Source organism: Cryobacterium ruanii (assembly GCF_004404055.1).
In the GTDB taxonomy this organism is placed as follows: Bacteria; Actinomycetota; Actinomycetes; order Actinomycetales; family Microbacteriaceae; genus Cryobacterium; species Cryobacterium ruanii.
Window position 1 is genome coordinate 1 of the sequence record NZ_SOHK01000006.1, and the last position, 42,965, is coordinate 42,965.

Annotated in this window: 34 protein-coding genes and 1 pseudogene; 25 read left to right on the forward strand and 10 right to left on the reverse strand. The window is 59.8% G+C overall.

Translation table 11 applies throughout. The annotated features are described in order from the left end of the window. The 4 genes and pseudogenes from E3T47_RS16230 to E3T47_RS03305 form a co-directional block, all read left to right on the forward strand. Window positions 1-147, forward strand: a pseudogene (locus tag E3T47_RS16230) (IS30 family transposase); the annotation flags it as partial. Window positions 148-452: 305 nt separating this feature from the next. Further along, window positions 453-1,583 (forward strand): IS110 family RNA-guided transposase, encoded by a 1,131-nt coding sequence (locus E3T47_RS03295; protein WP_198416571.1) that lies wholly within the window; start codon window positions 453-455, stop codon window positions 1,581-1,583. Window positions 1,584-1,596: 13 nt separating this feature from the next. Next, the gene (locus E3T47_RS03300) at window positions 1,597-1,806 is read left to right on the forward strand and encodes an integrase core domain-containing protein (protein WP_134554292.1); all 210 of its coding nucleotides are present in this window, start codon (window positions 1,597-1,599) and stop codon (window positions 1,804-1,806) included. A gap of 84 nt (window positions 1,807-1,890) precedes the next feature. Beyond that, on the forward strand, window positions 1,891-2,448 hold the full coding sequence (locus tag E3T47_RS03305; RefSeq protein WP_134554293.1) for a hypothetical protein: 558 nt from the start codon (window positions 1,891-1,893) through the stop codon (window positions 2,446-2,448). Window positions 2,449-2,770: 322 nt separating this feature from the next. Here the strand turns inward: E3T47_RS03305 and E3T47_RS03310 are convergent, their stop codons facing one another. The 7 genes from E3T47_RS03310 to E3T47_RS03345 all read right to left on the reverse strand — a co-directional run bounded on the left by E3T47_RS03310 (window position 2,771) and on the right by E3T47_RS03345 (window position 14,012). Further along, entirely contained in the window at window positions 2,771-2,899 is a 129-nt protein-coding gene (locus E3T47_RS03310) for an SHOCT domain-containing protein (RefSeq protein WP_198416572.1), read from the reverse strand. Window positions 2,900-2,938: 39 nt separating this feature from the next. Continuing rightward, window positions 2,939-3,322, reverse strand: a complete 384-nt coding sequence (locus E3T47_RS03315; protein WP_134554297.1) for a PH domain-containing protein — start codon at window positions 3,320-3,322, stop codon at window positions 2,939-2,941. 1,256 nt (window positions 3,323-4,578) lie between these two features. Then, window positions 4,579-6,597 carry an AAA family ATPase gene (locus E3T47_RS03320; RefSeq protein WP_134554298.1) on the reverse strand — a complete coding sequence of 673 codons (2,019 nt, stop codon included), beginning with the start codon at window positions 6,595-6,597 and terminating at the stop codon, window positions 4,579-4,581. A gap of 325 nt (window positions 6,598-6,922) precedes the next feature. Next, entirely contained in the window at window positions 6,923-8,710 is a 1,788-nt protein-coding gene (locus E3T47_RS03325) for a DUF262 domain-containing protein (protein ID WP_134554300.1), read from the reverse strand. A gap of 430 nt (window positions 8,711-9,140) precedes the next feature. Continuing rightward, window positions 9,141-9,971, reverse strand: a complete 831-nt coding sequence (locus E3T47_RS03330; RefSeq protein WP_134554302.1) for a DUF4238 domain-containing protein — start codon at window positions 9,969-9,971, stop codon at window positions 9,141-9,143. A gap of 1,104 nt (window positions 9,972-11,075) precedes the next feature. After that, on the reverse strand, window positions 11,076-11,729 hold the full coding sequence (locus tag E3T47_RS16665; RefSeq protein ID WP_134554304.1) for a DUF2249 domain-containing protein: 654 nt from the start codon (window positions 11,727-11,729) through the stop codon (window positions 11,076-11,078). 294 nt (window positions 11,730-12,023) lie between these two features. Then, a complete protein-coding gene (locus E3T47_RS03345) occupies window positions 12,024-14,012 on the reverse strand; it encodes an aconitate hydratase (protein WP_134554306.1) in 1,989 nt (662 codons plus the stop codon). Window positions 14,013-14,926: 914 nt separating this feature from the next. Between E3T47_RS03345 and E3T47_RS03350 the strand changes: the two genes are divergently transcribed. The 13 genes from E3T47_RS03350 (at window position 14,927) to E3T47_RS03410 (ending at window position 29,665) form a co-directional block, all read left to right on the forward strand. Beyond that, window positions 14,927-15,823 carry a substrate-binding domain-containing protein gene (locus tag E3T47_RS03350; protein WP_166805593.1) on the forward strand — a complete coding sequence of 299 codons (897 nt, stop codon included), beginning with the start codon at window positions 14,927-14,929 and terminating at the stop codon, window positions 15,821-15,823. Next, window positions 15,768-17,513: a sugar ABC transporter ATP-binding protein gene (locus E3T47_RS03355; protein WP_241981897.1), complete on the forward strand. Its 1,746-nt coding sequence runs from the start codon at window positions 15,768-15,770 to the stop codon at window positions 17,511-17,513. Before E3T47_RS03350 ends, E3T47_RS03355 begins: the two co-directional genes overlap by 56 nt. Window positions 17,514-17,516: 3 nt before the next feature. Beyond that, on the forward strand, window positions 17,517-18,554 hold the full coding sequence (locus E3T47_RS03360) for an ABC transporter permease (RefSeq protein ID WP_134554309.1): 1,038 nt from the start codon (window positions 17,517-17,519) through the stop codon (window positions 18,552-18,554). Continuing rightward, complete coding sequence (locus E3T47_RS03365; protein ID WP_134554311.1) at window positions 18,551-19,990, forward strand: iron-containing alcohol dehydrogenase; 1,440 nt, start codon at window positions 18,551-18,553, stop codon at window positions 19,988-19,990. The genes E3T47_RS03360 and E3T47_RS03365 overlap by 4 nt, the downstream gene beginning before the upstream one ends. Further along, window positions 19,987-21,492: a xylulokinase gene (locus E3T47_RS03370; protein ID WP_134554313.1), complete on the forward strand. Its 1,506-nt coding sequence runs from the start codon at window positions 19,987-19,989 to the stop codon at window positions 21,490-21,492. The genes E3T47_RS03365 and E3T47_RS03370 overlap by 4 nt, the downstream gene beginning before the upstream one ends. Next, window positions 21,489-22,421 (forward strand): HAD-IIA family hydrolase, encoded by a 933-nt coding sequence (locus E3T47_RS03375; protein WP_198416573.1) that lies wholly within the window; start codon window positions 21,489-21,491, stop codon window positions 22,419-22,421. Before E3T47_RS03370 ends, E3T47_RS03375 begins: the two co-directional genes overlap by 4 nt. Before the next feature lie 74 nt (window positions 22,422-22,495). Next, on the forward strand, window positions 22,496-23,479 hold the full coding sequence (locus E3T47_RS03380) for a thiamine pyrophosphate-dependent dehydrogenase E1 component subunit alpha (RefSeq protein ID WP_198416574.1): 984 nt from the start codon (window positions 22,496-22,498) through the stop codon (window positions 23,477-23,479). Continuing rightward, window positions 23,476-24,504 carry an alpha-ketoacid dehydrogenase subunit beta gene (locus tag E3T47_RS03385; RefSeq protein ID WP_134554315.1) on the forward strand — a complete coding sequence of 343 codons (1,029 nt, stop codon included), beginning with the start codon at window positions 23,476-23,478 and terminating at the stop codon, window positions 24,502-24,504. Before E3T47_RS03380 ends, E3T47_RS03385 begins: the two co-directional genes overlap by 4 nt. A gap of 18 nt (window positions 24,505-24,522) precedes the next feature. After that, window positions 24,523-24,765, forward strand: a complete 243-nt coding sequence (locus E3T47_RS03390) for a biotin/lipoyl-containing protein (RefSeq protein ID WP_134554317.1) — start codon at window positions 24,523-24,525, stop codon at window positions 24,763-24,765. A 36-nt stretch (window positions 24,766-24,801) separates the two neighbouring features. Beyond that, window positions 24,802-26,529, forward strand: a complete 1,728-nt coding sequence (locus E3T47_RS03395; RefSeq protein WP_198416575.1) for a glycerol-3-phosphate dehydrogenase/oxidase — start codon at window positions 24,802-24,804, stop codon at window positions 26,527-26,529. Beyond that, on the forward strand, window positions 26,526-28,085 hold the full coding sequence (locus E3T47_RS03400) for an FGGY family carbohydrate kinase (RefSeq protein ID WP_166805594.1): 1,560 nt from the start codon (window positions 26,526-26,528) through the stop codon (window positions 28,083-28,085). Before E3T47_RS03395 ends, E3T47_RS03400 begins: the two co-directional genes overlap by 4 nt. A 39-nt stretch (window positions 28,086-28,124) precedes the next feature. Then, window positions 28,125-28,994, forward strand: coding sequence for a class II fructose-bisphosphate aldolase (locus tag E3T47_RS03405; RefSeq protein WP_134554321.1), 870 nt, complete (start codon window positions 28,125-28,127; stop codon window positions 28,992-28,994). Next, the gene (locus E3T47_RS03410) at window positions 28,994-29,665 is read left to right on the forward strand and encodes a 2-oxo acid dehydrogenase subunit E2 (protein WP_134554350.1); all 672 of its coding nucleotides are present in this window, start codon (window positions 28,994-28,996) and stop codon (window positions 29,663-29,665) included. Before E3T47_RS03405 ends, E3T47_RS03410 begins: the two co-directional genes overlap by 1 nt. A 53-nt stretch (window positions 29,666-29,718) precedes the next feature. On the opposite strand, the gene E3T47_RS03415 is transcribed toward E3T47_RS03410, so the two are convergent. After that, window positions 29,719-30,681, reverse strand: a complete 963-nt coding sequence (locus tag E3T47_RS03415) for a sugar-binding transcriptional regulator (protein WP_134554323.1) — start codon at window positions 30,679-30,681, stop codon at window positions 29,719-29,721. 538 nt (window positions 30,682-31,219) lie between these two features. On the opposite strand from E3T47_RS03415, the gene E3T47_RS03420 reads away from it, so the two are divergent. Next, window positions 31,220-31,969 (forward strand): lipoyl protein ligase domain-containing protein, encoded by a 750-nt coding sequence (locus E3T47_RS03420; protein WP_422386466.1) that lies wholly within the window; start codon window positions 31,220-31,222, stop codon window positions 31,967-31,969. Window positions 31,970-32,031: 62 nt separating this feature from the next. On the opposite strand, the gene E3T47_RS03425 is transcribed toward E3T47_RS03420, so the two are convergent. Continuing rightward, on the reverse strand, window positions 32,032-32,979 hold the full coding sequence (locus E3T47_RS03425; RefSeq protein ID WP_134554327.1) for a beta-keto acid cleavage family enzyme: 948 nt from the start codon (window positions 32,977-32,979) through the stop codon (window positions 32,032-32,034). A 299-nt stretch (window positions 32,980-33,278) separates the two neighbouring features. On the opposite strand from E3T47_RS03425, the gene E3T47_RS03430 reads away from it, so the two are divergent. From E3T47_RS03430 to E3T47_RS16730, 7 genes are all read left to right on the forward strand, one after another. Continuing rightward, window positions 33,279-34,583 (forward strand): epoxide hydrolase family protein, encoded by a 1,305-nt coding sequence (locus E3T47_RS03430; RefSeq protein WP_166805595.1) that lies wholly within the window; start codon window positions 33,279-33,281, stop codon window positions 34,581-34,583. Window positions 34,584-34,759: 176 nt separating this feature from the next. After that, window positions 34,760-35,914, forward strand: coding sequence for a sugar ABC transporter substrate-binding protein (locus E3T47_RS03435; RefSeq protein ID WP_134554331.1), 1,155 nt, complete (start codon window positions 34,760-34,762; stop codon window positions 35,912-35,914). A gap of 97 nt (window positions 35,915-36,011) precedes the next feature. Further along, the gene (locus tag E3T47_RS03440) at window positions 36,012-37,061 is read left to right on the forward strand and encodes an ABC transporter permease (protein ID WP_166805596.1); all 1,050 of its coding nucleotides are present in this window, start codon (window positions 36,012-36,014) and stop codon (window positions 37,059-37,061) included. Next, window positions 37,058-38,593 (forward strand): sugar ABC transporter ATP-binding protein, encoded by a 1,536-nt coding sequence (locus E3T47_RS03445; RefSeq protein ID WP_166805597.1) that lies wholly within the window; start codon window positions 37,058-37,060, stop codon window positions 38,591-38,593. Before E3T47_RS03440 ends, E3T47_RS03445 begins: the two co-directional genes overlap by 4 nt. Then, entirely contained in the window at window positions 38,593-39,600 is a 1,008-nt protein-coding gene (locus E3T47_RS03450; RefSeq protein WP_134554337.1) for an ABC transporter permease, read from the forward strand. Before E3T47_RS03445 ends, E3T47_RS03450 begins: the two co-directional genes overlap by 1 nt. Window positions 39,601-39,619: 19 nt before the next feature. After that, entirely contained in the window at window positions 39,620-41,116 is a 1,497-nt protein-coding gene (gene pepD, locus E3T47_RS03455; protein ID WP_134554339.1) for a beta-Ala-His dipeptidase, read from the forward strand. A 329-nt stretch (window positions 41,117-41,445) separates the two neighbouring features. Next, window positions 41,446-41,694, forward strand: coding sequence for a three-helix bundle dimerization domain-containing protein (locus E3T47_RS16730; RefSeq protein ID WP_422386465.1), 249 nt, complete (start codon window positions 41,446-41,448; stop codon window positions 41,692-41,694). A 39-nt stretch (window positions 41,695-41,733) separates the two neighbouring features. On the opposite strand, the gene E3T47_RS15765 is transcribed toward E3T47_RS16730, so the two are convergent. Further along, entirely contained in the window at window positions 41,734-42,303 is a 570-nt protein-coding gene (locus E3T47_RS15765; protein ID WP_166805598.1) for an MmyB family transcriptional regulator, read from the reverse strand. Window positions 42,304-42,965 lie beyond the last annotated feature (662 nt).

The window sequence follows — 42,965 nt, forward strand, 5'->3', positions numbered from 1 at the left end:
TTCACCCGCTACGCGCTCGTCGATCTCGAAGGAGTGGCCAAAACCCTGAACGAACGCCCTCGCAAAACACTCGGATTCAAGACACCAGCTGAAGCGATGAACGAGCTATTATTGAGCGTCATCACCGGTGTTGCGACGACCGGTTGAATCTGCCCAATATGCGTCGGCCCAGATCACCGCGTTCGCGATCAAGAATGGCTTCACCCGGTCGATGGGCTACACCGGGGTCTGCTGGGACTGTGAGACGATCAACCCATCAGGCCAGGTCGCGGCTTGACCCGTGTTGGGATTGACAGCCGGCCTCATCGCCGGCGTGTCCTTGCGTTGATCTGTCGGCCGCGACCGGGTCTGGTGCCTGAAGTTTCACCTGGCCAAGCCATGTCCCAATAGGGGCCTTTCCGTGGGCGTTCGCTGCCTGCGTGGATCGTCACAGTCCTGACTGACTTCCTCTCGTGGAATTGCTCGTCAACACCCCACGAAAGGCAGCCATGAGCTCATCTGTTCTGAAGCACCCGCGAAAGTCGCGACCAGCGCTCCACGGCGAAGGGGTGATCCTTGGCGTAGACACACACAAGGATGTCCACGTCGCGGCGATCCTGACGATCACGGGAGTTCTTCTAGCGACTCACAGCTTCCCGACGACACGCGATGGCTATGCAGCGACTTTGGAGTGGGTCCACCGGTTCGGGGACGTGAACGCGGCCGGTATCGAATGCACCGGGTCGTACGGTTCCGCGCTGATGAAGTACCTCCAAACCCAGAACGTTAAAGTGTTCGAGGTGAATCAGCCAGACCGAGCCCTGCGGCGCAAAGCCGGGAAAACAGATGCCGTTGACGCTGAAGCCGCGGCTCGGGCAGTCATCGCCGGTCGGTCCTTGGCGACGCCGAAAACAGGTATCGGTGCCGCCGAAGACCTACGCCAAATGCGGTTGGTGAAATCGTCAGCAGTGAAGGCACGAACGACCGCGATCAACCAGCTCAAAGGCCTCGTAGTCGGCGCAGAGCCAGCACTGCGCGATCAGCTCCGTGGACTCAGCACCAAAGCCCTCAGCCGAGCCTGCGCACTGCTGCTGCCCAGCACCGTCGAACGCATGCTGATGAGTGAACTCGCCACCCGCATCTACCACCTCACCGAGCAACTACGCCGCCTGGAAACGGCCATGACACGCACGGTGACGGCCTGCGCGCCCGAGCTCCTGGACCGCCCCGGCGTCGGCTACGACAGCGCCGCGGCGCTACTCATCGCCGTCGGCGACAATCCCGAAAGAATGAAGAACGAAGCCGCCTTCGCAGCGCTCTGCGGCGTCAGCCCGGTCGAGTTCTCGTCAGGAAAAACGACGAAGCGGCGCCTCAATCGCGGTGGGAACCGCCAAGCCAACGCAGCCTTATATCGAATCGTGCTGACGCGACTTCGGTGGGATGAAACCACCCAAAACTACCTACAGAACCGCACCGCGCAAGGGAAAAGCAAGCGAGACGTCATCCGCTGCCTCAAACGATACCTCGCACGCGAAATCTTCACCATCCTCAAAACCATCCCCGACCAGCACAAAAACCCCGCGCAGCACGAATTGACAACATAGGGGCATCAACGCGATGGCCGAAAGCTTCTTCGCGACGCTGAAAACAGAGTTCTACTACCGCCGAGTGTGGCCCACCCGCGACCGCGCCACCCGCGAAGTCGGCGCCTGGATCGAGGACCGCTACAACCGCCGCCGCCGGCACTCCGCGATCGGGCAGATCAGCCCAGTCGACTTCGAACTGCAATACTCGTCAGACACCGCGGAAGTTCAACTCGCCGCTTAACCCGTGTCCACTAACCGGGGGCAAGGCCACTACTGTGTGGTCTGCGGGCCGATTGCCGTCCTGCGAGGTTGAGACGGAGCGACGATGGGACTGTTCGACGGCAGCGGCAAGGTTATCTCGGCGTTCGAGCAATGGCGGGCTCGAGGTGGCGTAGAAATCCAGTGGACGAAGACGCGGGTGGATGGCACCACCACACTGGCATTGATGGCGCCGCAGCCATTTTTCTTCTATATCCGCCCGAAAGACGGGATCGTCGACCTAGTCCTGGGAACGGAATCCGGCCCGTACGCCGGAATGAAAGTATCCTTCGAAGTCGGCGACAACTCCACATCACCCGCCCAGATAATCGGGAACATCCTAGTAAAAATGGGGGAGCTTACTGGCGACATTCGCGACGATGAGGACGACGATGAAAGCCTCGATCTCGGGTGGGTGATGGTGGGTTTTTCGTTGCTGCTGGCGCGTGGTGCCCGTGCATGGAGCGAACACTACCGTTTCGTCGAGCAGTACATGGTCCCGATCTCGTTGAGGATGCGCGGCAAGGCTCCCACCGTTTCATTGCTTGGCGACCTCCTCAAGGAGCCATTGCCGGCTTCGGAACGCAATAGGCTATTGAGCCTGCAGGCGCAGGTCGCGGCGTAGTGCGGTTCGAAGAGAACCACATTGCGGGCGAGGCCGCCTGTCGGGTCTGGGGATTAAACCCAATAGCGGGCGTAAATCGCTATTATCCTCACGTTTCGAAGACGTTTGTCCTTCTGGGGTTAATGGCTAATCGTGGGTATCAGCACGCCGATGACTACGGGTTCAGGGGCAGCAGCCAAAAGTAAAATGCTCTGGCAGGAGGGACGACCACGCGACAGAACTGGGTCGAGCCAATTAGCGGCCGAGAGCGCGTCCTCTGTGGCACCTAGGATCCCCATCCGTACCGTGCGCGCCGTCACCCCGTGTACCACTGAGTGGTTCACTAAAGCCGCGCAAGCAACTCCACCTTCTTCTGCGCGAACTCTGCTTCCGTCAACACACCGGCCGCTTGCAGTTCCGACAACTTCTGAATTTGAGCCAGCACGTCTGTCTGGGCGGGCTCGGCGGTCACCGGCGGGGTTTTCGCGGCAGCGATGGTCGTCTCGAATACCTACTGAATCGCCGCGATGGTCTCCTTCTTGTACTTGACCAAGAACTCGATGGTGTTGACCATCGTCAGCACCTCAACATGACCACCCGTCATGGCATTGCCTCGGCTGTTCACGCTCTGAACCTGGGCGAGGTCTACGGAGATCGTCTTGTGGTCCAGCAGCACCTTATACGTGAAGATAATCCGCCTGGACGTCAAGGCAATTGCACCCGGGAGCTTCTCGGTCTTTCGGGTAGCTGTCGTCGTGACCGTCACGTTCGTCGGTGCGATGTAGATCACTGTCTCGTCGGGGGTTAGCCTCTCTTCAAGCGTATTGATGATGCCGCCCCTCCCGAAGGTGCTGACGTCGAACTGCTTCAGCGCTGCATCGGTGTCTTGCCGCATCTTGTCTCCCGTCGTGATTCTGATCCAAAACTAGGGTACTGGTGACGGTCGGTCCACTCGACGCGGCTCGCCCCGACATTCGCGGGCGCGTGCTCGCCGGAGTTGCAAGTATCCGCGGCCTGGATCCGTCAAGCCACGCGACCGACTCAGTCTTATGAGCTCTTCGGAGTTAGGTGTCTTGTTGGGTTTAGCGCGACGTTGGCCGAATGAGGGACAGGTTCTTCCAAGAATGGGAGTTCTCACACTTTCCAGCCGAAAAACTTACACATGCACCGCGCTACCTTCGCGAACCCCGATCGGCCACGTTTTGCCGCCTCGATACACGCCCATCGATATCTGCTGAGGTTCGCCTTGCGTCTCCAGGAGGGTCGCCGCAAGACAGTCGAAGTCACGGAAAAGGCTGTTGTCTCTCACCGCTCCAGAATTCAGGCCCGTAGGCGGGTCCTCCAGCGCGACAGATCTAGGGCTGGTCCACGCAACTGCCCAACACGCTGAGGCCGTGCCAGAGGGGAACCTTCCGTGACACAAAGACGGGCGCTTCTCCATCTCGCACGACGACCCCGTCCTCGTCGAACTGCAAGACTCAACGCATGATCAAACTTGGGTGGGTGCCAGCGGAAACGACCTTCGTCAACGGACGATGGCAGCCCAACTACGGGGGCGGCCCCGGCTTCACTTCGACAATGTGGTTGGAGCACTCGCGGGGACATACCGATCACCAGTGGCGGTCGTACTCGTTCGACGGAGACGAGGAGGTGGCACGCTTGCTGTTCACCCCAACGTACTCAAGTCACAGTGATCGACGGGCGCCCCAAGCCCTCTTGCTCGACACGATCGAGGTCCGCACGGACCTGCAGCGCAGCGGAGCTCACATCGGCCAAATTGTTGTTGAAGGCCTCGTGGACGACTACCCCAATTGGGAGATCTATGCCGGTCCTACTGCGTCTTCGGCGCGGTTCTGGGACGAAAAGTTGCGCTGGCCCAGATGCGAATGCAATAACTGCGATGGCCGCGACTTCGTTGTCTGGCGACCTTAGCGGTTGTGCGCGCGAGTGGTGGCTATGCTGCCCTTGGACATCACAGCGTCAGACGCGCGGGCTCTCTACAAGCCGCGACGGCCGATCGTACCGATCCACAGCAGATGGCACTTTCTCGCCGCGACTTGCTTCGGTCCAGCCAGCGGTTTTGGCGTTAGCGGCAGAGACCAGAGACCAGAGACCAGAGACCAGAGACCAGAGACCAGTAGAGACTAGAGACTAGAGCGCCTTATTGACCGCGGAAGTTAGTTTGGACCAGGCATTTCGTTCGTCGGTAGTCAAGGCGCTGTAACCGTTCGTACCGATCCAGGTCATGAAGGCCTTCGCGAGTTTCCACTTCGAGACCGGCTTGCCATGCTCGGCACTCAGGATTTGCATGATTGGCCGCGATGGTTGCGCCGAGATGGTCGCGGAGCTGTCCCAGCCCAGGCTCTTGGCGATTGTCGCGAGCGTGGTCCGGAACATATCCTCGATCTCAGCCCCGCTGACGGGAGTGGCAAGGAAATCAGCCACTCGCAGGACCGCTTTTTTCGGCAACAGGGCGACAAGAGCGTCTTGCTGTGCAGCAAGATCTCCGGCGCCATCCGAGTCGAGGAGGGCGGCCACTTCGAGGCTTTGACCCGCATAGATCGTGCAGAAGTACGCGACTTTGCTTGCGGTTCCAGCCGGAATAATGGCTGGGGAATTCTTGAGCGTCGCGGCACCCTCCGCGGTAGACGCCTCGTTCACCGAGTTCAGATAAAACATATCGGTGACGCCTTCGCAGACGAGATTCTTCTTCTGGGAAAACATGCTTTGCGCGAGTTCGTACCCTAGAGCCGCTTGGAGCGGGAACACGGAACGCGGATCGTCAACCTGGAGCCGCGAATGGATCTTTGTTCCGGCGGCCCGGTCTTTCATCTCTGCGATACGAACTAGGTCAAGCTCGTCCGAGCCGACCATGAACGGGGAGTGAGTGGAATAGATGATCTGGTTGTCTTCTCCCAGCAGTGAGATGGTCTTGCGAAACTCCTGTTGTTTCAATGCGTGCAAGCTCAGGCCAGGCTCATCGAGCAAGAGGATTGCCCCCTCAAGGTCGTCTTGTGCCTGGGAACGGAATACAACGAAGAAGGAAACGAGCCAGCGAAATCCTTCGCTTCGCTGGTCAAGCTCCACTTCAACGCCGAGATCATCGACAACCATGACCTTGAGGTATTGACCGTCTGCGACGATCCGCAGTTGCAGCGTCTCGTCGCCCCACACACGTCTGAGATCTTTAGTTAGCGTCACGCTCGCAGCGTTCAGCTGATATTGACGGCTGTCGAGCTTTCGCTGATATGCGACGACCGCGATATCGTGCTCTTTGCGCACGTCGCCATCGGTCTCGTAGTAGTTGGGCTTGGTCGGCGGCCCGCTCGCCATGCTAGAGAGCTCCCGAGCAGTGAACCCCAATAATTTGAGGAGGCAAAGATTCCCGAAATCGTACTCATTGTCGACATCGCCGCGTTCTTGACGTGCGGCGAGAGACTCTAGGTCGATCCGGGGACGAACTGTGAAATAGGTCGAATAATAAACGAGCAACGGGATGCGAGTCCGCAAGATCGCCACGGCCTCCGAAACTGCACTGCCCTTACTTGCCAGCTCCTCGATCTTCGCCCAACGGGTTGTCTCTTTGCCGTCTTCCTCGTCAATCAGCGGCAGTGCTGTGGTGAGAGCCGACTTGATCGTCGCTGCAACATCACCAGCAAGCGGTTCGCTTCCGTTGTTGGTTCCGATCTCATCGAGCAAAGTCAGCAGAGATGCCGGCGAGTCGTGTGCAGCCAGGTAGCTCCGGAGTCTGATGAGATCTTGTGTAACGTCTCCGAAAGTTGGCGAACTCGGGAACCCGTAAACGCTATACCGAAGATCGTTGTCCAGGTACTTATGCCAAGTGATGGTGGCCGTCTCATCCAGCTGCACCTTGGATGCAACAGCCGCTCGGTCTGCGTCACTCAGGGCGAACGTGGCCTCAGCAACCTTGATCTCGGACGGGGTCTTAGTGCCCCGCTGGATCTCGTTCAGGCGTGAACGCGGGTAATCGAAAAGGAAGTCCAAGGGAGGAGTGTCGGCTGTTGCGTTGATGGACTGTAGTGCTTTCAACACCGCGGTCTTACCCGCTTCGTTTACGCCCACAAGGATCGTCTTTCGCGGCTCAACTTCGAAGTATTCCGAGTCGATGACGGACCGGTAGTTCGTGACTCGTGCGCGCGTGATCAGCATTAATCTCCCTCATTGACTCCGCCGAGGCTACCTTAGGTTCGCTCCGCTGCAGTGGATTGGATTTCAGCGCGCGTAACGATCCAATAGTGGCATCACTAACGAAGTCCTGCCATTCCGGTAGCACTTCCGTCGATGTGCAGCGGAAGAAGGGTGCCCGTTAGCGGGACGCTGAGCGGGCACGTCCGCACGAATACTGGGATCTACGGGTCACGAGCCCGAGAGCGTCGCGTTTACCCTGCCCTTTGATCAGTCGCGCTCAGGTTCGTCAACTGCGACAGCGACGCAGGGCCTTTGCGCCCTTCGCAAGAGCCAAGGCTTGGCGATATCAACTAGATTCAGCGCGAGAGTAGAACGATGCCTCGGCATCACGGCGACGAGTGACGTCGTCGACGAGTTTTTTTCGGATTCGTCTTCTGCGTCCGTCAACGAATGCGAGAAAATCCGAGAGCTGCAGCGAAAGCTCGTCGAGGTCGTTCTCCTCTAGGTACTTTGCCCTTCTCGACGTTGAGTCAAAGTGCTTCTCGATCCAATCCGCGGGAAGCATAGCGAGTTTCTCAGTATTGCGCGTACCTTCAAGGAGCTGCAGGTTGGGGAGCAGGTTGAACGACTCCAAATAGGTGGGAATGTCGGCGTCGGCGATCCCCGCCTTGCTCAAAGCCTTGGCGCTGAAAAGCGACTTGGGAAAAATGTGATCCTCGTGGAAAATCTTGGATAGGTCCAGCCCCGGATACAGAGTGGCGAGGAGTGCGAACGTTCTCGGGCCGTTGTAGTCGGACGAGAGGAGTTCATCGATCTCCTCCTCACTGAACGTGAGCGCCTTGCCGAGAACTGCCATCTCCGTCTCCAGCGCGGCGGTCGGGAAGCCCAATGTAATGACTGACTGATCGATGGCTGTGCGCAGTCGTGTCAGCAGGGTATCCACGGCCGAACCCCAGACACCCTTCTTGAGAAGAGATCGCGTAACCCATCGAATGAGCACATCGCGATCCGCCGCTGTGTGCGAGGACTCAAGATAGGAACCAACGGCGCCGCGCTTGTGGAGGTAATACGCAACGACGATTGCCGAGTTGTTGGCAGTGAGGGTTCTGGCGGAGTAACCGGATTGCTTGAGCAGCGTTGCCGTGAGGATCAACGCCTCACGGATGGCCGACCAGCTGGCCTCGATCTTGGCGATGTTGTCGCGGGTGATGCTGGAAACCTGGAATCGTACGTCACCGCCGACGATCACGAGGGCGGTCTTGAGCACGAAGTCTTTCGTGAAGTTGAAGCCCAGGTCGTTGAGCTCGGTGACTAGCGAGCGGACCTCCTCGCGCGCACCGGGTTCCGTCGACCACTGATTCGTGGCCATGGAGAGCAGGAGGTCTGACTTCGTGAGCTTCTGGCCGCCGCTGTTGACGCGGATGAATATTTCTAGAACCTTATTGGGGTCCTGGTCCTCGACGAGAAAGTAGTTGATCGCGGGGGTTTTGTGGATGGCGGTATAGAGAGCGACGAGGCGACGCACACCCTCCCGCACATTGGTGATCTGGCGTGACGCAATCTCGTCCATGTAGGAGACCGGGTCATCCTCGAGCTTGAGCACGTCGCCGACTAAGAACCAGCGATCGGGGGTGCCATCGACAGGTTTGGCTTCCTCCCGAGTGAGGAAGCGGAGATCGTATAACAGCCCGAGTTCTTCTTCGCCCGTCGAGTCGACGAGGTTGAGATAGAGGCGCTTTGCCGGGTACGCATGCGTGGACCCCACCCGACCGTAGAGTTTGCGCACGGCGTGGCTTCCATACAGGCCGATGTTCAACGACGTGAGGCGTTGTTGGCCATCAAGAATCGCCGTCGTTCCGCCGCCGGCCGGCACTTTCTTGCGTACGGCATACGGGTGGTCTTTCTCGTGGAAGTCGGTGAGGAAGCTGTAAAAGACGTAGCTATCGGTAGTCTCCGGTTCGACTTTCCAGAACAGGAATGACCCAACGGGGTAGCCGCGCAGCAGGCTATCGAACAGCTGAATGATTTCGTCGGTGCCCCACACGAACTCGCGCTGGATGGCAGGCATGAGGTACCTCTGCTCTGCGATCTGCCTCAATACCTCTTCAACAGTCTTCGGCGTCTGAAATGCCATGATTCTCTCTCCCAGTGGGTCGGGCCGCCAGGGGCCTTAAGAACAGCGTAATGATGAGACTCGCTTAGAGCTTCAACGGGCGTCGCTCGGTAGCCCAGAATCGCGAGACGGTGTGCAATTACTACAACCGCTACTACGAAGCCCATCGCGCTGAGGTGAACCCCCAGGTCGCTGCGAGGCGAGACGCTGATCCCGAGCGCACGAAACAGATATTCCGGCAGTGCCGAGCGCAACGAGGCGGGTCGGGCCGAGCTGCAGTCCAATCGGCGCAGCGACCCGGAGATCTATGAGTCTGAGCTGGAGGCCAACGCCGCAGCGCGACGTCTCAAACGCAGCCTTCGCAGGTTCCGGCTCGCGGAGCAAACTTGTCTGACGGTATTTCTGACACTGTGTTTCGTGTATCGATTGAAGCAGTCGATTGAGAAAGAATTCACCCACCAATCATCTCGGTCCGTACTGACGTCACAAATTCTTCCAGCCCGCTTTCAGGATGAAAATAGACATGTGAAGCGGCTGCCCCGATTTGCGCGCGATTGAGTTGTTCCACAAATTTCTGCTCCAAAAGCACAGATCCCGACTTCGGCGCAATCGCTATTGCGTGCTGGCGCCCGATCGGCAAGAGATGTGTGGCTGCTTCGGTGAATGGAAGATTCCCGGCGCCACCATCTGACGTGAAGGACAGCACAGCCTGGTCACTCATCAGAAGTTCCCCCTCCGAAACAGTGAGGACTTCGAGCTCAGTTGTTTGAATTAATTTCGAACCGCGCCGAAACAGATCTTCGATGCATTCCTGAAACCATTCCGCCGACGATTCGACCACATGTCTGCGAAGAAGCGATTCCTGGGAGCCCAAATCTGAACCGGTGACGCTGTCCGTAGAGACATCAGCTATCGGGCGTGATAAGGACCTTATGAGGCTTGCATCGAACGCCAGCTTCGTGGCGTCACGTCGGAAGAAATGCAGCGCAATCGCCTGCTTCAGCACGTCCTCATCCCGGGCAGTCATGCTGCCGTCGGTAGCGGCAGTGAGCGCTGTGGGAAGCTGCGCTTCAACAGATTCCCAAAGTCGCTCCGCCTGATTCGGGAGATGAGCAACGAAGTCTTGCCGCCACGCAATAGATGACACATTTTTCGTGAGGGGGTGCTTGCCGTATCTCAGGTCGAACGATAGAAGGTCTCCATTTGGTCGCGCGAAGCGGCGCAGTAGGACCTTTGAGATCAAGTGCTGTTTTCGCACTATTTCCGGTCCAGATCCGTTCATCGTTAGTGCCCTTCACCCTCGGAACAAGTCAAGCACTTTTAACGCCCGCGACTAGTCGAGTCGCTGGTCCATCTCGAGCGCCCACCAAATACGCGCCTCACGTTGAGCGCGATTAAATCGGCTCAAGTCTGTCTTTAGGGAGCGCATCGAAGTGTTCCGCACGGATCGTCACACTGCCGGGATTGTTTACGTGGCGAAAGTTGGCGCGATAGTGTCACAAACGAGGTCGGGCTGGCTTCGGCGATCACGAAGAGTGAGCGAAACGAGCAACACCACCGTACACAGCTGGAGCGAGAAAACCTGATCTGACTAGGATATTTCGAAGGATAACCGCCAGAAAGTGGCCAGAGGTGCCGGTGGAGCAGTTCGGTAGCTCGCTGGACTCACATCTCAGACGTTGCGGGCTCATTGACTAGGGCACGTTTGAGATAGCTGTCGAGGCCGACGGCAATTCGCCGGTCACGTAAGGTATTGCCGTGACCACAAACGCACCATAAAGCCCAAAATCTGACCAGATTCAGGCCGTATCTCGCCGTACAGCGCGTACACTAAAGTCCATGAGAACCGCGGAATTCCGCGGAAGTCTGCCCCATATGCAGGTGCGCACCACTACCCCGACGCCTATCATTTGTTCTTGGTTCGAGTCCAGGTACCCCAGCTGTAGCAGGTGCAGGCGTCCGCGGCAGAATCACTTATCGCCCACCGCTCTTTTCGGGCCTAAAACAAGGCCTGCGACCGGAAACTGCTTAATAACCCCGTGCGGGGTGGGTCGGGCCCTTTGCTTCCCGGTCCGGTACGGAGTTACTACGGCACAGGCGGGCTGCTCACGACTTCGGTCGCGCACCTGTTGGGTATGGGCTCGACGACGCAAGTTACTCCCACCTTTCTCACCCAGCGTGAGCTCGGTGAGTTGCTCCGACTGCCCGAGCGCACGCTAGAGGACTGGCGCCTGACGCAGACGGGGCCGCCGTACCTGAAGCTTGGCTGGCACGTGTACTCGCTGCGGCACCGTGAGCCAGTGCGGTACGGCGAGGATCGGTGCAAACAGAGCGAGAATCGCGAGCGTCCGCTGCTGGAGGAGATGAGCCTGGGTCGTACTGAGGGTTAGGCGCGGCTGAAGCGCACCCGCCAGAACTCCGGGCCTCGTTCGATGTAGCTCACGTCGAAAGTGTCGGGCTGACTCTGCTGAAGTTCCGCCAGCATGTGTTGGGGGTCGTGCGGTTCGATCACGTCCAGGGTGAACCCCGGCAGAACGGCGTCGAGCGCCCCGAAGACGGCCGCATGCCGGATAGCGTGCGGAATGCTGCGGGCGTCGAGCACGATGGTTTCCGTCCCCGCGGTCGTCCCGTCAACGGTCCCATCTGCCGTCGGCTGGCAGAGTGCAATCAGCTCAGGACGCCGCGCCGGAGCGATGAGCTTGGCTACGGTGAGCAGGATAACCGTGTCCTCGACAGCCTCCAGCGAGTTGCGGCCCGGTGGCATCGTGATCAGGTCCCCGCGCCACCCTGACCACGATGCGCCACCCGAGGTGAGAACGACCCGTCCCTCGAGGACCTGCACGGTCGCTTCAGCCAGGTTGTCGTGTTCTCCTAGGCGTTGTCCGGCACGAAGAGCGATCAGCGTTTGCCGGAGGACGTGCACGTGGCCGCCATACACGGTCTCCGCGCTGCGACCACTGGATGCGTCCCGTGCGTGATTGAGATGGTGGCGCACGAGTGCGGTGAGCGACTTCTTCTGCATGTCGTTCTCAACTTTCATTTCCCTCATGCTCCGCTACCACTGCGCGCGTGTCAACGGTGCTGTGATTGCCGCGCGTGGCTGGTCAGTGCGCCCGTTCTCCGTTCGGAGCCGGCCACGCTGCCAGCGCGTGGAGTCCGCTGATTTTCGAGCATCTCACAATGCTGGATCTCCGTTTTCCGCGCGGTCTGGGTGCATACTGCCGCAGTTGAGTTGAAGGTCAATTAGATGACGAAGGGTGGTCCGTTGGCTTGACCGGAGGGGCAGGCTCTCGTCAGAGAACGAGACTTCGCCGCAAAATGAAACGGCGTGGGCCTATTTGGTTTCTTCAGGAACAGCGGCTCCGCGCGCGCTCCGGGTGCGCAGCCACGGGATGAGCCCACCGACGAGGAGCATTTCGATCTGCCGGGTCGAGAGTTCGTGTTGCACGGAGTAGACCTCATCCCGGGTTGTGTTGCGCACGAGGATCTCAGTTCCGTGCGAGAGAGCCTCCCGGATCCCGTCGAGCACGAGCACGTCACCCTGCGCGATGCGATCGTGATCGGCCGCATCCGCGAACTGGAGCGCCAGCGCGCCAAAGTTGGCCAGGTTCTGCCAGTGGATGCGTGCGAACGAGACCGCCAGCACCACCCGCAGTCCAAGGAAGCGCGGGGTGATCGCTGCGTGCTCTCTGGAGGAGCCTTGCCCATAATTAGCCCCGGCGACGATCATGTGGCCGGTCGTATCTCGGGTTAGCGCGGCGCGAGTCGGGTAGGTCGGGTCGACTTGGTCGAAGGTGAATTCGGCGAGCTTGGGGACGTTGCTGCGGAAAGGGAGCACGCGCGCACCCGCCGGCAGGATCTCATCCGTCGAAATGTCATCGCCCACGACCAGGGCGACGGGTGCCTCGATGTGTTCGGAGAGCGGTCCGAAGACCGGCAGCGAGGAGATGTTTTCGCCCTTGACCAGATGCACCCCAATGGATTCCTCCGGCGGTAAGGGCTTCTCGAGCATCGTCAGATTCACGCTCGACACCGCCGGAAGTCTGATCTGGGGATATTCCAAGCCGAAGAGCGCGGGCAGGTCCCGCGGATCGGTGATCTGTCCCGTCAGCGCGGCGGCGGCCCCCGTCTCCGGCGAACACAGGTAAACCGAGTCTTCTTGGGTGCCCGAGCGACCGGGAAAGTTGCGCGGCATCGTGCGCAGGCTGATGCTTCCATTCGCGGGGGCTTGGCCCATGCCGATGCAGCCCATGCAGCCGGACTGATGCAGCCGGGCGCCCGCCCCGATCAGATCCAGGGTGGCCCCCATGATGGTCAGGTCCTGCAGAATCTGCCGGGAACTGGGATTGACGTCGAGTGACAGGCCGGGGAATGACTGCCGCCCCTTCGTGATCGCGGCAACGATCGCGAAATCACGCAGGCCCGGATTCGCGGAGGACCCGATCACGACCTGTTCCACCGGGCGTCCAGCCACTTCACGTACCGGCACGACATTGCCGGGCGAGCTGGGAAGCGCGATTAACGGCACGATCGAAGCCAGGTCAATCTCCTCGGTCATGTCGTAGGTCGCATCGTCGTCCGCGAGCAGTTCGGTGAAATCCCGCTCGCGCTGTTCGGCGCGCAGGAAGGTTCGCACTTGATCATCGGCTGGGAAAACGGTGGTGGTCGCGCCCAGTTCGGCGCCCATATTGGCGATCACGTGCCGATCCATTGCGGTCAAGGCGGCGAGACCGGGGCCGTAGTACTCGACGATCCGATTGACACCGCCCTTGACGCCGTGCCGGCGCAGCATTTCGAGGATGACGTCTTTGGCGCTGGTCCACGGCGGCAGTTGTCCGGTGAGCTTCACGCCCCAGATTTCGGGCATCCTGATGTACAAGGGCTCGCCGGCTATGGCCAGGGCAACCTCGGTGCCGCCGACGCCGATGGCCAGCATCCCCAACGAGCCGGCGGCCGGGGTGTGGCTGTCGGAGCCAACCATCGTCTTGCCGGGGATGCCGAACCGCTGCATGTGCGTGGGGTGCGACACTCCGTTGCCGGCCTTCGAAAACCACAGGCCGAACCGCTGGCAGGCGGAACGGAGAAAGTCATGGTCCTCCGCGTTCTTGCTGTCGGCCTGCAACAGGTTGTGGTCGACGTACTGCACGGAAATCTCCGTGCGCGCGCGATCCAGTCCCAACGCTTCCAACTCCAGCATGACCAGGGTCCCGGTCGCGTCTTGGGTGAGGGTCTGGTCGATGTGTAGGCCGATTTCGGTCCCCGGCACCATCTCCCCGGAGACCAGGTGCGATGCGATGAGTTTCTGTGCGACGTTGTATGCCACGGGGAGCTTCCTTACTCGATAGCGGTGTCCGCCGACATTCGTCGATAAGGGATTGGCCTCCGGGGCATTCCGCTGATCCCCAAGGTAGGCCAGTCGTGGCGCTGAGGCTAGCCTTCCCAGGGAGAATGGACGTCCTCTGTACTGGAAAGACGGACCGGGAAGACGGGGCTCTGGAACAGACGAGCTACCGCAAGGAGAACTCCGATTTTTCTCGCGGTAGCTCGTGAATGTCTCACAACCTCTCTGCCTCGGAACGCATGGATTCTCAGAAGCCACACAATCGAGACAGGGCATACAGGGCTGAGCGGTTTTGCTTTGACCAGGTCGGCTCCCGTTTTGAGGCGCCCTGTCCGTTCGTTCAAGATTTCTCTTGCTCGGGTTGGTCTACTTTTCGGGGAGTTGGGGCGAGTATTGACCTCTGTATAGGCTCGTACCAAAAATGACTGCGCCGCATCGCGCGCTGACCAGCAGGGCAGCTGGCCTCCATTGGCGCTGAGGAGTTGGCAGGCACGCTTCATTGCCCAGCGCCAACTGAACACGGAACTGCTCCGGCTCTGCTGGTATCGCGAAGCGTCCGGATGAGCCCAGTCTTTCTTTGACTCTGGAACATGCGCTCCGGTTCCTCGTCCATCTCGGCGAATATCTGGAAGCGGCGTCCGAGAGCGTGTTTCTGCAAGCGGGCCACGTTGACGGCGGTTCTTGACACATTTCCATGGGCATGCCAAAATCACCTTAGATCGAATGATCGATCAATAAATGAATAAATATGCGTCCTGCAAGATACTGTTTCAAAGGAGAAACTCATGCACAGCATCAAATTGCAACCGACACGTACGGTGGCTTGCGCAGCCGCGTTGTCGCTCGCTTTGCTGTTTACCGGCTGCAGTACGACTCTTGCCCCGACCGTCGCATCCGTGGGCGGTGGCGAGAATGGCAAGACGATTGGGATCGCAGTCGCGGACCAAAAATCATTGTTCTACGTTGCAGCTGTGGACGGCATGGAGCAGGCTGCCGACGAGGCCGGTTATAAGCTCGTCACCCTATCCGCCAACAACAACTCCGGTCAGCAGGTCAACCAAGTTCAGGATTTGATCACTCAGCAGGTCGACGTCATCATTTTCATCGCCCAAGATGCCACGTCAGCAGCCGCCGGCGTCAAGCTGGCCAACGATGCTGGCATTCCGATCATTGCCGTCGACCAAAAGCCCGAGTCCGGCAACGGCAAACTTGCAACTTACATCGCGACGGACAGTGTCGCCGCGGCCGAGAAGCTATGCACTTGGATGTTCGATCAGTTCGGCGGCGCCGGCGATATAGCGATCCTCCAAGGCCCGCTCGGCTCTACCGCGGAGTTGCAGCGCAGCGAAGGCTGCGCAAACGCACTGGCGAACTATCCCGACGTTAAGGTCGTTGCTCAGGAATCAGCTGGTTGGGACGAGACCAAGGCATTCACCGCTGCGCAGAATATCCTGACCGCGAATCCAAACTTGAAGGCAATTTTCGGCGAAAGCGACGCCATGGCTCTGGGCGCAGCGAAGGCTGCACAGCAGGAAGGCCGCACCGGCCTGGTCTTTGTGGGTATCGACGGATTCCCGACGATGTTCACGGCGGTCGCTGACGGACTCACCCAGGCCACGATGGCGCAGCAGCCGTACCTCATGGGTCAAATGTCCGTGCAGGATGCGGTGAAGATCGCCGAGGGAAACGGCGAGGACATTCCCGAACTCCAGTACCAGGACACGGTGCTCGTCACCGGTGAGAACGTCGCTGACAACGATCCCGCGAAGTTCTACGGCCCGGACTTCAAGTAGTCGAACAGACCGTCGGTGGGAGACGTGGTTACCACGTCATGCCGTCTTCCACCGGTTCTATTCCGATCGCGATGAATGGATGACCGTGGTACAGACACTTGCACAAGCAACTCACAACGGCCAGGAGAACAGAGACTCTGCGGGTCTAATTTGCACCGGGCTTTCCAAAAGCTACTGGGGAGTCCCTGTGCTCAAGGGCGTTGACATTACGCTCCGGCCCGGTACCGTCATCGGACTCATCGGCGAGAATGGGGCGGGAAAGTCTACAACGTCGTCGATTATCGCAGGTGTAGTTGAAGCCGACGGCGGCTCGATGACCATTGACGGCGTCCCCTACGAACCATCTCGGCCTTCAGACGCACTGAAAAATGGTGTCGCGCTTATCCATCAAGAGATTCGGATGGTTCCGGAGCTGTCGGTAGCGGAAAACATCTTTATCGGGCGGCTGCCTCGTCGTCGAGGAGTGATCGATCGGAATCGCATCAATGACGAGGCGAGAAAATACCTCGAGCTCGTCGGTTCACAGACTGACCCGCGCCGCCCCGTTGCGGGACTTTCCATTGCAGCGCAGCAGGAAATCGAGATCGCACGTGCCCTCTCCCGCGAACCGAAGTACATCATTTTCGATGAGCCCTCGGCCTCACTCGGACAGTCCGAAACTCAACACGTTTTCGCCCAAATCGCAGCGTTGAGGCAACGTGGTGTGGGCATCGTGTACATCTCCCATCGCCTCGAGGAGATCAAAGAAGTCGCGGACACGATCGTGTGCCTCAGGGACGGCGCGTTGGTGGGAAATTGGTTGGCAAGTGAGATAACCAAAGACGAGATGGTCAAGGCAATGGTTGGCCGCGACTTCGTCTTCTCCCATCGGGCGCCAAAGCCCGCCACCGACGAGATCGCACTTTCTGTCACAGGATTGAGCAAGGCCGGAGTGTTCGCGGGCATCGACTTCGATGTTCGTCGCGGTGAAATATTCGGCTTCGCTGGTCTCGTAGGAGCTGGCCGAACCGAGGTCATGCGCACCATCGCCGGGGCAGACCAAGCCGATGCCGGAGAGATCCGGGTGCACGGCGAAGTCGTTCACATCAGAAACCCACGGTCGGGCATCGACGCTGGGATCGCGATGGTTCCGGAGGACCGGAAGGGCCAAGGACTCAACCTCGACCGTACCGGTGCAGAAAACATATCCCTTCCGTGGGAGAAGGCGCTGAGCTCAGCCGGAATTATCACGAAGAAGAAGGTGACGGCTACCGCGAACAAACAGCGAGACTTCCTTGACATCCGCGGACGACTCGACATTCCCGTGGGCTCTCTCTCCGGCGGAAATCAGCAGAAGGTGCTGCTGGCGAAGTGGTTGGTGAACGAGCCCAAGGTGCTCATCCTCGACGAGCCCACGAGAGGGGTCGACGTCGGAGCGAAGATGACGATCTACGAGACCATCAGAGCTCTAGCCGAGTCCGGCGTCGGCGTCGTCGTCGTCTCATCAGAACTGGAAGAAGTGCTGGGCCTGTCGCACCGCGTGCTCGTGATGTCCGGTGGCCTCCAACGTGCGATTCTCAACCGCGCGGACGCGACACCCGAAGTAGTCATGGCACTTGCGCTGAGCAACGTCCCAAAAGAATCCCCACTCGAGTCGCCGATCGACGGCGAAGAAGAGTTCCGTACGCCGATCAGCACGCAGGAGAACTGAATCATGGCCATAGTCGACCGCAACGTCACGCCACCCCGGCCTGACAGTACGCCCGCGCACAGCGAGATCGCGCCGCGGTCTGCTGCGTCCGGCAACACGAGTCGAGTCCGGCAAGTGATGAGCCAGATCCCTGGTCCCCTGATCGGCCTGATCGTGATATTCGTGGCACTCTCCTTCCTGTCCCAGTACTTCCTGACCCCTCGCAACCTGCTCAATATCCTTAGCCAGGTCTCAGCCGTCGGCGTCATGTCGGTCGGCGCTCTTCTGATCATCCTCCTGGGCGGCATTGACCTGTCTGTTGGCTCCGTGCTGGCGCTCAGCTCAATGTCCATGGCCGCGATGTACAAGATGGCCGGGTGGCCTTTCGAGGTTGCGCTGCTCGCGGGCCTTGTCGTGGGCGCCCTCGTTGGCCTCATCAACGGCATCCTTACGGCCTATGGCAAATTGCAACCGTTCATTGCAACGTTGGCAACGATGTCAGCGGCGGCAGGCCTTGCGTTGTTCATCACTAACGGCAACCCAATCACGGGGTTCCCCGACTGGTTTATCGCGATCACAGCGACGAGCATTCTCGGCATTCCTATTGAGGGCGTTATTCTGGTCGCCATATTCGCTATTGCGGCATTCTGGCTCAAGTTCAGGCCCTCGGGCCGTGCGCTCTATGCGATCGGTGGCAACGAGGAAGTAGCTCGCCTTTCTGGACTTCCCGTGCGCCGCGCCAAGATAATGGTCTACACCATCGCCGGATTACTAGCCGCAGTAGCCGGTCTCCTGGTCACATCACGACTCGACTCCGCTCAGCCCACCGCTGGCGCTGCTGACCTGCTGAATGTTATCGCCGTAGTGGTCATCGGAGGTGCCAGCCTCTCTGGCGGCTCGGGCAGCCTCCTTGGTACGTTCGTCGGCCTCCTCATCATTGGAGTCCTGAATAACGGAATGTCACTTCTGAACGTCTCTGCCAACCTCCAGCCCGTTGTCATCGGCGCCGTTATCGCCGCGGCCGTCCTTACGGACCGAAAGTCGAGCAGGAGACACTCATGAGCACATTTGCTTCAATCACCGATCCCACCGATCTCGACGCGATCCGCGCAGTTATAGCCTCAACTGCCGACGCGCCCGAACTGGTGCCACTCGGCATCCGCTCACTGGTGATCTCGCCCGAAGCAAGTTTCGGCTTGGTCCCCGCGGTGAAAGGCATGCTAGCCGTCGGGTTGACGGTAATGCGTCGAGTTGTAGTGCTCATCGACAAGACGACCATCTTGCGCGACGGCCGCGATCTCAAGCAGCAACTGTGCGAGCTCCTTGCCGAGGCGTTCGTGGTGGAGGTCGTCGTGCTCGGCCGTAAGGGAGAGCTACACGCCGACGAGGACGCGCTCGAAACGGCGACGGCCGCCATCAAAGGCTTTGACTGCGTCGTCGCGATCGGTGGCGGCACTATTTCCGACATCGGGAAGGTGGCCACCGACCGTCAGGGTGGGATCCCGCTCGTGATCGTGCAGACCGCCGCATCCGTCGACGGCTTCACCGACAACGTCTCGGTGGTGTTGCGCAACGGGGTGAAGCGCACGATACCGAGCCGGTGGCCCGACGTCGTGCTCGCCGATACGACAACGATCGCAGATGCACCCGTTGCCATGAACACTGCCGGTTTTGGTGAGGTGCTCTCTCTGTACACCGCTCCTGCCGACTGGGAATTGGCCAATCGCCTGGGTTTCGACGACAGCTTTCGGTTCACCCCGCGGGACTTCTTACTCGAGTTCGCCGGTGACCCCGCCACCTGGGCAGAAGGACTCGCCGACGGCGCCCCCGGCGCGGTGCTCGACCTCACCCGCATGCTCGCCATTCGCGGAATCGGTACAGGGATTGCTGGCACAACGGCGTGCCTCTCCGGTGTTGAGCACGTCGTTTCGCACATGCTCGACATGTATGCCGCCGCGCACAACCTGCCGACCGGCCTGCATGGAGCGCAAGTCGGCGTGGCGACGCAAATCGCGTCCGCAGCATGGGATCTGTTGCGTCGTAAGGTCGCCGGGGGTGAGATCGCCCTACGTTTCGCCGACGGCGACCTCGAGCACCAAGTGAAGCGCGCTTTCGATAATTGCGACGAGACGGGCGGTCGTGGCGAGGAGTGCTGGTCTGATTATTCTCGAAAAATCGCGGTGTGGAACGCCGATCCCGAGCGCATGAAAAGCCTCGTAGCCAGCTTGGTCTCCGAAGGTCTCGCCATCGCTGCTGCGGTCCCCGCACCCGAGTCCTTGTCCGCCGGCCTCAGAGCTGCCGGCTCCCCGTCCACCCCGGGCGACTTGGTCGCCTGGGTCACCCCGGAAATCTGGCGGTGGGCAGTAGCGAACTGTCATTTCATGCGAGACCGTTTCACGGTGGTCGATCTGCTCTTCCTCCTTGGCTGGTGGACGGCCGACGACGTCGACTCGGTGATCGCGCAGGCCTTTCTCACTGAGAGTGAACCGACGACATGAGCGATGAACGCGTGGTCATCGCGGTGGACTGCTCGACTACCGGCGTGAAGGCGAGTGTCTGGAACGCGGATGGAACCGAAGTGGCCAGTGGACGCGCCGAGCTCGACTTGAGCATCCCCGAGCCGGGGCGCGGCGAACAGGACCCGCGCCAATGGTGGACAGCTATGCAGAGCGCGGTGCGCAAGGCCGTCGACGGCTTCGATATCAGCCGTGTTGTCTCCCTGACCGTGACTCATCAGCGCGAGACCTTCGTGTGCCTCGACGAGCACGGCGAGGCCGTGCGACCCGCGATGCTCTGGCTCGATTCCCGGGCCGGTGAGCAGGTCGACCGGTATGGTTCGGCTGATGTGCACGACCGCACGGGGAAACCACCGAACACAACCGTTTCATACTACAAATTGCTCTGGCTGGCCGAGCATGAACCCGAGGTGCTGTCCCGTACGGCGCACGTCGTCGAGGTGCATGGCTATCTGGTGCACTGCATGACCGGTCTCTGGGCGACCTCGACGGCAAGCATGGATCCCACCGGCCTCGTCGACATTCGAACCGGCGACTACGACGCAGCTGTCCTGACGCACCTCGGTCTCGACCGCTCTCAACTTTCGATCCTGCACCCGCCCGGAGACGTGATCGGGGGCCTCGCAACCGATGCCGCCAAGCTTCTCGGCCTGCTCCCAGGCACGCTTATTGTCGCGGGAGCCGGTGACGGACAATGCGCCGGCCTCGGAGCGGGGGTCGCGGCACCGGGACGGGCGTACCTCAATATCGGCACCGGCCTGATCTCCGGCACGTTCTCCTCCCGCTATCAGCCCGACCGTGCGTACCGAGCGATGCTCGGTACGATACCGGGCAGCTTCGCGTACGAAACCTTCGTAGGAGCAGGGACCTACATGATCTCCTGGTTCATCAATACGTTCACTCGTCCCTCGGAGACATTTCGCGGCGGGGTGGAGGCTACCCTCGAGTCCGAAGCGGCGGTCGTGCCCCGTGGCAGTGACGGTCTTTACGTTGTCCCCTACTGGAACGGAGCACTCACGCCGTACTGGGATCATGAGGCCCGCGGCATCATGGTGGGCCTCCAGGGCGTGCACCATCGCGCCCACATCTACCGCGCCGTGCTGGAAGGCGTTGCCTTCGAACTGCGGGTGAGTCAAGACCAAGTTGAGCAAGCAACGGGGGACAGCGTGGAAGAGTTCGTCGCCATGGGCGGCGGCTCGCAATGCCCTCTTTGGTGTCAGATAATCGCGGATGTCTTGCGCCGGCCCGTTGTATTGTCGCGCCAAAGGGAGACAACGTGTCTGGGTGCCGGCATGCTCGCGGCTTACGGTGCGGGGCTCTTTCCCAGCATCCGCTGCGCTGCCGACGCCATGAGCGCCACCGATCTTCGATACGAACCCGACCCGAAAGCGGCCGACGACTACGAAGCTCTTTATCGCCGGTACGCGGCGATCTATCCTGCGTTTCGCTCCTTTTTTCACGACCGGATTGAGGTGATGGCGTGACTGAATCGACCGCGTCCCGCCTCGACGTGCTCGCTGTGCCGACGAGAGACACCGCCCCACGGGCCTTCCCTCAGCGGGTCTACGATGCGTACCTGTTTGATCTGGACGGCACTATTTACCTGGGCGAGGAGCTTCTTCCCGGTGCGCTTCAACTCCTCGAGCACCTTCGCAAAACGAAACGCCGGGTGGTGTTTCTCTCGAACAACCCAACGCTCGACCGGGCTATGTACGTATCCAAACTCACGAAACTCGGCATTCAGGTTGCGTCCGCAGAGGTTGTCAACTCAGTAGTGAGCATGGTCGCCTGGCTCAGTCGCGAACACCCCGGTAAGACGGTTTATCCGATCGCCGAGCAACCACTGATTACAGCGCTGCAAAACGCGGGCATCCTTATGTCGTCTAACGCAGACGAGATAGACATCGTCTTGGCAAGCTATGACCGGGGATTCGATTATTCCAAGCTGCAAATAGCATTCGACGCCCTATGGAAGCGGGAGGCGATCCTTGTGGCGACCAACCTGGATCGCTATTGCCCGTTTCCTGGCGGCCGCGGTGAGCCGGATGCGGCGGCGATCGTCGCGGCAATCGAGGCGTGCACCGGTGTGTCTTGCGTCGCGAACGCTGGGAAGCCCAGCGTGATCATGCTCGAAACGGTGATGGCAACCCTCGGGCTGCGGCCCGATCAATGCCTTATGACGGGCGACCGGCTCTACACGGACGTGAAAATGGCCGTGGATGCTGGGATGGACTCCGCGCTCGTGCTCACCGGAGACGCCGACCTCGATTCCGTGGCCCGCACCGCTGCGGTGGACCAGCCCACCTACATTCTTGACCGAGTGGACCATGTCATTCCGTCGGCTATGCGGCATGAACTTGGTTGGTCTGATGTCGCATCGGTATCGCTTGCGGTGGGTCACAGAAGTGCGTAGCATAGACTTTCATAACGCGAATGAATATTCACTTGCGGACGCAGACGAAGACGTCAAGAGAAAGGCGGTTCCCAATGGCCGAACTGGCACGCGATACCCTGCGTGAGATGCAGCTCCGAATGTTGAGAATCCGAGCGTTCGACGAGCGCGCATCCAAGATGGTGAAACGGGGCCACATTCCCGGCACGGTTCACACCAGCATCGGGCAGGAGGCGCAGGTCGTTGGCGCCACTATGGCCCTCGGCACTGGCGATTACATGAGTGGAAACCACCGCAGCCATGGGCACCCCATCGGAAAAGGTTCACCGCTCGGCCCGCTCATGGCTGAGCTCGTGGGCAAGGCAACGGGGGTCTGCAAAGGCAAGGGCGGCTCGCTGCATCTCGCTGACTTCGCTGTGGGAAGCCTCGGCGAGTCCGGCATTGTTGGGTCCTCCATCCCCATCGCCAATGGAGCAGCGCTCTCGTCGAAGGTGCTGAACAACGGAAAAGTGGCGCTCGCCTTCTTCGGTGACGGAGCTGCCAACCAGGGCGTCCTCTACGAGTCGATGAACATGGCCGGCGTCTGGGACCTCCCGATGATCTTTTTGTGCGAGAACAACCAGTACGCGCTGAGCACGCCGGCTCACACCGTAACATCGGGCAACATTTTCGAACGTGCCGCTGGATTCGGGATGCCCGGAATCAGAGTTGAGGCAGGACAAGACGTTCTGGCCGTGTACGACGCGGTCTCCGAAGCGGTGGCTCGAGCGCGCGCCGGTGACGGACCCACACTGGTGGAGGTCATGACCTACCGATATAACGAACACTCGGAAGGACTGAAACTGGGCACGGACTACCGAAACGCCGATGAGCGTGAAGCCTGGTTGAAGAAGGATCCGATCGTACTTTTTCGCCAATATCTGGCGTCGCAGGGGTTCTCTGAAGAGGAACTCGATGGCCTCCAGGCCACTGCGCTCGCCGAGGTCGACGCGGCTGTCGCATTCTCGGATGCGAGCCCCTACCCTGATCTCTCGGTCGCCTTCGACGACCTCTACACCGATAAGGAGTCCGCAGCATGACTGTAATGAGCTACTTGGGCGCTATTGGCGCAGCCCAGCGCGAAGCGATGGACGCTGATGAGCGCGTCATCATCATCGGCGAAGACGTCGAAGCGAATGTCTATGGCACCACCGGCGGCGGCAAATCCCGCAGCGACAAGGGTGATTTTCTCCAGCGGTACGGCAAGAACCGAATTCGCAACACCCCGATCTCCGAGGAGGGCATTGTCGGCGCGGCCGCCGGCGCTGCGATGACCGGGCTACGCCCCATAGTCGATCTCTCCTATTCGAGCTTCCTCTACATGGCTATGGACCAGTTCGTAAACCAGGTAGCGAAAAATCGATACATGTTCGGTGGCCAGGCCTCGATGCCCGTTGTCTTCCGCTCCGCTATGTTCTACGGACTGAACACCGGTGCGCATCACTCGGACCGTCCCTATCCGATGTTCATGAACGTCCCGGGCCTGAAAATCATCGCGCCCGCCACACCCGCAGACGCCAAGGGGCTGCTTCGCTCCGCGGTCGACTCCGACGACCCGGTGCTCAGCTTCGAGGCCTGCCTGCTGTGGAGCACGAAGGAGGATGTCGATGAGAACGAGTTCTGGGTGCCGCTGGGCGTTGCCCGCACGGCGCGGGAGGGGACAGACGTCACAGTCGTAGCTATTTCGAGCTCAGTGCCGGAAGCCGTAGCTGCCGCGGAAGAACTAGCGAAAGAAGGCGTGTCCGTAGAGGTCATCGACCCCCGTACGCTCGTCCCTCTCGATCGCAATGCCATTCTGCGATCCGTGGCGAAGACAGGTCGCCTCGTTGTGGCGGAACCTGCGCACCGCACCTGCGGTGCCGCGGCAGAGATCAGTGCGCTTGTCGCGGAAGAAATCTTTGATTCTCTCAAAGCACCGATCATTCGTGTGACCGCACCGGACATGCAAATCCCTTTCAGCCCGTCGCTGGAAAAGCAGATGTACCCGACGAGGGCCACTATCGCGGCCGCCATCCGTCGCGTAGTCGACCTGCCGGCGCTTCAGCCGGTGGCAGCCGCAGTCTAATAACGAAAGAGGAATCAAATGGCTCGTATAGATGTGTTGCTTCCCCAGTGGGGAATGGGAATGAGCGAAGGGGCGATCGTGGAGTGGCTCAAGAAGGTGGGCGACCACGTCGACGAAGACGAACCCCTGGCGGAGGTTGAGGCGGAGAAGGTTGAGGAAACCTTGGAGTCGCCTGCTACGGGAACCCTGGTTGAGATCCTGGTCAAGGAAGGTGCCTCAGTCGAGGTCCGCACCGTTCTTGCTGTGATCGAAACCGAATAAACGCAAGCCTAAAAAAACAACGAAGCAGGAGGAGCCATGAGCGCATCTTTGGTGAACGCGCGCGACACCCGCGCACCGTACGACCTCGTCGTCGTGGGTGCTGGTATCAACGGACTCGGCATAGCCCGCGATGCGGCTGCGCGAGGCTTGCGAACCATCGTCATCGACCAGGAAGACATTTGCAGTGGTGTGTCTGCATGGTCGGGGCGACTGATCCACGGGGGTCTGCGATACCTCGAGCACAAGGACTTCGCCTTGGTCCGTGAATCTCTGAAGGAGCGCGAGCGCCTCTTCAAGCTTGCTCCGCACCTCGTCAAGCCTGTGCCGCTTCTCATGCCCTTCTACGCTCGCAACAAGCGGCCGTCGTGGTTGATCCGCCTAGGCATGATCGCCTACGACGTACTGTCCTTTGACAAGAAGCAGCCCAACCACAGCATTCTGACCAAGCGCGCGGTGCTGTCCCGCTTCACCGGGATGGAGCCCGCCGGACTTACAGGTTCGGCGGTCTTCATCGACGGGCAGGTCGAATATGCTGAGCGGCTCTGCGTTGAACTCGCGGTGGCAGCCAAGAGTGACGGAGCCGACATCGTCACTCATTCGCGAGTCGACGGGCTGCTGAAGGCCGATTCTCGCGTGACCGGCGTCCAGTACACCGACTCGATCACGGGCGAACGTCATTCCGTGAATGGGCGCGTAGTCATGAACGCCGCTGGCCCGTGGGTCGACCGCCTGCTCGCTGATTTTGGGGGAGTCAGCTCACCTCGTTTCATCGGCGGCTCCAAAGGAAGCCACATCGTCGTGGCTCCCTTCCCCGGGGCGCCTCGTGACGTTGTGTACTACGAGTCGCAGGCCGATGGCCGGCTGGTCCTCGTCATACCGTGGATGGACAGATACCTGATCGGGTGCACCGACAACCTCTACGACGAGGAGCCGGACTCTGCTCGCGCAGAACAGTCGGAAATCGACTATCTTCTCAACGAGGTCAACACTCTCGTGCCGGGCGCCAAACTCACCACCGGCGACGTCCTTTACACTTACAGCGGAGTGCGACCACTGCCCTACGCGCCCGGTGTGCCCGAATGGAAGATTCCGCGCAGTCACATCATCCACGACCACGCTAAAGACGGCGTCGAAGGCCTCTTCTCCGTTATCGGGGGCAAGCTCACGACGTTCCGGCAGCTGTCGGAGGATGCCGTCGACTTGGCGCTTCGCAGCCTCGGCGCCAAGAAGGTCAAAACAATCACTCTGACGAGCCCACTTCCGGGCGCTCGAGTCGCAAACTATGAGACCTTTTCAAAGGCATTCATTGCGAACGGCGCTCTGCCACCATTGGTGGCAAAGCGCCTCCTCGCGCTGTACGGAGTGCGGGCAGCGAACATAGCGGCTCTCGTGAGTAACGACGCCAGTCTTGCTGAGATTGTCGACGAGAAGTCGGGGGCTCTGGCCGCTGAAGTGGTCTTCGCCATCAATGAAGAATTTGCGCGAACTCTCACGGACGTTATGGCGAGACGACTTCTGCTGGCGTTCGAACCGGATCACGGCATCGAGGGCGCCGAGCGGATCGCGACGATCATGGCGGCGATCAACGGCTGGGACGAAAGCCGTATCCAGAATGAAATCGACGGCTACGTTGAGTGGCTCGGCCACCTGGCCGTCCCCGGCCGACCCGCAGCGCAAATTCCGGGTCGCGCGACATCCGTTGACCGGGAAAATGGATTGACCGTCGGCGGCGTCGGCCTCCAGGGCGGCCGGGCAGACTCGTGACAGGCAGATATGTCCTCGCGCTCGACGAAGGGTCGAGCAGCGCGAGGGCGGTACTCGTCGATACGGACGGGCGGATCGTTGCCGAGGCATCAAATCCGCTCACGCCCCTTTTCCCTAACCACGGCTGGGTCGAGCTTGACCCGGCCCAGCTGTGGACTGCGATGCGGGCAGCGATCGACGAGGTAATGGATCGGACGGGGCTGACGGCGCGTGATATCGCAACGGTCGGGGTGACAACTCACCGGGAGACCTGTCTGATCTGGAACCGATCCACCTCAGTACCCGTACACAACGCAATTATGTGGTCTTCACACCAGACCGATGAGATCGTACAACGTTGGTCAGAATTGGGGCTCGACGACGAGATCCGCGCGCGCACCGGGCTTCGGAACGACTCGTTTTTCTCGGCCCCCAAACTGGCCTGGTTCATTGAGAACGTGCCGGGACTCAAAGCGCTTGCAGGCTCGGGCTCGTACGCTGCCGGAACAGTCGACACCTGGCTTGTTTGGAACCTCACCGGTGGGCGCGAGCATGTCACCGATGCGACATCGGCGTCGCGAACAGCGTTGCTCAACATCGACGATCTCGTGTGGGACGACCGACTCTGCGACGTATACGGAATCCCGCAGGAGCTACTCCCCGAGGTGCGGGCTTCCAATTCGCACTTCGGCTACCTTGACCCCAGCATTCTTCCCGGCGGCGTCGGCCACCACATACCGATCCATGCGGTCGTCGCCGATCAACAAGCCGGTCTCTTTGGGCAGGGCTGTTTCGACGAGGGATCAGTCAAGAACACGTTTGGAACCGCTGGCGTGCTCGTCGCTAACGTCGGGAGCAGCCCACTGCTCCTCCCTGGAATGACCACCAGCGTGGCGATGAACATTCCCGGGCTCACCAGCTACGAAGTCGAAGGGGTGGTGTTCCACAGCGGGCAGACGCTGCATTGGCTGCGCGACAAAATGCGGGCAGTTGGATCCATAGCGGAGATGGAGCGCATTGCAGAACGGGTCACAGACACTCAGGGGGTCTACTTTGTTCCCGCGTTCGCTGGCCTCTGCGACCCTTACTGGGACAAAGATGTCCGAGCATCAATTTTTGGGTTGACTCTTGACACGGGCATCGATCAAATCGTTCGCGCGGCGCTCGAAGCCATGGCGTATCAGACGCGGGACAACCTTGACGCGTTGCGCGCCGGCGGTATGAACGTGACGTCGCTGAAGGTAGATGGAAAAGCAGTCTGTAACAACTTCCTCTGCCAGTTCCAAGCAGACATCCTCGGCATGCCGGTCGTTCGGCCGGAGGGCCTCGAACGCACAGCTCTCGGAGTCGCCTATATCTCCGGGGCGGAGGTGGGTCTCTGGAAAGCGCAGGACCTTGTGCGCGAGACGTGGCGCGTGGAGCGAGTATTCCAGCCCCGCATGAGTAGCGAACGTCGCGACCAGCTCTACGGCGGTTGGCAGGCAGCTGTGCGATCCGCGCGCATGATGCCGCCGGCACCGCCTCACTCGACTAAAGGGACGGTTCTAGATTCCGTCCCGATACTGGCCGCGCGCTGACGTGCCGGTCCAACAACTGAACCAATTGAAAGGATCATGATGACCCCGAAGACAGCCGAAAACTACGTCGCCCGCGCCCGCGCAGGCGGCTACGCAGTAGGTGGTTTCAATATGCACAACCCGGAGACCACACAAGCGCTGATCGAAGCGTCTATTCGCTCTCAATCACCAGTGTTCCTGCAAGTTGGACGGGCGATCGTTCCTCATATGGGCCTTGAGGCCGCGTACCGCATGACCCGTCGTGAACTCGACGGAACAGAAGCGGATGCTGTCATCCACCTCGACCACGGCACGTACGACGAGGTTTTCGAAGCCCTGCGCCTCGGATTCGACTCGATCATGTTCGACGGTTCCCACTTGCCGTTTGAAGAAAACTTGAAAACGACCCGCTACGTCGTTCAGGTCGCACACTCATTCGGCGTTCCGGTGGAAGCAGAACTGGGCAGCATTCCCGATGCGTCCAGCGGGATCGACTGGTCAGCGCACTATACCAATGTCGACGAAGCCGAACGTTTTGTCGCGGAAACCGGCGTTGACTTCCTGGCGATCTCGGCAGGTGTGATGCACGGCATTACCTCCGGAGATCCCCTGCCCTTGGATATCGAACGTATCCAGCGCATTCGTGATGTCACGGGCGTTCCCCTCGTTCTGCACGGAGCGTCGGGGGTACCGGGGTCGGACATCAGCGCCGCGATCGCGGCCGGTGTGCACAAGTTGAACGCCGACACAGATCTCCGCCATGCCTACCGGCGCGGTATCGAAGAGACCTGGGCCAAGGGTGACCGTCAGCTCGAAGACGCAATGTCCGAAGGAAAGCGCCAGATGATCGAAGCGACGATCGCAAAGATGCGCGAGTACGGGTGTGCCGGGGCGTCGGCGGCCACCGTTTTGACCGAAGCGCGGGCGTGATGACGCAACCGCTAGAACTCGACGAGGGCCAGCGCACCGAGCTTAAGGGGATGCGTCGCACCGCGGCGCGTCGCATGGTCGCAGCGTGGGAAGCGCCTGTGTTCCACCTCACGGTGGAAGTCGACATGACGGAGGCATCGCGTGCCAAGGAAGTTGTGTCGGGGGCGACAGTGACTGATGTGCTCGTTCGCGCCACCGCGCATGCTCTCACCGTTGTGCCGTCGGTGAACGTCCACGTCGATGGCGAAGCGGTCGTGTCTTTTCAACGAGCTCACGTCGGAATAGCCGTCGCCACGGAGAAGGGTTTGACAGTCCCGATTATTCACAACGCTGATCAGTTGGATCTCGAAGAGATCGCGCAGCGCAGGCGCGACATTGTCGGCCGTGCGCGTACCGGCGGACTGGTGCGTGAGGACATCACCGGAGGAACGTTCACGATTTCGAATCTCGGCATGCTCGGTGTGACACGCTTCGATGCCATCGTGAACGCGCCCCAGGCTGCGATCTTGGCGGTTGGAGCCACGATCCGCCGAAATGTCTGGACCGAGGATGGCGGGGCATGGCGCCCCATCGCCGAATTGACACTGACATCGGATCATCGTGCCTTGGACGGAGCAGTTGCGGCCGAGTTTCTGGCGGCGTTGAAATCGAAACTGGAGGCGCCGCTCTGACAGCGTGCATACGGTGGCGGCGGCTCGCTGCGCGGGCAACCGCCACCTGCGAATCACTCGCGCAGGAGACGCTCTGCCGTTTCCATATCCGTGACCAGGGTGTCGATCCAGTTGCCACGAAGGGCTGCGCGTACAGCCTCGTACTTTGACCTTCCGCCAGCGACGGCAAATCGTCCGCCACTGGCGGGAAGCTGGGCCAAAGTCACGCCGATCACCAGGGAGTCGAGCTCGCTCTCGATCGGGATTCCATCCGCATCGATGAACCTGAGGTTGATCTGTCCGACGGCGCCGAGCGACTTCGCCATTTCGAATTGTTCTACCGTGAAAAAGTTCCCACCCGGCTCCAATGGTGCATCGATATTGCAGGTACCAATACCGACCAGGGCGACGTCCAGTTCGTCCAACGCCGCGATTGCTTCGCGGGTGTGTGCGTCGTAGCTAATCATGGCTTCACGCACTTCCGCAGACGACAGAACCCCGGGAGCGCGGATGAACAGGGGCGTTCCACCGATCAGGTCGGCAAAGCGCTGCGTGGATCGGGTGGAATCATGCTGGAGCTGTGGCGGGCCGACGTCCCCGAGCATCTCGACGATGCGAGTAGCGCCGGACCTCTTTTTCGTCGGTTCGAGGGCAGCCACGAGTGAACGCAGTGACCGGCTCCACGAAGTGAAACCAATAGTTTTCCCCGACAGTTGCATAGCCGAGAGGATAAGTGCGGCGGCCTCGCCGAGGTCGCGATTGATTCCGGCCTCGTCGTTTGGATCTAGCGCTTCCACTACGTGAGCTTGGGACAAGCCGTAGCGACCCTGAAGATCTTCTTCGATTTCCGCGTGCAAGCCCTCCGGGATGACGACGATTGTTCGCACAATTTTCGCTTGCTCGGCGGCCTGCAACAGCCGGGAAACGCGGGCTTGCGATATGCCCAGGCTCGACGCAATCTCGATCTGGCGGATGCCGTGTGTGTAATACATACGCGCCACCTTCGTCATGAAGCGGCGCGGTTCGGGATCAGCCACGACTTTTCCTTTCACTAAGATCCTTAAGTGTATCAAGATTCGTCAATTGCAAGAATATCCAAAACGATCTAGGCTGCCCAAGTAGGTAATAAAAAAAATTATTGCTGCAAGGAGGCCGACAGTTGGCAATCCCAGAGCACGTCCGCACCTGTCGCCTTCGTTCGACCGCGTGCATTGGCCGCGTCACCAGCCGCAACAATTTCGCTGTGCGTTTTGCGGTTGAGAATCGCCGTGACGGCATCGCCGTGCGGCGCTCAGCGCCGTTCGACACATATTTCCTCTTCGAGACGACAAGAATCAAACGCTTTCGCCGTCAGACCAAGTGCAAAAGAAACTTGGATTGCTGCGCTGCTGACGCCTGGGTGGGGGAAGAGATTCAGAAGCACTTATCAGTTCGCGGCGATAAGTTCAGGTTCTTCCGACAGCTCCAGAGTGGCCTGGGAAGGACGTACCTCGCGGTGCGCCCACACATCCGAGGGCTGATCAGACAATCAAGTGGTCTCCTGACCTTGGGTATGAGAATGAAAGCTTGCACGCCATGACGGGGGTGAAACAGCAGTTGCCCATTCGCACGCCGGAATTATCACTGGGCCGGGTCGGAACCACAGCCCAAGATGACATCGATGAAAGCTTGCGTCTGCTGCGCGAGATGCAAGAAGACGTCAACGCTCATGCTCGGATCAGGGCATATCGCCCGGTTCCAACCGTGGCGTTCAGTCGGCGCGAGAGCTTGATGCCCGAATTCGCTGCCGCGTCGGTAGCTGCTCGTGGGCTCGGGTTTGACCCGGTGATTCGCCTCGCCGGGGGACGGGCGGTGGCGTACGACCAAACGTGCCTCGTCATCGATCTCATGGCCCCCCTGGCGCTCTACAACAATCACATTGCGGCTTTCGATGCCGGCGCCACCTGTTTCCGGGACGTGCTGAGAGACCTGGGACTCGACGCACGAGTAGGTCCAGTGGCCGGCGAATACTGCGCAGGGGACCATAGCGTGAACGCGCGGGGGCAGGTGAAGATCGTAGGAATCGCTCAGCGCGCCATGCGCCGGTCCAGACTTATCACTGCATGCATCGTTCTGGAGACGCCCGGCCGACTTCGTCCGGTCGTGGACGCGGTCTACAGCGCCATGAAACTGGATTGGTCACGAGAAAGCCTGGGAAGCGTACGCGACGAAGGGGTGCAAGGGTCACTTGATGAAATGGTGCACGAGCTCGTAACCGGGCTCCAGCAACGACACGCGGCATGGGCGCTGCCACAGACAGCCAGCATTCAAGGTGTTCTGGAGTAGCCTCTGTTCGTGCAGGGTGGATAGCCGCATATCCCCACCAAGAGATTTGTGTCGACTGCAGATCAGCGGATGTTATAGAGTGCTTTCGCTTCGTCAGGCGTAGCTATAGGACGGCCGACCTCCCGCGCGATTTCCTGGGCCTGCTGAAGCAGCTCGAGGTTCGTGGGATTGCGGGCCGGATCATAGAACAGCTCCAGTCCAGTCTTGATGTGGCCCCCAAGCTCGATCGCCCTGCGGAGGATCGAGGTGTCGTCGAGTGCCCCCTGACCCCAGATGGAGATGTACCACGGGTGCTTGATCTTCGCTTCCTCGATCATCCAGAGGTAGTAGTACAAGCTTTCCAAACTTGGCTTCATGCCGTTTGTCCCGATGGGATCCGTGGCGGTGAGGCCGTAGTCTCCGATGAGGTAGAAATCCCACATAGAGCCGGGTGTGGAAAGCCCGTTGTTGACATAGTGCATGGCGTGGCGAAGATGCCCTGGCTCGTAGACGCCGAACACCATGGGTGTGCCGTGTTCACGCAGCATCTTGATTTGGCTGCCAACGCGCTCGTAATTGAATCCGAATTCTGGGCCGACGAGGTAGCCCTCGGCGTCCGTTTCTGTAGCAAAGAGCGTGAGTCCGGTGTCGACACAGGCGATCCGAACGTTCGCCTTTTCAATAAGAAGGGGGACGTGCTGGAGCCCGTTCTCGTCGCCCTTAAGGCGGAGGTTGTTACAGGTGGTGGGGTACCACGTTATGTCCGGGTGCTTGTGCAGGACCTTGTCCCACGTGCGCATGTAGTCCTTGAACGCGTCTTCGCCCATGAGATCGAAACTGGTGTTGTGGGCGTGGATCGCGCCGGCTCCCGCCTCCCAACAACGAATCGCGTCCTCCGCAATTTCGTCGTAAGAAATTGGCGTGTTCGGGTTCATTTCTTTCGTGCGGATCCCATTGATGTGCGACTCAATGATGACCGGGTAATCCCAGTGCGGCTTCATGTCTGCGTATTTGTCGAGGCCAGTGCCCATGGTTCACTTCTCTTTCTCGCAATGACTGCATCCGCAGCGATCCAATTATTCGGCGAAACCGGACCACGACATTGGGTCCATGCTCGCAGACTCTAGCGCAGGTTCAAGAGGCCAACGTGAAATCAGTACGCCATCTGACCAGCGTCGGACGTTGTGGCAATGCCAACACAGCTCCATGCTTACTAATTGCGATCGGCGTCAACGGCAGAAATTTTAACGATGACGGCGGCTGATCGCTGCATGCGAATTTTTCCGAGCCAGCACGATCTGTTGACACGCAAACCCGTATGGGATATAAAATGAATATACACTCAGGTACTGAATATAAAATTCATTGCCTGCGCGGCACAGAACAAGGAGGTTCTACATTGTCGAATTCGTTCGATGTTCGTCCATACGAGATCCGCATCCCCGACGCAGATCTTGACGACATGATGGAGCGGCTGAAACGAACACGATTTCCCCAAGACTTCGGGAACGAAGATTGGCGCTACGGCTACAACACCGAGTACCACCGCACCCTTATCGACTACTGGATCAACGAGTATGACTGGCGCGCCGTAGAGCGTCAGATGAATAAACTCCCACACTTCAAAGTGGACGTGATGGGCGTTCCTCTCCACTTTATTCATGTGCGCGGCAAAGGTACTAACCCCATGCCCCTGCTCCTCCACCACGGTTGGCCTTGGACGTTTTGGGACGTGCGCAAAATCATCGAGCCTCTGACAGACCCGGTGAAATTTGGCGGCACAGAAGCTGACTCGTTTGACGTGGTTCTCATCTCATTACCCGGTTATGGGTTCTCGTCACCACTGACGGAGACGGGCTGGAACTTCTGGAAGACCGCCGATCTGGAAAACGTGCTCATGAAGCAGATTCTCGGGTATGACCGTTACGCAACCGCGGGGGGCGACTGGGGAGCGCTGATCGCCCAACAGCACGGTCACAAGTATGAAACAGACGTCATCGGGGTGTACACGCACTTTCCCGCTCAGATGTCGCACTATCTCGCAGAACATCCCGACCAGCCGGACGGGATCACATACGACTCTGCCCTGGGACTGCCGGCGGCGAGCGAGTACTCCGCTGACGAAGACGGGTGGTTTGATCGCGGCAAATTGTTCGTCGAGAATGAAAGCGGCTACGGGGAACTCCAATTGACGAAGCCACAGACACTCGCGGCGCTCGTCACCGACTCCCCGGCAGCCCAACTGGCTTGGATCACCGAGAAGCGTTACTTTTGGGGGCTCGCGGAACGTGGCAGCGGCACCAAAGCATTCGAGAGCGTCTGGCCCAAAAATGATCTGATCACGACCGCCGCGGTGTACTTTCTCACGGGCACGGGCGGGACGTCCTCCCGCTACTACTGGGAGTGCCGCGGAAATCCCTGGACGCCGAGTCACAAGCGCTTCCCCGTCGTAGGAGTGCCGACGGCGGTCTCGATTTACCCGGGTGAGATTTACAAGCCTCCGAAAACCTGGACGGAGAAGTATTTCAACCTCAAGCAGTACCGGGTCCACAGCAGCGGTGGCCACTTTGCTCCTCTGGAGGAACCGGAGATCTACGTCAATGACGTTCGGGATTTCTTTCGAACGCTGCGCTGAAGGACAGCCCTTCGGTGCCGAATCGTAACGAATCGGTCACGAGTGAGCTATCCGGCAAAATCCTCTTGCGGGCGTACATACAATGCCCCTATCCTCACAATGAATCAAAAATGATTCATTGAATAAAAATGCAACCGACCTAAGTTCAAGCCTTACCCACCATCAAGGAGTCAAAGATGTCTCTCAAGAAAAAACGTGGAGCGCTCCGCCTCGCCGCATTCGCGGCTGTTGCTGCGCTCGCGCTCGCCGGCTGCACGTCGACCGCGGGTGGAACCGCCACGGGTTCCTCTGGGCCGATTGCAAAGGAGGACCTCGTCCTCGTTGCATCCGTCATCAACACCACCAATCCCTACTTCATTGCCAACATTGAGGGGGCTAAGGCTCTCTCGAAAAAACTTGACATTCCGCTCGAGATCATCGACTCGCAGGGTTCGTCGCAGACTGAAATCTCAAAGATTCAGGCGATTTTGGCCCAGGGCAAGAAGGTCGTAATGTTCGTCAACACGGTAGCCAGCTCGGACACCCCGACGATCGTAGACGCTGTGAAGCGTGCCGGTGGCTACGTATCGATCTGGTGGAACAAGCCCGACAACTTCGAACCCTGGGACTCGGGCGACAACTTCGTGGCCTTCCAGAAGCACCCCGGCGTGGACTCCGGCCGTTGCAACGCAAAAGCGATCGGTGACGCCCTCGGCGGCAAGGGCAACGTCATCATGTTCCCCGGCGTGCAGGACAGCACGACCAGCCAGACGCGTGTCGCCGGCTTTGAAGCGGAAATGCGTGAAAACTACCCCGGGATCAAGATTCTCGAGAACCAGCCTTCGAACTGGGACCCGCAGCTCGCCAACCAGAATGCGAAAGATCTGATCGCCAAGTACGGAGATCAGATCAATGGCGTCTGGAGCGCCGATGACGGTATGCAGCTCGGCGCGATCCAGGCCTTCGACGACGCCGGCCTGCTCGACAAGGTGAAGTTCGCCTCTGACGGACTGTACCCCGACACGGTGGCCCTGATGGAGAAGGGCTATGGCAACAACGCCATCGTCGGCGAAACCTTCCACCGCGGCTACATGGCCTCCGCTATCGGTCTGTATACGGCCTACCTGGCGGCGACTGGAGAAATCGTTCCGTCTGAACTGCCCAAGGACAAGCGCACGAGTTTTTTCGACATCAAGTGTGTAACGCCCGACACCCTGGGCGACTACCTGAAGTACGACACTCCCACGGCGGCAGCTGATTTCGTCGACCAGCTCGTCGAGAAGGGTCCGTGGGACACCGAGCCGGCGACCCTCATTGGCGGCGGTGGGCCCGAGGTCCTGCCCAAGCCGTAGCATTACGGCCAGCCTGTTCCCGGCCCTCGTCTAATCGATGAGGGCCGGGAACAGGCGCATCACCACTATGCGATCGGTTTCTGCGAGGAGAATTCTCATGGTTGACAAAGTTTTATCGGAACAGGGCGCGGGCAGCATAAGCACCACCGCGATCAGGATCCGCGAATCCGGCATCGAGCGCCGCGCTCGGTTCCGCGGTCTCGCCGAGCCACTGAGCCTACTCGTGGCGCTGGCCGTCCTTATCGGTGTGTTTTCCTTGTTCAACGAACGTTTTCTGACTGCCTCTAACTTTCAGAATGTACTGACCCAGTCCGCCATCCCGTTGATCGTAGCCGTGGGAGCGACCCTGGTCATCCTTCTTGGATCCATCGACTTGTCCGTCGAGGGAGTCATGGGGGCAACCGGAATGACTTGGATCTTGCTCAGTGCCAACTCGCGCGGAGGAGGGGACCTTGGGCCATGGGCCTGGGTTATCGCGCTCGGCGTGGCACTCGTGCTCGGTGTGGCCAGCGGCCTCATCTTCACGGCACTGAAGGTTCCCTCATTCATCGTCACTCTGGGAATGTGGTACGTCGGACTCGGAATCGCAACCATGCTCTACGGGACCGACCTTCTCCCTCGTCTCGAGGATGAGGGACTGAAGGGCTGGACCTCGCGAATTAGTTTCGGGCTGCCAAACTCTTTCTGGGTGGCGCTGCTCGTCATCGGTCTCGGCATGTTCGTTCTACGCAGCACCCGGATCGGCCGGGTGACTCTCGCCATTGGAAACAGCGAGACCATCGTGCGCTCGGCGGGCCTTCCCGCTTTCCGCGTAAAGGTCGCCGTCTTCGCCATCGCCGCTCTTTTGAGCGGTCTCGGCGGCATCCTGGCCACTGTTCAACTCGACATCGGGTCACCCACCGTCGGCTCCGGTGTGCTCTTCATCGTCATCCCTGCTGTTGTCATCGGAGGGACGCACCTCGGCGGCGGAAAAGGGGGGATCCTGCGCACGGTACTGGGCGTATTCCTGCTCACGATCCTCAATAACGGCTTGATACTCTCCGGCGTTGAGTCGAGTTATCAGTCGGCTGTTACCGGCGCGATCCTGGTCGCCGCCATCGTGTTCGCCGCGTGGTCGCAGCGCGACAGATTGCAGGTGGCAAAGTGAACGACGTAACTACAACTCCCGCAGTGCTTCGCCTCGACAGCGTCTCCAAAAGCTTCGGATCGAATCGTGCCGTTCGCGGAGTGTCGCTTAACATTCATTCGGGTGAAGTCATCGGCCTGATTGGAGAGAATGGCGCGGGCAAGTCCACGCTGCTCAAGATCCTCTCTGGCAACTATCGCCACGACGAAGGAACAATCGCGGTAAACGGGCAGACAATCCAGTTTCGCGGACCAGCCGATGCCCTGCGCGCGGGGATCGGGGTCGTTCACCAGGAGCAATCACTGTTCACGAACCTCACCGTTGCCGAAAACATCGAGGTCAACACCCCAATGGGCCGCGGCGGCGTCAATCGGCTAGGGCTGTACAACTGGCGACGCCTGTATGCCGACGCAGCCAAGGCCCTCGACCTCATCGGATCGCACTTGAATCCGAAGACGCGGGTCAGCGACCTATCGTTCGTCGACCGCCAGATGGTCGAGATTGCACGGGCGATCCGGGTTAGTGCTGCCAGCCACACGACGCCTCTCGTGATCCTCGATGAACCGACCGCGATCCTGGAGAGGACCGAGACCGCGATCCTGGAGAGGGAAATTTCTAAGCTTCGCGACATCGGCTCGGTAATCTTTGTCTCGCACCGACTCGACGAGGTCATGCGCATCTGCGACCGCGTGGTCGTCATGCGCGATGGTGAATTGATCGCCGATCGTCGAGTAGATGACGTGACCGAAGAGGAACTCTTCCGCCTCATGGTTGGGAGGGAGACCCACGCTGCCGTTCGAAACCGGCGCAGTATTGAGCCGACGAGCAGTCCGGTCATCTCGATCCACGACCTCACCCGGGCCGGCTCCTATGCGGATGTGTCGATCAATGCCTACCCCGGCCGAATCCTGGCCATTCTGGGTACCAGCGGCTCCGGCCGCGAGTCCGTGGCTCGAGCGATATTCGGGGCCGAAGGCTTTGACTCCGGATCGGTCTCGATCGCGGGCTATTCCGGACGCCAGTTGTCCATCAAGCATGCCGTCGACCTTGGAGTCGGCTACGTCCCCGCGGAGCGCAAGACTGAGGGAATGGTGGGGGGAATGCCAGCGGATGAAAACATTACGCTCACACATCCCGGCTCCGCGGCACTCGGGCCGTTCGAACTTCCCCGACGCAGGCTGTCTCTGGCACGGATGTGGTTTGAGAAGTTGGACATTCGGCCAAGGGAACCAGAGCATATGCTGCAAGACTTTTCTGGCGGCAATCAGCAGAAGGTTGTGCTCGCCAAGTGGTTGAACTCTTCGAATTTGAAGGCGCTCGTGCTAGACCACCCGCTCCGAGGCCTCGACCCGGGCGCGGCCGAAACAGTCAATGCGCAGATCCGGTCGGTGTGCGATGACGGCACCGCGATCATCCTCATACCCGACACGATCGATGAGGCGTTGGATATCGCCGACGACATCGTAGTGATGCGAGACGGTCGGATCTCAGGGGTCTTCGACCTCGGCCACGATAATCCCGCGACTCTGGACCTTCTCGAAAGGATGCTCTGATGTCCAAGATTGACAACGAGACAACAAAGATTGCCGTCCCCGCCCGCGGTAAATTGCAGTCCGTGAAGCGCATCGGAGGTTGGCATGCGATTGGCCCGATCGTCATCTTCCTCGTAATACTCGTTGTCGTTGCGATCCTCACGCCAGCTTTCATCGGGGGAGGAGGATTAGCGATAATTGCATCGTCGTCGGCTCCTATTCTTCTTCTGGCCCTCGGGCAGGCAATGGTGCTCAATGTCGGGTCCATCGATCTGTCGAATGCCGCGATTGGTCTGTTGGGTGCAATCCTGCTTGCGCTCACGCTCGGGCCTGTAGCGGGTCTGTCGCCGCTGATCGTTCTCCTTGCCACCACGGCTTTTGGAGCTGTGAACGGTTTGATCCTCGCCTACGCGCAGGTACCGTCCTTCGCGTTGACACTCGGCACCCTGGGAATTTTCCAAGCTGTGGCGCTCGTGGCCAGCGGCCGCACGACCGTCTACGTCTCCAGTAACGGGGAGGGCGTTCACGCCTTGTACGAAAGCGGAATCGCGAATGTGCCGATGACGTTTTGGATGGGCGTCCTCCTTGCGGTCGCTCTCTGGGTACTTCTGCGCTACACCCGCATAGGTCGCGGGATGACGGCCATCGGGAAGAACGAGTCTGCGGCGATCTTCTCCGCGGTCCGAACGCGCTCGCTCAAGGTATTGGCCTTCGCTCTCTCGGGATTCGCCGCCGGACTCGCCGGCATCGCGATTATCGCGCAGGCGGGGTCCGCGTCGCCCACCGGCCTCGGCAGCGACTTGCTGCTTCCCGCCATCGCCGCGGCCCTGATCGGAGGAACGTCAATCTCCGGGGGTGTAGTCAATCCGCTCACGGTAATCTTCGGGGCGCTGACGGTTGCCCTCGTTCCTATCGCGACGACCGCAGTCGGCATCGAGGCTCAAGCGCAGAGTTTGGTCTACGGTGCGGTCATTATCGGGGTAGTTGCCCTCACAATGTCGCGGAACAAAACAAGCATTGTCAAGTAACAAACGAGAGGGATCACACATGACTGCTGCGAACATCCTAGAAGCGACTAACTCGGGCGTGCTCAACGATCTTGAACCTCGCGAGGTATTCCGATTCTTCGAAGTGCTTACGAGCATCCCGCGAGGCTCAGGCAACGAGGAACAGGTCGCCAACTGGGTCGTGGATTTCGCGCGCTCGCTCGGACTCGAGGCGACAAAGGATGAACTGCACTGTGTTCTCGTGCGTAAGCCCGGTCAACGAGGTCTCGAAGATGCAGCGCCGCTGATTCTGCACGGCCACCTCGATATGGTGTGCGAAAAGGCAGAGGGTGTCGAGTTCGACTTCGTAAATCAACCGTTGAGCCTGGTGGTCGACGGCGAGTACATCTCGGCAACGGGAACATCTTTGGGGGCGGACAACGGAATCGGAGTGTCCTACATTCTCGCGCTGCTGGAATCAGAGGAGATTCCGCATCCGCCGCTAGAGGCAGTCCTGACAGCCATGGAGGAAAAAGGGAAGATGGGGGCCGGACAATTCGACGTCGCGCAACTCACCGGGCGTCGCATGATCGACTTCAACTGGATCACCGACGAAGAGATCCTCGCGGGGTGTAGTGGAGACGTGACATTCACGGTTGATGTCCCAGGCGAGTTCGAGCCGGCACCGGACGCGTTGACGACTGCTCGTTCGCTTGAAGTGCGCGGTCTCAATGGCGGTCACTGCGAATTCGACATTCAGCTGGAGCGCGCGAACGCTCTGCAGGTGCTGGCCCGCGCGGCCCACAAGCTGTCGGGTGCACACGAGTTGCGCATTGCCGATCCTTTTGGAGGTGCTCAGAATAGTGCTATCCCCGCCGACGCATCCGTAGTCATCGTTTTTAATGACAGGGACACGGAATCTATCAAGGCTCTCATCGCCGAGCTCGATGAAGATCTCAAGAATGAATACCAAATATCTGACCCCGCGATTCGTGTCGAGCTCAAGGATGCAGAGCGTCCCGATGTTGTGTTCTCCCGCGCAGCCGGGTTGCGGCTCATCTCTGTTCTGCGCCTCATCCCCCATGGGGTGGTGAGTTGGAATCTGCACGTACCCGGTCGGGTAGAGACATCGAACAACGTCGGAACGGTGCGGACGACTCCCGAGGGTGCTCGCGTGATGTCGACGGTCACGTCGGCTGTTACATCGCGCAAGCACGAGTTGATCGAGCGGGTGCAGGCACTCGTGGCGCTTGCAGGTGGCGGCGTAGTGTGCGAGCTCTATGGCCTCGACGCTCCAGAGTTTCCCTATCGTCCTCAATCCCAACTTCTTGCCACGGCATCCGAGGCCTATCGGGACGTGCTCGGCAAGGAGCCTAATGTCGAGGTGTCGCAGTGCTCTCTCGAGCTCGGGATGTTCAGTAGGCGGGTGCCGGTGGCCGATATCATCTCGATTGGCACCGAGCTTCAGGCCTTGCATTCCGCCGTAGAAAGGGTAAATCACAAGTCAGTGGAACGTGTCTGGCCGTTGATCAAGGCGGTCGTTTCGCGGCTGAGATAGACAGAAGCGGTCTGGGAACAATGTGGTCAACGGGCCACCGCCGTTCGCCGACGGACGTCGTCGTGCTTTCTGTTCACGCTCCGTGTCGAGTCGCGGAACCTCGACCATACTTCCGTTGTTTCATTCACCTTGAGTCGACGGCTTGGGCCGTTACCTCTACGGTGGTGAGTTCCACTTGACCGCTGGAGGAGGAATCGGTTGCCGGTTTCCGTGGTGCCTCGATGTGTTCAAAACGCTAAGCGGGGTGCGCCCACTCGATCTGATTACCTTGCTTTCATTGGAGGCAAGGCACGCTTGATCAACTGTGCCCACTTAGGCCAGACTGAACCATGGACGCCATTCAGGAAAGGCATGCGGTCGATGACGTGGCTCGTCGGCTTGAGGTGCGATACTCGGACGTTCCCGCGGATCGAGTGCATGCGGTAGTGACGGCATGTTATGACTCTTTGTCAGACAAGCCGATCAGAGATTTCATCCCGGTTTTGGTCGAGCACGAGGCCCGCTCCCGTCTTCGCGCCGAGCGACCGGAGACTCACAGCACGCGTGATGCCGGTTCTGCTGGGTCGCACGACAAATAGTTTGCTCGTGGTCGTCTGGCCTGAACATTCGCGCCTGGCTCAAATCGATGAATTACCGAGGAAGGGCTTACGCTGGCGGTGAGCTTTGCGCCACCAGTGCCACGAGGGACAGGGAGCCACACGTGCACTGCGCGCGTCAGGTCGGCGACGAACCCGGGGCGCATGTATCGGCGCGGTTGAAGCCACCAACAGTTCCAGGGCTGCGGCATCGGTTGGGCCGGGGTCGGCAATGTACGTCATCATTCGTTGTCCGCTGCCGCCCGGGAGGTGAAGGACCTCGAAACTGAGGTCGAAGTCTCCAACCTCGGGGTGGTGGAAACGCTTTACACCGCTCACGCACTGTTGGACTAAGTGCTTCGTCCATATTGCAGCGAAGTCGGGGCTCTTGAGGGTGAGTTCGCCGATGAGGTGGGTCAGCTCGGCGTCGTTCTGGTGTTGGGTGGCGATGAATCGCAAGAATGCCACGGCGAGGGTGGGCCGATCAAATGGCCGGCCTGGCGCGTCCAAGTCGGTGTGCCCGGCGACGAGCAGATGCCCGAGCGGGTTCCAAGCCAAAAATTCGTTCCGTCGGCGCATGATCACGGTCGGCCAATGATCACGGTCGGCCAATGATCACGGTCGGCACGTGCTTCATCGCGTTCAGCAGACGAATTTGATTTCGAAACAGATTCAGTGCCCCGATGGTATTCGGATGACACCGCATGGGAATGGCGGGTACGGATCGGAAACCCTGCGATAGCGCTGCCGCCTGAAAATCTGGATAAGGATTTCCCTCGGCACCAATATCGCTCAGCGTGACTACTGTGCCGGTGCGGTAGGCACCAAGGCACGGGCCGGCGCCGGCTTGGTGTTGGAGTGCTTCGACGTACTAGCTTTGTCGCTCGTGGAGACGATGACCCGAAGTTTGCCATGTAGGTCCGCCGATAACGGACCAGCTGCCGTAGCGTCGAGTCACACAATGCATTGATCGACCAGGGTAAGCAAGAGATCAGCAGATTCGTACTCTCCCACCAACGCGTGAGCGAGTGCCACGAACGCGACGCTGACGAGCGCGGCGCCTGACAAAATCGGCAGGCCAGCCACTGTGGACTCCAACTCTGGGGCTCGGGAACGAACGCTTGTAGGTAGTGGATGTCGGACTACGGCGCTGGACTGTCAGCGACGGTGAAGAAGTAGGCCAAATACGACGGTGTAAAACTAGGCCACTGTTGTCTTATTATTGTGCCGCGTTCTGGGCTCGGACTGAAGGCAGGGATTCGATTCCGGTGTTC

Excerpts from the sequence above, each read along its gene's own strand:
- E3T47_RS03300 (WP_134554292.1), top strand. The coding sequence starts at position 1,597 with ATGGCCGAAAGCTTCTTCGCGACGCTGAAAACAGAGTTCTACTACCGC.
- E3T47_RS03305 (WP_134554293.1), top strand. The coding sequence starts at position 1,891 with ATGGGACTGTTCGACGGCAGCGGCAAGGTTATCTCGGCGTTCGAGCAA.
- E3T47_RS03315 (WP_134554297.1), bottom strand. The coding sequence starts at position 3,322 with ATGCGGCAAGACACCGATGCAGCGCTGAAGCAGTTCGACGTCAGCACC.
- E3T47_RS03320 (WP_134554298.1), bottom strand. The coding sequence starts at position 6,597 with ATGCTGATCACGCGCGCACGAGTCACGAACTACCGGTCCGTCATCGAC.
- E3T47_RS03325 (WP_134554300.1), bottom strand. The coding sequence starts at position 8,710 with ATGGCATTTCAGACGCCGAAGACTGTTGAAGAGGTATTGAGGCAGATC.
- E3T47_RS03330 (WP_134554302.1), bottom strand. The coding sequence starts at position 9,971 with ATGAACGGATCTGGACCGGAAATAGTGCGAAAACAGCACTTGATCTCA.
- E3T47_RS16665 (WP_134554304.1), bottom strand. The coding sequence starts at position 11,729 with ATGAAAGTTGAGAACGACATGCAGAAGAAGTCGCTCACCGCACTCGTG.
- E3T47_RS03360 (WP_134554309.1), top strand. The coding sequence starts at position 17,517 with ATGGCCATAGTCGACCGCAACGTCACGCCACCCCGGCCTGACAGTACG.
- E3T47_RS03365 (WP_134554311.1), top strand. The coding sequence starts at position 18,551 with ATGAGCACATTTGCTTCAATCACCGATCCCACCGATCTCGACGCGATC.
- E3T47_RS03370 (WP_134554313.1), top strand. The coding sequence starts at position 19,987 with ATGAGCGATGAACGCGTGGTCATCGCGGTGGACTGCTCGACTACCGGC.
- E3T47_RS03380 (WP_198416574.1), top strand. The coding sequence starts at position 22,496 with ATGGCCGAACTGGCACGCGATACCCTGCGTGAGATGCAGCTCCGAATG.
- E3T47_RS03385 (WP_134554315.1), top strand. The coding sequence starts at position 23,476 with ATGACTGTAATGAGCTACTTGGGCGCTATTGGCGCAGCCCAGCGCGAA.
- E3T47_RS03390 (WP_134554317.1), top strand. The coding sequence starts at position 24,523 with ATGGCTCGTATAGATGTGTTGCTTCCCCAGTGGGGAATGGGAATGAGC.
- E3T47_RS03395 (WP_198416575.1), top strand. The coding sequence starts at position 24,802 with ATGAGCGCATCTTTGGTGAACGCGCGCGACACCCGCGCACCGTACGAC.
- E3T47_RS03405 (WP_134554321.1), top strand. The coding sequence starts at position 28,125 with ATGACCCCGAAGACAGCCGAAAACTACGTCGCCCGCGCCCGCGCAGGC.
- E3T47_RS03410 (WP_134554350.1), top strand. The coding sequence starts at position 28,994 with ATGACGCAACCGCTAGAACTCGACGAGGGCCAGCGCACCGAGCTTAAG.
- E3T47_RS03420 (WP_422386466.1), top strand. The coding sequence starts at position 31,220 with ATGACGGGGGTGAAACAGCAGTTGCCCATTCGCACGCCGGAATTATCA.
- E3T47_RS03425 (WP_134554327.1), bottom strand. The coding sequence starts at position 32,979 with ATGGGCACTGGCCTCGACAAATACGCAGACATGAAGCCGCACTGGGAT.
- E3T47_RS03430 (WP_166805595.1), top strand. The coding sequence starts at position 33,279 with ATGAATATACACTCAGGTACTGAATATAAAATTCATTGCCTGCGCGGC.
- E3T47_RS03435 (WP_134554331.1), top strand. The coding sequence starts at position 34,760 with ATGTCTCTCAAGAAAAAACGTGGAGCGCTCCGCCTCGCCGCATTCGCG.
- E3T47_RS03440 (WP_166805596.1), top strand. The coding sequence starts at position 36,012 with ATGGTTGACAAAGTTTTATCGGAACAGGGCGCGGGCAGCATAAGCACC.
- E3T47_RS03450 (WP_134554337.1), top strand. The coding sequence starts at position 38,593 with ATGTCCAAGATTGACAACGAGACAACAAAGATTGCCGTCCCCGCCCGC.
- pepD (WP_134554339.1), top strand. The coding sequence starts at position 39,620 with ATGACTGCTGCGAACATCCTAGAAGCGACTAACTCGGGCGTGCTCAAC.
- E3T47_RS16730 (WP_422386465.1), top strand. The coding sequence starts at position 41,446 with ATGGACGCCATTCAGGAAAGGCATGCGGTCGATGACGTGGCTCGTCGG.